Origin of the sequence: Flavobacterium collinsii, assembly GCF_902804485.1 — a bacterium.
Taxonomy (GTDB): domain Bacteria; phylum Bacteroidota; class Bacteroidia; order Flavobacteriales; family Flavobacteriaceae; genus Flavobacterium; species Flavobacterium collinsii.
The window spans coordinates 1-57,671 of sequence record NZ_CADCST010000102.1; the positions used below are offsets into that span (position 1 = coordinate 1).

The following is a 57,671-nucleotide window of genomic DNA, read 5'->3' on the forward strand; positions in this document are numbered from 1 at the left end:
ATTGCGGCGGGGCTCACCTCTTCCCATCCCGAACAGAGTAGTTAAGCCCGCCTGCGCAGATGGTACTGCAGTTATGTGGGAGAGTATGTCGTCGCCTTTCTTTTTAAAACCCTATCCAAATCGGATAGGGTTTTTTGTTTTATAGCGCTTTTTAAATTCTTGCGTGCTTTGCGTAATGCTTTGCAAACTTTGCGGTAAAAAACAGATCGCGGATTGTACTGATTCACTTCGTGAAAACGTGGATTAGAACGGATTTTTTTTGTTTATTTTTTATGTATTAGTTGCTAAGGGCTAGGTTGTTTCTTTGAGATTAGGTATTTGCTCTTTCAGAGCAATATTTACGCATAATACTCTTTAATATTAATAAGGGCTGAAAGCTCGAAAAGCAGAAAGCATAGTGCGAAGCGCTATGAAATAAATAGAAATAATATCATTTTTCGCCCTGAAAGGGCAGAAGCCTCAACATAAAGAGAAGGATTTATATTATTTTGAATAGTATTTCCTGGAAGAGATTGATTTTTGGTTATCGAAAACTAGTAAGAATTAGTTTTTTTGCCCTTTCAGGGCTTTTTCTTTCAGGTACTCTTTCTATCGTTGACTGCGTTAGGGATGGCAGCGGTATCCTTTTGTGATAGCTGACATTTTCTTAAATCAGTTAAAACTTCTATCACAAAAGATTTAGCGTACAGCCCGACCCGAAGGGAAACGCCATACTTATTTTTATGAACTTCGTTTTTGTTAAAATATGGGCAATTTTGGTTTTTTAAGTTGTTATAATGGAGTTGTTGTTTTTGATTGATTTATTGCTCAGATTTTAGTTTTGTGTGCAATAATGATCTTTGGTATTGTGTGGAGTAAAAAAGTGCCTGAAATCTTCTATTTTGCATGATTGTGTTTTTTGTAAAACTATATCGGTTTAAATAGTCACGTTGTAGCCTACTTTTACTTTGTCCATTATTACATGAGTGTAGAAATGCTTAACATTTGGGTTGTCCATAAGCCATTTTTTAGCAAACGATTCATAATGCTGCATGTTTTCTGCATTTACAATAATGACAAAATCATAAGTGCCGGTTACAAAATAACATTGCATCACTTCGTTGCATTTTCGCATTGAAGCCTTGAATTTTTCTAAAGCTTTTGAATTTCCGTCCTCTAGAATAATATCTACGACACAGGTAATTGTTAAGCCTATAACACTTGGTGATATAATGGAGATATCTGCTTCTATTATTTTGTTTTCTCTCAATCTGGTTAGTCTTCTTTGTACCGCCGAACCACTTAGATTTACTAAGTCTCCAAGTTCTTGCGTGGTCATTTTATTATTTTCTTGTACCAGTTGTAGCAGTTTTTTATCGTATTCGTCTAGTGGTTGCATTTTTTACCCGATTTTCTTGTAAAATTAACTTAAATCAATCATTTATCGTGTTGATTTGCAGAAATAAAGCAGCTCTATCTAAGTAGTTTTGTCTTGTGATCTTCTAGTTAAAGTAGGATGTGTCACAGAGTTTAAAAATGAATTTGAATGCTAATAAATGATACAAATGAAAAAAATACAAAGTGTTTTTTCAATCGATGAGATTGAAAAGTTTAGAAGTGAAACTGTGGGATGTCGTACTGTGAGCCATCTTAATAATGCAGGAGCGAGTCTTATGCCGGATGTGGTGACTATGACTATTTTGGAGCATATAAAATTGGAATCGGAAATTGGGGGTTATGAGGCAGCCGCATTAAAAGCAGATGAAATATTGCAATTTTACGTGCAGGCTGGAAAATTGATTAATTGTAATCCGTCGAATATTGCTTTTACTGCAAGTGCTACAGATTCCTATACGCGAGCGTTGTCTTCTATTCCGTTTTGTTCTGGTGATATTATATTGACGGATAATGATGATTTTATTTCGAATCAAATTCAGTTTATTTCATGTCAAAAACGATTTGGAATAAAAATAGTACGGATAAAAAATGCTGAAATCGGAGGAGTAGATTTGAATGATTTAGAAGAAAAGTTATTTACTCTTAAACCAAAATTACTGGCTATAACGCATATTCCTACGAATTCGGGATTGGTTCAGTCTGTTAAAAGCATAGGTGAGATATACAGTCGTTATATAAAAGAATATAGTGATAGAACCTGGTATATTCTCGATGCTTGCCAGTCTGCAGGTCAGATGAAGCTGGATGTTGAAGAATTAGAATGTGATTTTTTGAGTATAACCATCAGGAAATTTTTGAGGGGTCCTCGTGGCAGTGGCTTTCTTTATATTTCGGACAGGGCTTTAAAATTTGGACTTGAGCCATTGTTTATTGATATGAGAGGTGCTGATTGGGTTGAAAAGGATGAATATAAGCAGCAGCCCGATGCGAGACGTTTTGAAGATTGGGAGTTTGCCTATGCACTTGTTCTTGGAAGTAAAGTGGCTATTGAATATTGTTTGAATATAGGTGAGGATAGAATTTGGCAGCAGATACAAGTGTTGTCGAAATATATGAGAAATGAATTGTCAAAAAATCCTAAGGTTAGGGTTTTGGATAAAGGACCTGAGTTGGGCGCATTGGTCACTTTTACGGTTGAAGATTCACAGCCAGGATTTATCCTTGATGAACTGCTGAGAAGAAAAATTAATGTTGTTCCGAGTTTTCGAAATTTTGCAGTTATCGATTTTGATGAAAAAGGAGTGGAGTGGGCTATTAGGGTATCTCCGCATTATTACAATACTTTTGAAGAAGTTGATTTGCTTATCAAGGCTGTAGAGGAAATTGTGTAAATGCGATTTTTGAAGAAAAATTGGCGCAAAAAAAAACTCCTTAAGAAATTAAGGAGTTTCTTGGTGGGCTGTCAGGGACTGCAATCGAACACTTAATTCCAATTTTGACATTTTTTGAAAAACTAAAATAAAGCATTTTGTAAACGTCTTTGCGGTTGTGGCTGTTGTGGAGTTGTGAAACGAATATTTTGGGCTTAATGTGAATCTGTAAAAACGATAGTAATTCCGCTAAATCCCAAAATAGAAAATAACGACTGTTAGGTGCGGTACTTTTTACACCTTATCGATTGTGTCAATTAACAAAGTGATATATCGTTTTAATTCTTCAATGTCAATTGCTAAATCTCTTGTATTTCCAGTCGAATGATGATAACTTTTAGTATAATCATTAAGTTCAATAATATCATCAACAATTGTGTGTAATCGATATAGTCTCATTCCTAATGTTGATTTTCTAATAAGTTCAATTATATCTCCTAGCCAAATATTGTTTGGAATTAAATCAAAATATTTAGATTTAAAAACGCCTTCTAAAACAGGTCTTATGCATCGAATAACTTCTCTTTTATCACTTTCAGAATTCCCCCCTGATTTTAAATACTCTTTAATTATTTCAATATCCTTTTGAGTACTAGTTAAAAACTCCGAATTGATGTCGTATTTATTTAAGGAACTAGTTATTCCATCGTTTTCTATTTTGAGAGTAATTTGGTCAATAAAAGAACATTTGTCGCTAAAATCTGCAGTAAATGCTAAATCGTGTGATAGTAAAATAAACTGTACAGAAGAATTAGCAATTTTTGCTAGCTGATAAATTGTAGCATTTCTTCTCGAATAATCAAAACTAGATAATGGGTCGTCAAAAACAATTATTTTATCAGATACACCTAAAATTTCCAAACGGGCAAGAAAAAAACATAAAGCAACTGTACTTTTATCTCCTTCACTCATTGAGTATCTTGCATTCCCTATTTTTGAGTTTGGATTTGGGTTGGCAAAAACTACTTGTTCGTTGTATACTTCAAAAACTGGAAATATTCGAAATTTTTCAAAATCACTAGTGTTTTTAAGATATGAAAAATTTTTTAAACTTATGTAAGAAGTGAATTTTGATAGATATTTATTAACAAGTTCAACGTGTTCATTATAAATAGGTTCTGTGTAATTATTGAACTCATTCATTATTTCATCAAGTGCAGTTTGAACAAGCTTGATTTTTTCTTTTAATTCAGAATTTGATTTGTCTTTTGAAAGTCTTTTTAAATGTAGGTCTTTTTTACTAATTAGTGGTTTCATTTTATTCCTGAACTCTCCTCCTTTGTTTTCAAATAGTAACTTATACAAATTGGTTTTATTCTGTTTTGTTCCATAAGAACCTGCAAAAAGATAATCTTCTATATAATTAATATCAAATACTTCAATTTTTAGATTATGATTACTCCATTTTTCCTCTTCCAAAGTAACAAGATTAGCACCATTGGAAACTTTGATTTTAACTTTTGGTGGGTTATTTGTTCCAAACGTCTTCTTATAATTAATTAAATCAAGATTGTTTTTGGAAAGGGATTTTAATATTGTTGCTAGAGTAGTTTTTCCAGAACCATTTGGTGCATAGATAATATTTAACTTCTTTAACAAACCATTCCAATCTTGCGTTCCTTGAAATCTAAAATTAACAAAGTGCCCAATATTGGAAATTTCAATTATTTTTTCAATCATCTTTTTTTTGTGTATTGCACCTAACGTTCTGGTGCTACAGCAGATTTAGGATTAAATTAAGCCATTCTTAGTATTTGCCAAATTATTCAAATACAAAACCATTTTTCCATTTAGCCAATTGCCCTAATCCGTTGTAGTAGCTGTTATGCGAGGTTTTGTTTCGATTTAATATATCCTTTTTCAACAAGTTCTTTAACAGTAATCATTTTGTTTTTTTCTTTAACTTCCAAATTTAATATAAAATCAATTGGAGTTATAAATGATATTGGTTCTTCATCTTCAGCAAGTGAGTATCCACTAGAATTCACTCCAACTATGAAGCTGTTTTTAAAAACCGGACCTCCACTTGCTCCACTATCAACTTTCATATTTGTTTGATAGCAACGGTTTCTTACAACTGGTGAGCCATCTTCATGAAAATCGATTATTTTGCCTTCAGAGAATCTTCTAGTAAAAGTAAATTCTACCTCTGATTCGTTTAAATCTTCTCTTTCAGTGTTAGGAAAAGCTAAAGTGTATATTTCATCATCATTTTTTAAAGATTCAAAATCAATATTACAATATTTTGAGATATCAGCTTTAAAATTTTTATCTTCTATCCGTTTATCACCTAAAAGACCAATCATAATGTCTGCATTTGGATGTACAACTATTTGTTTTATAGGTCTGATATATGCTTGTCCACTTTCTGATTCATGAGCACTATACAATGTTTTCTCAGTTTTTTTGTCACTGTCCATAAAAACATGTTTTGCAGAAATAAAAGCTCCAACTGGATTTATAAAAAAACCAGTACCTAAGCATTTCCAAATCTTTTTTTCTGGATCAAATGTTATTAAAGGAAAAATTTCTTCTTTCATAATTTAGGTTCTAAAAATCTCGCATAAGTTATATATTCACGCTACTTTATGTCGGATATCTAACTCATTTGGGATGTATATAGGAGACAAAAGCAAGCAAAAAATTTTACAGTAGTACATAAAAACAAAATACTACGATTGCTATTTTTTAATAAACGGGAATTTATTTTTAGACGAGAAAATTAAACGGGGTAATTTGTGAAATATGACAACAAAAAAACAACGCCATTGGAATTCAATGGCGTTGTTTGTCTTTGTGTGGGCGATGAGGGGTTCGAACCCCCGACCCCCTCGGTGTAAACGAGGTGCTCTGAACCAGCTGAGCTAATCGCCCTATTTTACTAGGTCGCTATCGTTTGTGATTGCGAGTGCAAATATACGCTAGTTTTTGAGTTCTGCAAAGAAAATGGAATAAAAAATAGAACTTTTTTTTTAATAAATTATATCTGGCTGTTTATGAATTTGTTATTAAATTTATTTTTTTAAAGTTTTTTTATTCCATGAAGCTTTGTTTATCCTAAAGGCAATTCAGCAACAACAAAAGTACTTCCGCCAACATAGATAAAGTCATTTTTTGAGGCATTTTTCTTCGCTGCGGTAAAAGCATGTGCTACGGACTCATAATTTTCTCCGGATAAATCGTGTTTTTTAGCCGCGTCATTTAAAATTTCAGTGCTCAAACCTCTGGAGGAATTTGGGCTGCAGAAATAATAGCGTGCATTTTTAGGAAAAAGCGGAAGAATTGAATCGAGGTCTTTGTCGTTTACAACTCCCAAAACGATATGTAAATTTTCAAAAATTTCTTTCTGAATCTGTTTCATTACAACGGCTAACCCATGTTTGTTGTGCGCTGTATCGCAGATGATTTTTGGGTTTTCTCCCAGTTGCTGCCATCTTCCCTGTAAACCGGTATTTTTTACAACTTGTAATAAACCATTTTTTAGGTTTTCATCCGAGATCTTAAATTTGTTTTGAGTATTTAAAATGGCAATGGTTTGCTGCACTGTTTTTTTATTGTGAAACTGATAATCGCCAATTAAATCAGAGGGGAAAACTTCTGTCACTAAATCGGAAGCAAAATAAATTGGAGCTTCATTTTCTTTAGCTTTACTCATAAATACAGGCTGAGTTTCGGAGGTATATTCTCCAATGATAACAGGAACATGTGGTTTTATGATACCTGCTTTTTCGCCGGCAATTGCAGCGGGTGTATTTCCTAAAAACTGAGTATGGTCTAAATCGATGTTGGTAATAACGGATATTAAGGGGGTGATAATGTTGGTAGCATCGAGCCTTCCGCCAAGGCCGACTTCGATAATAGCAATATCTGTTTTTTCTGAGGTAAAATAATCGAAGGCCAATCCAACAGACATTTCAAAGAAGCTCATATCATTGGCTTCAAAAAAACTTTTGTGTTTGGCTACAAATTGGCAGACAAAATCTTCGGAAATTTCCTGACCGTTAATCTTTATTCGTTCTCTAAAATCTTTGAGATGTGGAGAAGTGTATAGCCCTACTTTATATCCCGCCTCCTGCAAAACCGAAGCCAACATGTGCGAGGTTGATCCTTTACCATTGGTTCCGGCAACGTGAATGCATTTTAACTGGTCTTGAGGATTGTCAAGATGTGCCGCCAGTAACTTAATATTGGTCAGATCTTCTTTGTATGCCGAAGCGCCCTGAAGTTGATACATTGGGAGTTGATTAAACATCCAGTTTGTGGTTTCCTGATAGTTCATTTAATTGAGATAAAATAGTTGTGTATTGAAATAATTTTCGTTTTTTTTAGTTTTATAAGAGAGCGAAAATTATCTTTATTGCAAATTTCAAATATTTTTTAGAATTAATTATTAAAAACAAGAATTAATATATGTTTAGTTTCATTCAATTACAAACAGATACCATTGCAAACGCATCTAACGTAGTTATCGAAAAAATCGCACCCAATACCGAAATCTCTGTTTTAGGATTTATCTTAAAAGGAGGTTTTTTTCTGATTCCAATTGCCATTTTATTGTTTTATACTTTTTATGTAATTATAGAACGCTACTTATACATTAGCAAAGCTTCTAAAATTGATAGTCGATTGATGCAAGATGTTGGTGATAAACTAAACGCCGGTAATATAGAATTGGCCAGAACTATTGTTGAGAGAAGTAATACTGCGGCCGGAAATATTTTGAAAGAAGGTGTTTTGGTTATTGGAAGACCAATTGCTGAAATTGAATCCAATATGGACCGTGCTGCCGATATTGAAATTGGTGAAATGGAAAGACGTTTGGGACATCTGGGGCTTATTGCCGGGATCGCTCCAACACTTGGTTTTATTGGAACTATTTCAGGAGTAATTAAAATTTTCTATAGTATTTCTGTTACTGAAAATATTAGTATCGGAAATATTTCGGGAGGTTTATATGAGAAAATGATTAGTTCGGGTTCGGGATTAATTGTGGGAATTATTGCGTATAGTGCCTACCATTTACTGAACGGAAAAATTGATGATTTCGCTTTAAAAATTCAAAAACAAATATTAGAATTTGTCAATATAATTCAAAGAGCATAAGATATGTCAATTAAGAGAAAAAGAAGATTTCATGCCGAGGTGGCAACTTCATCATTAAGTGATATTATGTTTTTCCTGCTGTTGTTTTTTCTTATTATTTCAACGCTTGCAAATCCTAATGTTATTAAAATGACATTGCCGAAAGCGAAAGCAAATGAAAAAACAAATAAACAGTTGATTAGTTTGTCTGTTACCGAAGATAAAAAATTCTACATAGACAAAGTTCCGGTTGAATTTGATGCTTTGGAAACAACTTTAATGTCAAAAATAGGAGCAGACAAACAGCAAACCGTTGTAGTTCGAATTCCATTTAATCTTCAGGTTCAAGATTTAGTTGATGTATTGCAGATCGGAGTGAAGAACAATTTGAAGTTTGTAATTGCTACGAGTCCAAAGTAAGATTATCCTTTAGGGCGTGACCACAATAAAAAAATGGGCTATTCGACATGACGTTGATTTGCCCATTTTTTTATTGAGGTCGGGCTATCCGCGCTACTTCGGTAGCTTGCTTCTATCCCTCACGCGGAAAAAAGAGAATAAAGAATAAAGAATAAAGAATAAAGAATAAAGAGTAAAGAATAAAGAGTAAAGAATAAAGAGTAAAGAATAAAGAGTAAAGAATAAAGAGTAAAGAATAAAGAGTAAAGTAGAAAAGGATAGGTTAAAGAAAAAGTAGTCATTGATTATGTCCTTTCGAGAAACAAAGTAATCTCGCTAATATAGGGAGAATAACATAATCTTGTCATTTCCATCGAAGAGAGAAATTACAATCAGTCATCAACAAAGATTGACTTTTGCTTGTGGAATTTCTAGTGCGATTTCTGTCGTCGCTCGAAATTGACAAACCAGATAAAACATATAAAAGGCTTTCTGAATAATCAGAAAGCCTTTTATAATTCGTGTAAATCTGTGTAATTCGTGTTCTAATTCAAACTAAAATTGTAAATAATTTTTCCGGTTTGTTTTGCGGGTGCGTCGCTGTCAGCATCCCATTTTGTATTCATTGCTGCAATCTTGGCTTGATCTAATAAGCATCTTGCTGTATTGGTTGTTCCTTTAATTCCCGGAGTCGCACTGATTGTTTTTCCGTTTTGATCCACTGTGATTTCAACAACAACTTTTCCTTCTTCATTACAAGTATATTTTGGTGCAGGTTTAGACAATGCTTTTCGGGTTCCTAAAGAATATCCTGATCCGCCGCCAGAGCCTCCGCCGCTTCCGGGGCCATAACCGCTTCCTGTACCAATTCCATTTCCGGTTCCGTTACCACCGCCGGTTCCTCCTCCGGAGCCACCTGTACCATAGTATCCGTTAGAACTTAGGCTTCCGTTTGCTTTTCCTTTGTTTCCTGCTGCTTTATCATCACCATCACCACCTTTGTTTGATCCTTTTAAAATACTGGACAAAGCATCGTTGGTAGAATTAGAAACTTTTGGTTTTTCAGGAATCGGTTTTGTTTCAGGTTTTACAACGGGTGTTGGTTTTTTAGACTTTTCTTTGGTTGGAATTACGACACTTTCGTCAGTTGTTGTATTTTCCTGAGTTAGAATTGCTTCGTCAGGTGTTGCTTTTGCCGGAGTTTGTTTTGCTTCGTTTTTTACATTTAAAACTTCACTTTTATAATTTGCTCCCGAACCTAAATCGCTGTCTCCAAAGTTTACAGTAACACCACCACCGCCTCCGCCACTAGCAAGTGCGACATTGTTTTCGGGATTGTAAGGAGGCCAAAAACGTATAAAAAATAAAAGCAAGAGTAAAAAGGCATAAATGGCCGTTGATATTAGTAAAGATTTCTTTTTATCTGAAGAATCCGTAAAAGTCATTTTGATTCCGGGTTTTGTAATTGTATTAAATAAAAACGTTTAAAAGTACTAAAAATTGTTTACAATGAAAGTGTGGTATAGAATTTAACCGCAAGGTTTGCCAAGGTTTACGCAAAGTTTGCAAAGCTGTTTTTTAATCTCGCAATGTCGCAAAGCTGCAGAGTTTAAAAGAAAAATTTAAAAAAGTAGAACTTTGCGACTTCGTGAGGAATAAATTAGTGTACTTTGTGTAAAGCCGTAGTGGTTGAACAAAAAAAAACGAGCCAAATTATTTGGCTCGTTTAGAATAAAAGTATAGAGAAATTATACTAATTGTTTCAATGCAATTTCAAAAGCAGTTGCACTGATATTTGTTTTTGCTGAATTTAAAGTGTGGGCTTTAACAATTGCATTTTTTATGATTTCTGAAGTATCATTAAAAATATCCTCATCTGTCATTTGAACTTTTTTCTCCATGAAATAAGCAAAAACTCTTGCCATTCCACAGTTTGAAATGAAATCAGGAATCAAACTTACTTTACGATCAACTTCTTCCATAATAGAACCGAAGAAAATTTCTTTGTCGGCAAAAGGAACGTTGGCTCCACATGAGATAACTTCTAATCCATTAGCGATTAAGCTGTCGATTTGGGCTTGTGTTACCAATCTTGAAGCTGCGCAAGGGGTGAAAATTTCGGCACCGATCGTCCAGATTTTGGTGTTGATTTCTTCAAATGGAATCATATTGTCGGCAACCAATTTGTTTCCGTCTTTATTTAAAAATAAAGTTCTAATTTCTTCAAATGAAAACCCTTCTTCTTTTATTAGCCCTCCGTCACGGTCAATAATTCCGATTACTTTTGCGCCCATTTCAGCCAGATAGAAAGCGGCAGCCGAACCTACATTTCCAAATCCCTGTACAATTGCCTTTTTACCTTTGATGTCTCCACCGTAAGTGGCATAGAAATGACGAGCTGCTTCGGCAACACCATAACCGGTAATCATGTCGGCAACCGTATATTTTCGGGTTACATCAGGAGAGAACTTTGGGTTTTCGATTACTTTGATAACACCCTGACGCAATTGTCCGATTCTATTAATTTTATCCGCTTCGGTTGGTTTGAAATGTCCGTTGAAAACACCTTCTTGCGGGTGCCATACACCACATTCTTCGGTCATTGGAATTACTTCGTGAATTTCGTCTACATTTAAATCTCCACCAGTTCCGTAGTAACTTTTTAATAAAGGAGAAACTGCTTTGTACCAACGTTGTAAAACGCCTTTTTTACGTGGATCATTCGGGTCAAAGTTTATTCCGGATTTAGCACCTCCAATTGCAGGTCCGGAAACTGAAAATTTAACCTCCATGGTTTTGGCCAATGATAAAACTTCATTCATATCTAAGCCTTTTCTCATTCTTGTTCCTCCACCAGCAGCTCCACCGCGTAGTGAATTGATAACAGTCCATCCTTCGGCTTCTGTTTCGGAATCTTTCCAGTTAAAAACAATTTCAGGTGCTTTATTTTCAAATTGCTGTAATAAATCTTTCATTTTGTTGAGATATGTTTAGTTTGCGTAAAAGTATAAAATAGAATAATGCGAATAATGTATCTCCTATCAAATTTTATCAAACAAAAAAAAGAAGGCCGAAAACAATGCGTTTCCGGCCTTAGAATTTTACAAATTTCACAAATTATATTCCTAACAAGTGTTTTTTAAGTGTTTCGTCAACTGGTTTATCTGAAAGCCAGATTCCGAATAATGCTTTTTTGAAATCAAATCCAGGGATTTTTCCTTTCAAAACTTCATTTTTGTACACATTGACTGTTTGGTCAAGTGGGTTGTAAGCGAGAACAAATACATCCTTTTCTGTAATCATATCACTTAGGAAAGTTTTAAATTCCTCTATTCGAGGTCGCAATTCAGCAAGATTGCTTCCTGTAGATTTTTCGAAACCTGCATTCATAGCTTTAGTCAATTTGCTTGAAGAAACCATTGAAGAAGTAATTTCAATCCGGATTGCCATTTCGGTATCACTGTCAATAATAAATTGTGGATCCTGGCTTAGCTGCGATAAATATAAGGCTTGAACATAAACTTCCAACCACATTTTTGATCTGCCTCCAGCACCGTTAAGTTGTAAACTTTTGCCTTGAAATTCAATTTTTCTGGGAACAGTAACGCCATTCACATCAAGCTGAGTCTGGGCTGAAACGGTTGAGAATTGTATACTAAAAAGGAATGTAAGTAGAAGTAAACTTTTTTTCATGTTTTATGGAAATTATAATTATTGAGCAAAAATAATGTTAATTTATCAATTTTATAGCGTTCTTAAATATGTTTTTTTTGACTCAATTTTGCTTTTTTTGTTTGTATAGGATTAGTAATCAAATTAGTAAGAGTTGTTTTACGGGAAGCCGTATATTTTAAGAGTTGTTTAATCTTTTGAACAACTAAACTTTACTAAAATTTTAGCAATCGTACTTTTTTGATCCTGTATTTTATTCTTGTTTTTTAGAGTAATGATTGCAAATTTGATGCATGTTACGCTAAATTTTTAAGATTATAACGAAAACGTTATCGTAATTATTGCCGATCTAGTAAATTTATATGCGCGCATTGTTAAACTCACTTTTAAAATTTATCTTTGGGAGCCTTTTTACAAAAAAGGCAATTCAAAAAAACAAAACAAAAATAACCGTCATCTTAATTTCGATATTTTAAATCGGGTTAAGCTGAGAAAAATAAAACAGGATAATTATGGATTTTAATCTTACCGAAGAACATTTAATGATTCAACAAGCTGCAAGAGATTTTGCTCAAAACGAATTGCTGCCAGGTGTTATTGAACGTGACGAAAAACAAATTTTTCCAACAGAACAAATTAAAAAAATGGGGCAACTAGGATTCATGGGAATGATGGTTGATCCTAAATATGGCGGAAGTGGATTGGATGCAATTTCTTATGTACTTGCTATGGAAGAAATCTCGAAAGTAGACGCATCAGCTTCTGTAGTTATGTCTGTAAATAACTCGCTAGTTTGTTGGGGACTGCAAGAATTTGGGACCGAAGAACAAAAACAAAAATATTTACCAGGTTTAGCATCAGGAGAAATTCACGGAGCATTTTGCTTAAGTGAGCCTGAAGCTGGTAGTGATGCTACTTCGCAAAAAACTACTGCGATTGATATGGGAGATCATTATTTGGTAAACGGAACAAAAAACTGGATTACAAACGGAAACACAGCATCAGTTTATTTGGTGATTGCGCAAACAGATTCGGAGAAAAGGCATAAAGGAATTAATGCTTTGATTATGACTAAAGATATGCCGGGCTTCTCTATTGGACCAAAAGAACAAAAAATGGGAATCCGTGGTTCTGATACACACTCTTTGATGTTTAGTGATGTAAAAGTTCCTAAAGAAAATAGAATTGGTGAAGACGGTTTCGGATTTAAATTTGCAATGAAAACACTTGCAGGTGGTCGTATCGGAATTGCTTCTCAGGCTTTAGGAATTGCGTCAGGAGCTTATGAACTGGCTTTGAAATATTCTAAAGAACGTAAGGCTTTTGGTACTGAAATTTGCAACCACCAGGCTATTGCTTTTAAACTAGCAGATATGGCAGTTAATATTGAAGCAGCGCGTCATTTGTGTATGAAGGCAGCTTGGGATAAAGACCAACATAAAAATTACGATGTAAGTGGTGCAATGGCAAAATTATTTGCTTCACAAGTGGCGATGGATACAGCTGTTGAGGCGGTTCAGATTCATGGAGGTAATGGTTATGTAAAAGAGTACCATGTAGAGCGTTTCATGCGTGATGCAAAAATAACCCAAATTTACGAAGGAACTTCAGAGATTCAGAAAATTGTAATTTCGAGAGCTGTTATTGCAGGATAAATTTCTTAGAAGAATAGATAATTAAAACCCTTTCAGACTACTCAATGTCTGAAGGGGTTTTTGTTTGGATTTTAATTTCGTTATATTTACAGAAATAAACTTTTTATGTACGAAGATTTAAAATACTGGTATTTACGAGACCATAAATTGTTTAGAACTTTGAGTTACTCACAGATTAAACAATTGTGCATTATCACAGGTTTTAAAAAAGCGTCAAAAGGAGAAATCATTTACTTCTCTACTTCAGATTTGCCGCGTATCTTTTTGCTTAAAAAAGGAAATATTAAAATTGTATCTATCGATGAAGAAGGTAACGAAACCATAAAAGATATCATTCAGAAGGGAGATTTGTTTGGAGAACTGACTTTGGAAACAGATGCTAAGAATGAAGAATATGCAAAAGTGCTTTCAGACGATGTTGCTATTTGTAGTTTTCTAATGTCGGATTTTGAAGATTTATTGTTAAGAAATCCAACTCTGGCACTTTCATATACCAAATTTGTTGGTTTGAAAATGAAACGTATCAAAAACAGCTACGCTAATTTAATTTCTAAAGATGCAAAAACCAGATTGTATCAGTTTCTTAAAGACTGGGCAGAAAAGGAAGGAACTGCAGATGGAAATTCTGTAACGATTGAAAATTACTTAACACAAAATGATATTGCCCAAATCATTTGTACTTCCAGACAAACCGCGACCCAGTTGTTAAACGAAATGGAAACGAATGAACTGATACATTACAATAGAAAAGAAATTATTATTGTGGATATTACCAAAATTTAGTTATTTTTGGCTAAGTGTAAATTAGCCGACATTTACCTTTTTCATACTACCGTAATTTTACATTATCAAATTAAGATGTAAAGTTAAAAATTATGAAAAAATTATTTTTTATTGCTTTAGTAGCCTTAAGCACTGTGGCTGCTGCACAAAATTCGCTTCCCCAAATAGCGACCGATATTACTCCTTTATTAATAGGAGAGAAAATTCCAAATACCACATTAAAATCAGCTGAAAATGCAACGGTAAAAATCTCTGATTTGCTTGAAAAGAAAAAAGCGGTTTTAGTTTTCTATCGCGGCGGCTGGTGTCCTTATTGCAATATGCATCTTCAGGCGTTAGCTGAAGCAGAGAAACAAATTCTGGATCTTGGATACCAGATTATTGCAATAAGTCCTGATGCCCCGGAGAATTTAAAAATCACGGAAGAAAAAGATAAAGTAAAATATACTTTGCTTTCTGACTCAGAAGGTGAATTTGCGAAAGCAGTTGGAATTACTTATGCGGCTCCTGAAAACTATAAATCAGTAATTAACGTACATTCTAAAGGAGTCAATACAAGTTTTTTACCGGTTCCTTCTGTCTTTGTTATAAACCAAAATAGTGAGATTGCATTCGAATATATTGCTCCTGACTTTAAGCATCGTATTTCGACCGAATTGCTAGTTTCAGTATTAAAAAATTTAAAATAAAAACAAGATGAAAAAGCTGTTGTTTTTTGTATTGATTTTGGTTTCGGGTATTTCATTTGCTCAGAATGATGCGAAAAGAATAAGTCAGTACAATTTGGAAAATAAAGTAGCCATTCAGAGCTACGATCCTGTCGCCTATTTTAGTCCAGGGAAAGCGATTAAAGGGAAGAATGAATTATCAGCTTCTTATCAGGGGGTGATTTATAAATTTTCTTCCAACGAAAATAAACAGGAATTTTTAAAAAATCCATCAAAGTATGAACCGCAGTATGGAGGCTGGTGTGCTTATGCTCTGGGAAGTTCAGGAGAAAAAGTCGAAATAAATCCTGAAACGTTTAAAATTATTGACGGTAAACTCTATTTGTTTTACAATGCCTTCTTTAATAATACCTTGAAAAGCTGGAATAAAAATCAGACCAATTTGAAGGCACAAGCGGATAATAACTGGAAAAAAATAAACAAGTAATAATAATGATGATAAAATCAGAAAGAATAGTCTGGATTTTAAGGATTGTCGCAGCTGGAATTTTGTTGCAGACCTTGTTTTTTAAATTCAGCGGAGCAAAAGAAAGTATTTATATTTTCTCAACTTTAGGAATCGAGCCTTATGGAAGAATTGGCTCGGGAATAGTCGAATTGATTGTTGCCATTTTAATTTTAATTCCAAAAACAACATGGGTTGGTGCTTTGGGCGGATGTGGAGTGATGACCGGAGCTATTTTCTCTCACTTATTTGTTTTGGGAATTGTCGTTCAGAATGATGGTGGTTTTCTCTTCTTTTTGGCCACTATTACTTTACTATGTTGTCTAGGGTTACTTTATTTCAATAAAAATAAATTGTTTAATCTTCTAAATTTAAAATAGCCATGTTACTAAAATCAATACGTCACAATTTAGATGAACTCAATAATTTGTTGGGTCAATTATCTGATACGGATTATACAAAATCTTGTCCAGCTTTAAACAATTCAACAATTGGTGAGCATATGCGACACATACTTGAGATGTTTAAATGTATGGAAAATGGTTACGATTCAGGGATTATCAATTATGATAACCGGGAACGAAATATGCGAATTCAAACCGAAACCGAGTATGCGAAAGAACTTATAGCGGAAATAAAAGCAGAACTGAAAAGCGAGAACAAAATTATGTATTTAGAACAGGTGATTGATGGGCTTTCACTTAGAATTCAGAGTAATTATTACAGAGAACTGTTATATAATTTGGAGCATTGCATTCATCATCAGGCTTTGATAAAAGTTGCAGTTTTGCCGTTTAAGAATATTTTGGTCGATGAGAATTTTGGTGTAGCTCGTTCCACTATAGAATATCGTAAACAATGTGTACAGTAAGTTTTGTCAATAATAACGGAGTTGTAATTATTACTTCAAATCGGGATGAAAAAGTAATTCGTCCCGAAGCCATCGCGCCAAAAAATTATTGTCAGAATGGGAAAACCATTATGTATCCAAAAGATCCAAAAGCAGGAGGGACTTGGTTTGCAGTGGATAAAAACGGAAGTATAATGGTACTTTTGAATGGGGGAATAGAGAAACACCGCTCTCTGTTTCCGTATCGAAAAAGCAGGGGACTGGTTGCTTTGGATATTATTTCCAGTACATCGCCTAAGGACTTTTGGAATGAAATTAATCTGGAAGATATCGAGCCCTTTACGTTGGTTTTGTATCAGGGTGGGGCATTGTATGAATTGATTTGGGATGGCCTTGTCAAAATAAAGACAGCGTTAGAATCTTCTAAAAACCACATCTGGTCATCAGTTACTCTGTATCCTGAAGAAATTAGAAAGAGACGCTCCAACTGGTTTTTTGATTTTTTGAAAGACAAAGAGGAAATCTCTGCAGCGGATATGTTAGATTTTCATCGAAACACCCAAAATGATGATTCTGAAAACGGTTTGATCATTAACCGAGAAAATGTTCTGAAAACGCTGAGCGTAACTCAGGTTGTAATTAAGCAGAACAAAGGAGCTATGAGATATTATGATTTAATTAGAGCAGAAGACTTTTCGACTTCTTTTATAAGTATTTAAACCAGTAAAGATGAAATTACTTTTTCATAGAATAAGCAATTGGGAGTATTGGCCTTTTAAGGTGCTTTACGTTCCTATCTATTTTCTTTGGGCCTACTATGCTGTCAAAGCGAGATCGGTATTTTTCTTTAATGCGTCCAATCCGAAGATAAAAAACGGCGGATTTATAATGGAGAGCAAAAAACAAATATATGATTTGCTTCCTAAAGAATGTTATCCAAATACTATTTTGATTCGGGAGTGTACAGGTTTAGAAAAGATTGTCGAAAAGATAATAGAAAGCAGCATGTATTTTCCTTTAATAGCTAAACCTGATATTGGTTTACGTGGTTCCGGTGTGAAAAAAATCAGAAATGTATTGGAGTTGAGTGAATATGCCAGAAAAGCAAATTTTGATTTTTTATTGCAGGATCTCATTCCATTTAAAAATGAAGTCGGGATTTTTTATGTACGTCATCCGCATCAAAAAGAGGGGATAATTACTGGAATCGTTTCGAAAGAATTTTTAATTGTTACCGGTGACGGTGTTTCGACTATCGAAGATTTGATTTGTAAAACACCAAGATTTCAATTGCAGCTCGAAGTTTTAAAGGAGGAATATGGTAATCAATTGCAGAAGATTTTACCACAGGGTGAAAGTATAAATTTAGTGCCTTTTGGGAATCACGCGCGAGGAGCAAAATTCCTGGACGGAAGCGATTGGATTACACCACAACTGACAGCGACGATTGATGAAATTGCTAAGAAGGTTCCCGAGTTTTACTTCGGACGCTTTGATATCATGTACAATACTTTTGAAGAACTAGAGCGCGGAGAGCAATTTCAGGTCGTAGAACTAAATGGAGCGGCAAGTGAACCCACACACATTTACGATCCCAAACACTCGGTATGGTTTGCCTGGAAAGAACTGGCGAGACACATTACGTATATGTACGAAATCAGTGCTGAAAATCATAAAAAAGGAGTTCCGTATCTCGATTATAAAGTGGGCATTCGGGAATATAAATTGCATTTGGCGCAAAACAGTAAGATTGTAAATTTTTAGAAATGAAAAGAATAAAAAATATCTCAGTAGGATTTTTGGTGAGTTTCATCGGATCGATTCCATTGGGGTATTTGAATTTAGTAGGTTTGGAGATTTACTCAAAATCGGGGCTCATTAACCTGGTCCTTTTTTTGTTCGGGGTCATTTTTGTTGAAACTTTTGTGATTTATTTCACTCTAATTTTTGCCAGACAACTGATTCGCAATAAAAAATTGATGAAGATGATTGATTTTTTTGCGGTTGGATTTATGTTTGTTCTCGCTTTTCTTTTCTATTGCGGTTTTAATAATCAGACAGCAAAATCTAATGATGCTTTACAGGAGTATTTAATGTACTCGCCATTTGTGATTGGAGTTGTTTTAAATTGCTTTAATTTTTTACAGCTGCCTTTCTGGACCAGTTGGAACCTATATTTGCTTAACGGAGAGTATATTACAATAGAAAGAAAGTTAAAATATTATTATATTGCAGGAACTTTGATTGGTATTTTTTTTGGGATGTTGAGCCTGATTATAATTTTACAGGCTTTTTTTGCAAAAAACAATCCATTGTCAAAGTATGTAATGCCTGTATTTATTCCGGTTTTTTTCATTGTGTTGGGAAGTGTTCAGGTGTTTAAAGTGTATAAAAAATATTTTAAATCAACTGTTTTAGAAGTTTAATTGCTAAAGCACATTTAAATCCTCATTTATGAAAAAACGTTACTTTCTGCTGCTTCCGTTTGTTTTTTTAGCCTGTAAATCGAATCCTTCCGTAGCTACAGTTTCTCCGGCAACTGATTCAAAACCTATTGAAGTTACTTATAAAGTCAAGGAATCTGAGGTGTCTGATTTCCTGAAAAAGCTGTCTTCAGATGAGATGGAAGGCCGTGAAACCGGAACAAAAGGAATCGAGAAAGCGGCCGTTTTTTTAGAAGACTTCTTCAAACAAAACAAAGTGAAACCTTATTTTGTTTCCTACAGAGATACCCTCACCAATTTTAAAACACCGGCCTATAATATTGTTGGAGTTATAGAAGGAACAGATCCGGTGCTGAAAAAAGAATTCGTGGTATTAAGTGCACATTACGATCATATCGGACTGGAGAAAAAACAACAGCCGGATGTCGTTTTTAATGGTGCTAATGATGATGCGTCGGGAGTAACGGCAGTTTCGGAGCTGGCAAAGTATTTTAGCGAAACAAAATCGAACAAACGCAGTATTCTTTTTGTGTTTTTTGCAGGAGAAGAAAAAGGATTATTAGGGTCTAAAAGTTTGGTGCAAAAACTTAAAAAGCAAAATTTTAACTTGTACATACAATTGAATATCGAAATGATTGGTGTGCCAATGAAACGTGATTATCTGGCTTATATTACCGGTTTTGATAAAAGTAATATGGCCCAAAAAATAAACGAGTATACCGGTAAAAAAACAATCGGGTTCTTGCCTAAAGAAGCCGAATATAAATTGTTTTATAGATCGGATAACTTTTCTTTTTATGAGGCATTTAAAAAACCATGTCAGTCCATAAGTACTTTTGATTTTGAAAATTTCGACTTTTATCACCATGTTTCAGATGAATTTAAGGTAATGGATATTCCGCATATGACCTCTTTTATTCAGGAATTTTTGCCGGCCGTAACTAAAATTACGATTACACCAACGGAAGAAATTACAATGAATAATTAATCTGTCATTTTATTCGATTTGCTTATTTTTGCTTTATGAAAAATATTATTGTTACCGGAACCAGTCGTGGAATTGGTTACGAATTAGCATTGCAGTTTGCCAATGCAGGTCATCAGGTTCTGGCAATTTCCAGAAAAGTACCGACTACACTTTTAGAACATCAAAATATTAGCTGTTTGTCTGTTGATCTGGCAGATGAAGCGGCTTTGGCGGAAGTAGATCAGTTTCTTTCTTCCTCCTGGAAAAGGGTGGATGCAGTGGTACATAATGCCGGTGCGTTGTTGTTAAAACCTTTTGCCGAAACCACTCAGGCTGATTTTGAAAGTATTTATAAAGTGAATGTTTTTGCTGTTGCTAACTTAACGCGTATTTGTCTTCCTTATCTTCAAAATGGTAGCCATGTGGTAACCATTAGTTCTATTGGAGGGGTAAGAGGAAGTCTGAAATTCGCAGGTCTGGCAGCTTATAGTTCCAGTAAAGGAGCTGTAATTACTTTGACTGAATTATTGGCGGAAGAATACAAAGAAAGAGGGATTTCATTTAATGTGCTGGCTCTGGGTTCTGTTCAGACAGAAATGTTAAACGAAGCTTTCCCGGGTTATCAGGCGCCAATTTCTGCCGAAGGAATGGCAACCTACATCAATGATTTTACACTCAACGGAAATAAATATTTCAACGGAAAGGTGCTGGAAGTTTCATCTACTAATCCGTAGTTAATTATGAATTATGAATTTTGAGTTATGAGTGAAAGTATTATTAAAATTAAAAGTTTTGAATTAGCTGTTAAAGGAGTTAATTTTTATAAATATTTAATTTCTGAAAAGAAAGAATTTATAATGAGTAAACAATTTTTACGTTCTGTTACTTCAGTAGGAGCAAATGTTCGTGAAGCTATTAATGCACAAAGTAAAGCTGACTTCATACATAAATTATCAATTTCTCAAAAAGAGTGCGACGAGTCCCTGTATTGGTTAGAGCTTTTACGGGCAACTGATTATGTTTCTATTACAGAGTTTGAATCCATGCATAATCCATGTACAGAAGTGCTGAAAATTATCAAAAGCATCCTAATTACATCAAAAAAGAACTTGAATGGGAATTAATAACTCATACTTTATAATTCATAATTATTTTGAGCGAAACTTTAGCTAAATACATACCGGAGCATGCCGTAAAGCCTGTTTTTGATTTGATTGTTGCCAATCAGGTTCATCTGAAAATTGTCAATGAGCGTCAGACGCGTCATGGTGATTACAGAAGAGGGCCAAGCGGTAAGCATGAAATTACGGTAAATGCGAGTTTGAATAAATATCGCTTTTTGATTACGCTCATTCATGAGATTTCGCATTTGGTTGCCTTTGAGAAGTTTGGAAGAAATATAAAACCGCATGGGAATGAATGGAAGTTTACTTTTCAAAGGATGATGGTTCCTTTTATTCGTCCCGAAATTTTCCCGGGTTCATTATTGCCTTTGTTGGCAAGGCATTTTAAGAATCCTTCGGCTAGCAGTGATACCGATACCACTTTATCTTTGGCCTTAAAACAATACGATGCCGCCAACGATAAGAGCTATATTTTTGAAATTCCCTACGGAAGTGTATTCAGGATTAAAAACGGTAAAGTATTCAAGAAATTGGCCGTCAGAACCAAGCGTTTTGAATGTATTGAAATTAGCTCGGGAAAAACATATTTATTTAATCCAAATGCTGAAGTGGAGCTAATGCATTAAGAAGGAAATTCCAAATTTCAAATTCCAAACTCCAATTTCTCTGGAAAACTCAATAAAAAAATTCCAAATTCCAACTGCATCAGTATTGGAATTTGGAATTTCTTTTTTTTGGAATTTTTAAGCCTTATTCTTTCAAATAAGCCTCTCTTACTTTTTTAAACAGATTTGAAGAGTAAACGAATTTTACAATCGCTTCGTTATCGGTTCTAAAAATTTCTTCTTTAGTTCCTTGCCAGGCCTTAATACCTTTTTTCAGGAATACGATATTCTCACCAATTTCCATTACTGAGTTCATATCGTGGGTGTTGATCACCGTTGTAATATTATATTCTTCTGTGATTTCTTTGATTAGATTGTCGATCAAAGTAGAAGTATTTGGATCTAAACCTGAGTTTGGTTCATCACAAAATAAGTACTTTGGATTGTTCACAATCGCGCGTGCAATTGCAACACGTTTTTGCATTCCTCCCGAAATTTCAGAAGGTAATTTTTTATGTGCATCAACTAAGTTTACTCTTTCCAGAACAAAATCAACACGTTCTTTGATTTTTGCCTTATTGTCGTTGGTAAACATTTTTAAGGGGAATGCCACATTTTCTTCAACGGTCATTGAATCAAACAAAGCACTTCCTTGAAAAACCATGCCTATTTCAGTTCTTAACTCTCTTTTTTCATCGGGATCCAGTTCTGAATAAACGCGGCCATCAAATTCAATAGTTCCATTATCGGGAGTATGAATTCCTAACAGACTTTTTAATAAAACTGTTTTTCCGGATCCACTCTGTCCAATAATCAGGTTAGTTTTTCCAGTTTCAAAAACTGTCGAAACACCTTTCAGAACTTTGCTGTCGCCAAATGATTTTTCTAAATTTTTTACTTCTATCATGATCCTAGTAACAATTGTGTTAGTATATAATTAAAAAGAATGATTGAAACCGAAGTCCAAACAAACGATACTGTACTGGCTTTACCTACCTCAAGGGCACCACCTTTCATATAATAACCGTGAAAAGAAGGTATGGTAGCCAACAGCATGGCAAATATTAAAGTTTTAATAAAAGCATAAGTGATGTGAAAAGGAATGAATTCCATTTGAGCACCAATAATGAAGTCATTACTTGTGGTAAAGCCTCCGTAAACACCAGCAAGCCATCCTCCAAAAATTCCTAAAAACATACTGATTCCGATTACAAAAGGATACAATAGTAAAGCAATAATTTTAGGAAAAACCAGGTAGTTAAGAGAGTTTACACCCATAACTTCCAACGCATCGATTTGTTCTGTAACACGCATAGTACCGATACTTGAGGTGATAAAGGAACCCATTTTTCCGGCCATAATTACCGAAATAAAAGTAGGAGCGAACTCTAAAATCACGGACTGACGTGTAGCAAAACCAATTAAATATTTTGGGATTAACGGATTAGTTAAGTTTAAAGCGGTTTGAATCGCAACAACACCTCCAACAAAGAAAGAGATAAAACAAACAATACCTAAAGAGTCTATAATTAAATCATCAATTTCTTTGAAAATTAATTGTCGCATAACAGGCCATTTGGTCTGTTTATTGAAAATCTCTTTCAGCATTAAAAAATATCTCCCGATTTGGGATAAGTAACGAATTAGCATCATAGTTTTACAAATATTGGCTAAGGTAAAAAGAAGTTATGAGTTTTGGGGTATGAGTTAAGTCTTTTCGGTTGTTTTCCGGATCAAATTAACTTTTCTTTCATTTTTTGAAAGCGATAATTCCTAATAAATTTAGCTTGTTCAGGGGTAACCAGTAGTGGCGTTTTGGCTCTTTTTGCTTTCCAGAATCCTTGGATATAATCAAAAAAAAGGAGCGGTTTTTTCTTCATCATGGCCAATTTGGCCGATGCGATTGCCGTAATCCAGAAGCCGTATCCTAAAGTAAAAAAAGCTTCACCTTGCTTGTATCGGGCTGTTTTGTTATAATTTGCACCTGTTGGTTTAAGATGTTTTACGTGCAAAGAAGAGTCAGTAACAATCTTCCATCCGTAATATTTACAAAGTAATTCGTCTACAGTATCCCAGCCCATAGCAGGTTTTAAACCTCCAATTTGCTCGAAAGCAGCTTTGCGATACGCTTTTAATGCTCCGCGAATATGATCTTTGTCGGTAAGATTTTCGAGAATCCAGTCGCCATTTTTTTCAATGTAACAGAAACCACCCGCCATTCCAATTTTTGAATCAGATTGAAAATGGGTAATAATCGTTTCGAAGTAATTGGTAGGAAAAATGAGATCACCATCTATTTTTACAATAATATCATATTCTGAATCCAAAGTTTCAAAACCTTTTTGAAAAGCCTGAATAACTTTGCTTCCGGGCATATGAATCGCATCTGACGTTTTATTTACAATAGAAATAAAAGGATGGTCTTTTGCAAAACCCAATACAATTTCTTCTGTCCTATCCGTTGAGTTGTCATTTACCACTACAATTTTTGAAGGTAAAACAGTTTGTGAAATCAAAGACTGTAATGTCAAGCCAATTAAATCTTGTTCGTTGTGAGCCGGAATGACGATGTAATACTTCATAATTTTTAATTTAAATTCCAATTCTTTAAATTCCAAATTCCAATCAAAACGTGCTTAATTGGAATTTGGATTTTTTTTATTGGAATTTGACTTTAGGCTTTTATTTTTTCCGCGACAACAATATAATATCTTGGCGTGAAATATCTTAGTAAAGGTCTGAATCCAAACTTTTTTACGGGATGTGTAAATTTTTGGCGGTCGGTTATTTTCCAGCCTGTTTTTTCTAAAAGCCAGTCCAGTTGCCAGTCTTCAAATTCATGATAATGTCTGTCCCACATATCGGTCTTAGAACGATACGCCGATGAAAACCATAAACGCAACGGAATTGATATTAACAACTTGTCACATTTTACGTTTTGTAAAATTGTGTAAGGATTTAGTAAGTGCTCGAAGATTTCAAATGCGGTAAAAACAGTATATTCTTCCGTTTGCAAAGCCGTTTGATCGTTGTCTAAATCTTCGCCTTTTGTATTTTTTACAGTGTAGCCATTTTCTTCCATTATTTTAGAGAATGGATTTGATACGCCAAAATCAAAAATGGTTTCTGATGTTTTAACGTGTTTTTGTAAAAACTCTAAAGTAAGTTTGAATCTTTTATTCGGAAACGTTTTTTCGTACATAGTCGCTGCGAGGAACGAAACAATCTCTCGTTCTTGATTTATAATTAGGGCACAAATATACTAAAAAAGTCCGCATCTTATAATGCGGACTTTTTTAGTGTTCAGTCTCAGTCTTAGTCTCAGTCTCAGTCTCAGTCTCAGTCTCAGTCTCAGTCTCAGTATTCAGTCTCAGTATTCAGTTGACTGTGAACTGCGACTGTGAACTGCGACTAATACCTGTAAACAAATGCATTGATATTCATTCCTGCTCCGACAGAGGCAAAAATGACAACATCTCCTTTGTTTATTTCATGATTTTCCAGTTTACCCTGAATCAATAAGTCGTATAGGGTAGGCACTGTAGCAACGCTGGAGTTTCCTAAGTCATGAATGCACATTGGCATAACATTTTCAGGAGGTGTTTTGTCGTATAGTTTATAGAATCGGGCAATAATTGCCTCGTCCATTTTTTCGTTGGCCTGATGAATCAGAATTTTTTTGACTTCATCGATAGCGATTCCACTTTTATCTAAGCAGCTTTTCATAGCACATGGAACTTGACTTAAGGCGAATTCGTATATCTTACGTCCGTACATTTTGATGTATTTAATGTCCGGATCTAAATCAGGGTTGTATGATTTTCCAAAGTATAGGTAGTTAGCTTCCTCATTGGCAAAAGTAGCACTCTCGTAAGATAACAACCCGGCTTCATCATCAGAAGCTTCTAAAATTGAAGCACCTGCTCCATCAGAGTAAATCATCGAATCGCGATCGTGATCGTCAACCACTCTTGAAAGGGTTTCGGCACCAATTACTAAAACTCTTTTTGCCATACCAGATTTTATAAAAGCATTCGCTTGCAGAACACCTTCAATCCACCCTGGGCACCCAAAAAGAATATCGTAAGCGACACATTTCGGGTTTTTAATATTTAATTTGTTTTTTACACGTGTTGCTAAACTCGGTAAAATATCAGTTTGATGTGTTCCTGATTTTACATCGCCAAAGTTATGCGCAAAAATAATGTAATCTAAAGTTTCGCGATCGATCTTCGCATTTTCAAGCGCTCTTTCGGCAGCAAAAAAAGCAAGATCAGATGAGGTATGATGGTCTTCGGCGTAGCGGCGATTTTCGATTCCGGTAATGCCTTTAAATTTTTTTATTACAACTTCGTTAGGGTAACCAAAAGGAGTTCCGTCTTCATTTAAAAAAACATGATCGCCAAAGTCAGTATTGCTTACTTCTTTATTAGGAATGTAACTTCCTATACCTATTATTTTTATTTTCATTATTCCTTTATTGTCCGGTAAATTTATTGCTAAAGTATAAATAAAATCATGATAACTATCATAAAAAATACTATGCACGCATATAATTGTGGAATAGTAATTTTTTGCGACATATATTGTTTATTTTCTAATGAATTTTAGATTTTATCGAGATTTCAAACGTTTGCGATTGAGGGTATATTGGCTTGCTTTTGTTAATTAAAACAGAAATTTTTTTGATTTGTTACAAATGAAACATAAGTACGAAAAAGTGTTTGAAATAGAAAACCCGACGGTTTTGAAACCTGTCGGGTTTGAGTATGTATGTAAAGAAAAATTTATTTCTTAGTTTTCCATGTAAGCTTCAATAGGAGCACAGCTACATACTAAGTTTCGGTCACCGTATGCATCGTCTACACGACGAACTGATGGCCAGAATTTATTGTCAGCAATATACTCTAATGGGTAAGCTGCTTTTTCTCTCGAATAAGGGAAATCCCAAGTATCATTAGTTAACATTGCTAATGTATGAGGTGCATTTTTTAATACATTATTTTTATCATCTGCTGTTGCAGCTTCGATTTCTTTTCTAATTGAAATTAGAGCGTCACAGAAACGATCTAACTCTGCTAAATCTTCAGATTCTGTAGGTTCAATCATTAGAGTTCCGGCAACCGGGAAAGAAACTGTAGGAGCGTGGAAACCATAATCCATTAAACGCTTTGCGATGTCACCAACTTCAATTCCGTTTTCTTTAAACGAACGGCAATCTAAGATCATTTCGTGAGCAGCTCTTCCGCATTCTCCTGTATAAAGAATTGGGTAGTGTCCTTCGAAACGAGTTTTCATGTAGTTCGCGTTTAGGATAGCGTGCTCTGTAGCACTTTTTAATCCTTCAGCTCCCATCATTGTGATGTAACCGTAAGAGATTAAGCATACTAAAGCTGATCCGTAAGGTGCAGATGAAATAGCTGTAATAGCTTGTTCACCGCCTACTTTTAAGATTGGGTTTGTTGGTAAAAATGGAACTAGTTTTTCGTTCACACAAATTGGTCCAACTCCAGGTCCACCACCACCGTGAGGAATAGCGAATGTTTTGTGTAAGTTTAAGTGACAAACGTCAGCACCAATTGTAGCAGGGTTAGTTAATCCAACCTGAGCATTCATATTAGCACCATCCATATATACTAATCCGCCATTATCGTGGATTAATTTCGTGATTTCAATGATTGAAGATTCGAAAACTCCGTGAGTAGAAGGATAGGTTACCATTAAACAAGATAAATCATCTTTGTGTTCAATCGCTTTTTCTCTTAAATCTTCTACATCAATATTTCCTTCCGGAGTCGTTTTAGTAACGATGATTTTCATTCCGGCCATAGCTGCAGAAGCAGGATTGGTTCCGTGAGCTGATGAAGGAATTAAACATACATTACGGTGACTATCGCCTCTTGATAAATGGTAAGCACGGATAGCCATTAAACCTGCATACTCTCCCTGAGCTCCTGAATTAGGCTGCAATGTTGTTCCGGCAAATCCGGTAATTACATTTAATTGCTGCTCTAATTTTTTAAGCATTGTGATATAACCTTCAGCTTGTTCTACTGGTGCAAAAGGGTGAATGCTGTTCCAGTTTGGCATTGACAACGGTAACATTTCTGAAGCTGCGTTTAATTTCATTGTACAAGAACCTAATGAAATCATAGAGTGATTTAAGGATAAATCTTTACGCTCTAACTTTTTGATGTAACGCATCAACTGACTTTCTGAATGATGATTGTTGAATACATCATGTGTTAAGAAAGGAGACGTTCTTTCTAATGAAGCCGGTAACTGACTTGCCGCAGATAATTCAGAAACGGTAAAAGTTTCTTTTCCTAAAGCTTCAGCAAAAATGGAAATAATTTGGTTGATGTCCGCAATTGAAGTCGTTTCGTTAAATGAAATCGAAATGGATTCGGCATCAGGATAGAAGAAGTTTACTTCGTTTTTCTCCGCAACAGCTTTTACTTTTTGAGCGTCAGCTTTTACTAAAATAGTATCAAAGTAAGCAGTGTTGGTTTGGTAAACGCCTAACTTATTTAAAGCTTCAGCAGCAGTAACTGCAGATGAGTGAACTTTGTTTGCAATGTATTGTAATCCTTTTGGACCGTGATAAACCGCGTACATTCCAGCCATAACAGCCAATAAAACCTGAGCGGTACAAATATTTGAAGTTGCTTTTTCACGTTTAATGTGCTGCTCACGAGTTCCTAATGCCATACGTAAAGCACGGTTTCCGTTTACATCGATAGATACTCCGATGATACGACCCGGCATAGATCGTTTGTATTCTTCTTTAGTTGCGAAGAAAGCGGCGTGAGGACCACCATAGCCCATTGGTACACCAAAACGTTGTGAAGTTCCAACTACTACAGCTGCGCCCATTTCTCCAGGAGAAGTTAAAGCGGCTAACGATAAAATATCGGCAGCAAAGGCAACTTTGATTTCATTTTCTTTTGCTTTCGCAACAAAAGCACTATAATCGTTTACCTGACCATATTTTCCTGGGTATTGTAAAATAGCTCCGAAAAATTCATTTGAGAAATCAAATGTTTCGTGGTTTCCAACTACTAATTCAATTCCGATAGGAGTCGAACGCGTTTGTAGTATGGATAAAGTCTGTGGTAAAATTTCTTCAGAAACGAAGAATTTGTTTGTATTGTTTTTCTTTTGGTCACGTGTACGAACGTCAAATAGTAACGCCATTGCTTCTGCAGCAGCAGTTCCTTCATCTAATAAAGAAGCATTTGCGATTTCCATCCCTGTTAATTCAATAACTGTAGTCTGGAAATTTAAAATAGCTTCAAGACGACCTTGAGCAATTTCAGCCTGATAAGGAGTATAAGCAGTGTACCATCCTGGATTCTCAAAAATATTTCTTTGAATTGGAGCCGGAACGATAGTTGGATGATAACCCAAACCAATATATGATTTGAATACTTTATTTTTCTTTCCTAATTGCTGAATATGGTTTGCGAATTCGTACTCCGTCATCGCAGGGTCTAAGTTTAAGGGTGCTTTTAGACGAATGTCATCCGGAAGGGTTTCATAAACAAGTTGTTCGATCGATTCAACTCCAATAGTCTGTAACATGTGTTGAAGATCTGTTTCTCTTGGACCAATGTGTCTTAAAGCAAAAGCATCTGTTTTCATATAGTAGTAAAAGTGTTGTTTTTTAGTCGCGCAAAATTAAGTATTAATAATAATTTATTGCACATTTTTAACTTCATTTTTTATGAAATTTTCAATTAAAGATATGGTTTGTTAATAATTGATTAGATTTGAATAATGAAAGTGTTAAAGTACATATTAGATTTTTACCTGAATGGCAGTATTCATGTGGCTTTATCATGTTACGCACTCATTCGTATTACTTTTCATGTGTTTCATATTCAGTACGATGAGTCAATGGCTTTGTTTGGTTTTTTTGGAACAATTGTGGGGTATAATTTTGTTAAATACGATGTTTTGGTTCGTGTTCAGAAGAAAACAATTGGTAACCAATTGAAAATTATTGCAGTTTTGAGTTTTATTTCACTGATATTAGTGGGGTATTATTTTTTTCAGTTGAAACGAATTACTCAAATTATTTCGATTGTAATTTTTCTGATAACGGCACTTTATACCCTTCCGTTTTTCCCGAATAGAAGGAATGCACGAAATTGGGCAGGCGTAAAAATTTATATTGTCGCAGTTTGCTGGGTGGGAGCGACGCTGGTTTTACCGTTAATAAATGCAGGAATTCCGTTTACCAGTGACTTTTTTATAAAATGCATTCAGCGTTTCATTTTGGTTTTTGTTCTGGTTTTGGTTTTTGAAATTATTGATCTGGCCAATGACGATCCACATTTGCAAACGGTTCCGCAAACAATAGGAGTAAAGCGAACCAAAATTTTGGGACTCTTGTTGCTAATTCCTTTTTGGAGCTTAGAAGTTTTTGTTTCTACTTTTAATTATCATGATGCTTTTATCAATTTGATCATGGTTCTCATACTCATGTTGTTTATTGTGTTTGCAAATCCAAATCGGTCCAAATATTATACTTCATTTTGGGTGGAAAGCGTACCGATATTTTGGTGGCTGATGACTGTATTTTTATAAATTATATAATTAAAATATTTATGAAAGAAGGAGAACAAGAAATAATATACTTCTTAAGATTTCGATTTACGTTTCTACAGTTTTTAGCATTGTTTTTTGGGTGGAATTTCTTTATCTGTTTTATTTGGCCGGTTATGATTGACTCCTATTTTGGAGTTACAATTTTTGTCTGCGCTTTTTCTTTGGTATTTGCAATTGCAGTAAATAATTCGCTGGCTTTACTTTTATTAATATTATTTCATATCAATAAGAGTATTGTAATTTTTTATCAGCGGGTAATGCTTTTTATTAGTGCTTATTTAGGCACTTGTGTTTTTAGTTGGTTTATGCCGCCTATGAGTATTTATGTTTTTCTTGAACATTTATTTATTAATACACTTACTATTTTTTTGTATTATACAATGGCAATGAAAGGAACTAATAATGATTAATAATTTCAGAATTTTGCTTTAGAATTTTATTTCTTTCTAAAAGGAAATTAGTAAGGTGTTTTTTCAAAAAGAAGTAGTCAAATAGTTTTCCGAACAGTCCAAAAGGAGTTTCGTAATGCAGTTTGTCTTTCATGATAGTAAATCCTTCTTTTTCTTCAAAAAAATGTTCATGCTTAAATGATTTGAATTTTCCTTCCTCCATTTCATCTGTAAAGTAATCGTAAAAATGCATTGTCGTTATTCTGCTTTTATGGGTAAGGTAAAAGCCGAAGTGTTTTCCTCGCCAGGTTACGGTTTCACCAAGATTTATTAAACCGGAAGTTATCCCTGCAATTGCGACCTCACTTGTTTTGCTGGCAGACTGTTGATGAACGTCAATGTTTCGGGCAGCATCGAAAACTATTTTTTGTGGTGCTTTTATTCGGGTTGTAAGGTTTAGGGCTGTCATTTGCGGTGTTAATTGTTTAGTCCCTACGGGACATTTTTTAGGTTAGAGATATGAGCGTTACCGATATGTAATCTCTCCGAGATTAATTGACTTGGTAAAGTCCCTACGGGACATTTTTTTAGGTTTGGGATATGAGGGTTACTGATATGTAATCTCTCCGAGATTAATTGACTTAGTAAAGTCCCTACGGGACATTTTGTCTAGAAAGGATACATTATCATTATATTACTCCTAAGGAAGCAGTTTCACGGATTGAAGCGTAACGATTAATTAAAATTAAATAGATGGGCGAATTAATCTCGGAGAGATTACAGATTGGTAAAAAAGTTACTCCGCTCCGAAAAACTGTCCCGTAGGGACTATACCTAACTTAGCGCATAAGTTGGCTCCGTTAGGAGTAATATCTTGGTAAAAAAGTTATTCCACCCCTGAGAATGTCCCGTAGGGACTATACCAGATTTAGCACAGAGTGATTTTCGTAGCTTTTTTGGTTTCAGTACGCCACTTTGGTTCTTTTAGGATAAGAGATTTTGGAAAGCCGAATCAATATTTTCAAACTTAAACTTAAAATCTTTTTCTAAAAGTCGTTTCGGAATTACATTTCTGCTCTTTAAAACCAATTCAGTTTCAGTTCGAATGAAAAAAGATCCGATTTCCAGAAAGAAGGTATTGAGTGGAATTCCAAAAGGAAAACCAACTGCTTTTTGTAGCTTCTTCATAAAATCAATATTGGGTATGGGACTTGGCGATACAATATTTATAACACCGGTTATTTCTTTTTCAAGGATAAATTCGATTGCATTTGCAAAATCATCTTCGTGAATCCAACTTATAAATTGATTTCCTTTTCCTTGTTTTCCTCCAAAGCCAATTTTAGCCAAAGTTTTTAACGGAATAAAAGCACCGCCTTTTTTGCCCAGAACGATTGAAGTCCTCAAGGAGGTTTTTAATGTCTTGGGAGTTTTGGTTTTAAAAAAGGCTTTCTCCCAGGAAAGAGCAACATTTATAGAAAAATCATTTCCTATTTCTCCTTCTGTTTCATCCATTTGTTTATCGCGAGAAAATCGGTAAATGGTAGCAGTAGAGGAGTTCAACCAGTGTTTTGGAGGGTTTTTGCATTTTAAAACAGCTTCGTTTAAAATTTTGGTACTTTCGATTCTGGACAGTAAAATTTCTTTTTTATTCTTTTGGGTGTAACGACAATCAACAGATTTTCCTGCAAGGTTAATTAATGCCGTTGCATGTTCCAGTTCATTTTCCCAACCCGAAAAAGTTTTGGCATTCCAGTTTACATATTTGATACCATCAATGATTTGAGATTTTCCACGGGTCAGAATTACGATTTCTTCAAATTTGTTTTTGAAATGATTGACCAAAACCTGACCTAGAAATCCTGTCCCGGCTGCGATTATAAGTTTATTCATGTTTGAGTGTTTTTAACCAAGAATTACACGAATTATTTTTTGCGAAAGTAATCAGGTAAAAAAGCATTTCGCAAAAATTCATGAAATTTGTGGGACTAACATAATTAGTTCAAAATTAATAATAAAGCAATTATTCGATACAATATCCAGGTAAGGCAAAGATATTTTGGAAGTTTTAAAATTTTGATTCTTCTAAAATGTTCTTTAAACATAATAAAAACTGTTATCCCAAACCAAGCCAGAACTAAAAGATCAGGAATATTTGCAAATTGATTTGCGATCAAAATGGGTAATAGGATGAGTGAGCCCATTAAAGAAACGGTCATTAAATTTCCAATATAATTGAGAAAAGTCTTTTGATCTGTTTTTAGCATAAACATACTTTGAAATACAATTTGACCTAAGGTTAAAACAGCCTCCCTCAAAATAGTGGTTTGGGGCAGAATTGAAATCAAATTGGAATATTGGAACAATACGAATGTCGTTATTGTTGAGGCAAATGCTATAAAGAGAAAACGATAGCTGTAATTATAATCGGGGGTGCATTGTAATTTGTTTTCTTCCTTTATTTCTCCGGGAATTATCACTTTTCTGTTGTAAGAAACAAAAGAATATAGTTTTCTCAGTATGAAATGAACAGGTTTTATCTTTCCCATTTTTTCAATCCACGGAAATGAATATCCTATAACTTTCAGTAAACTGTCGACACCATAAAGTACTGTTTTGGTTGTATTATCGATTAACGCAATTTCATTTGGTGCACGTTTGAGATCCACAAAATTTTGTTCCTCTTCCGATAACTGACAATATGATTTTCTTCCGTTTTGATCTAACATACCGCTTTTTACAAAGCCGGTAGTGTACAAGTTGCAAAGCGGACAATCTTCATCGTAAAGTAAGGTTTGGTTTTCTAGCGTTTTCATGTTTTCTGGTTTTAAAGGTTTGGAATTGATTAGTACATTTCTTCTAAAATGGGAATGATTTGCAGTTTTCTTTTATTTTGAACAGTAATTTCTGAACCTTTAGCTAAGAAAACTGAAGCAGGTTTTGCATTTTGAAGAAACTGAAAATCCTTTCCGTATGTTTTTTGAAAATCGATATCAATATTGTGATTTAAAACTTCGAATTGTTCCCATCTCGGATGTTGCACTTCATACTCAAAAGTCGTTTCTTCATCAATTTTGGTATATCCGAAATAATGCTCTGTAATGAATTCTGCTTCAGAATCAACATCAATCTCGGTTAAATTTCTTTTAGTCTCCAGCTGAATTGTATTCCATTTTTCTTCCTTTTTCCATTGATAGATGAAAATAGTACTGTTCTCGTTATCAATAATGCTGTGATTCATTTTTTGAGTTTCATAATGTTCCTGATACAAAGTATTGGCCATATAAGTGATAACTTTTTTAGGAACAATTTCTTTTATGAAAACAACGCCGCGTTTCCATTCTCCATTTTCAAAACGTTTTACATAGAACCTTAAATTAACTTCTTCAAAATTGATATGAAACGGAACTTTTAATCCTAAAACTTTTGTGTTTTTAAACATGAAACCAACTAAACTCACATAACATTTGTTGTTCCAGATATCTATTTCAGTTCCGCCGGGAATATATTTTTCTAAAATTTCAGCATCAATTTCGTAATTAAAAAGGGCTAAGTTTTTCCATTCTGCTTTTAAGAAATTCATAGGTTTTCTTTTTTATAGATTAGTACTGAAAGATAGATAGCCAGTAAGGGAGGAACAGCCAGTAAAAAATTATTCAATATTTGATAGATGCGGAAATACGAAGAGATAAAGTATACGGCAAAATATAAAAGAACTCCAATTATATAGATTTGAAGATATCGGTTGTGAGGTTCTTTAAGGATCATTTTTATTCCAATTAAAACCTGAATAATACCAGTAAGAATAGTGGAAAGCAAAGAAAAAAAGAAAGCGCCTTCTTTAGCAATAGGATAAGTGATTAAAATTAAAAACGGAAGTCCTACGGCAAAAGTGTTGAGTTGTTTTATAGTTTTCATAATTATTGTTTGTTTTAAACTTTCAGAAAAAAATGAAAGTTTTGATTAAATTTTTTTAGTTTGAAGGTTACTTCATAATTTTCAGGACTAGTCGCCCTAACCAGTTTTCATTGAATTCCGTCATTTTGTCTAACATATTATCTGCTTTTAAAACAAAATCATACAATTTAGTAGTTTGATCTACAAAGTGTTTTTCTTCTGCGGAATCTTTTGCATCGATTGTCGAAACTTCTTTTAAAATTTTAAGAGCGGGTTTGATTTCCCTTTTGCTTCTTTCTCTTGAAATTTTAACGGCTAATTCGTCCAGATCTTTTTCAGCAGTAAAAAATTCTCTTCTTTCTCCGGCTTTGTATTCTTTATAAACAATTCCCCAATCCATTAAAGCTCTAAGGTTCATGCTCGCGTTTCCTCTCGAAATTTGCAATTCGTCCATTATATCTTCCATAGAAACAGGCTCATTCGAAACCATTAATAAAGCATGGATTTGTGCCATGGTTTTATTAATCCCCCATTGAGAACCTAATGCTCCCCAGGTTTGTACGAACTTATTTTTTGCTTCTTTGAATTCCATGAAACAAATGTAAGTAAAAGTTTTTAAACTTTCAAAAATAAATGAAAGTTTGTTTGATGAAGTTTTTTAAGAATTATCTTATGTCTTATTTTTAGGTGTTTTATGACAGATAATTCTCATTTTATAACATTTTTTCTCCCACATCTTCATATCTAAAATAGATTTGATATAGAAAATTAATGAAAAATTATTTTCTAAGTTGTTCATTATCAGATGATGAATTGAGTTTATTACTGTGGAGCAGAACCCACTAAAAAAAACGAGCTGTTTCGCACAGTAAAACGCGAAGGCGGATCTGAAAAGCCTTATGAGTAGGACAAAAACTATTATTATGCAAGCAATACCTGTAAAAGTTAAAAATGTGAAAGTCTACCCTTACATTGATTGGAATGGTGGAGGGATTGGACCTGTTATTCTTCCTGTTATCGAAGGAGCCAGCGGAACTTACGCGGTTGGAACACTTGGAAGATCTGTATTCTACAATCTTGATTTAGCCCCTGAAAAATCTAGTATTGGTATACATCAGAGATATTTAGCAACTGGAGAGACTGAAGATGGTACTCCATTTACAACTCCATGGATGTATAGCACAAGCACAACTGGTGACATAGAGTTCGGAAGAACCATAACAATAGGGGTAAGAGAATCTGAAGCTATTAATGTTGGAAGCATACCTCCTTATATTGTATTAGGGCCACTTACAAATATTACAGTAACTCAGATACTTCCGGCGCCAGCAATTGGAGAGAGAATAATAATTGAAAATGGTTCGGGTAATATTATTGCTACCAGAACTGGTACTCCTCATGAAATGGGAGTTGATGTAATTGAAGGTAACCGTTTAGGAAGATTAAGAGCAGGATTGAAAAACATCATGATTACTGGGAAAAACAAAGATGGCCAAACAGTGACTATCGGGCATCTGACTTGTTTGGATCCAAATGAACCAGCTCTTTTTTTACAGCAATTTGGACCTAGTGAACATTAAAAAAGATTAATCCTCAAACGAAACAAATAATAACTAAAAAATAATAGCTATGGGAGTAATCATGCCTTATGGTGTTGCTATCAGAGAAGCTCTGGTTTCTAATGATCTGGCCAAGATGGAAGCTATTGCCAAACAAGCGAAGCAAACCATAAAAGATCAGGGAGATCTGACAGTTGCTTTACTGGACTTGTTAGACGCGATAGATTCTTTAAAGAAGAAAAAATAATCTGACTTGTACAGAAAAACAAGGGGGTATCTGAAAAACCTAAAGAGTAGGAACAACTAAAAAACAAAATATTATGGCAACAGTACTTTACGGAGTGGGAATCAGAGAAGCGATTGCTTCAAATGATTTAGAAAAAATGGTTGCAGTGGCTGAACAAGCTAAGAAAACCATAAGAGAACAAAAAGATTTGCATGTAGCATTGGTAGAATTGCTTGATGCAATTGATGCCTTGAAAAAGAAAAGGTAATCTAAAAAAGACGGTTTATCAAGTTTTACTTCTTAAACCGTCTTTTAATTAATTGTCAAACCGTAAATAAAACTAAGATGGATACTATTAAGACTTCGACACGATACAGAGTAAGAGATGATTATGAAACAGCTACTCCGGTTCATGTAGTATGGGAAATTACTTTAGCATGTAATTTGAAATGCTCGCATTGCGGATCAAGAGCTGGAAAAGTAAGACCGGGAGAACTAACTACAGAACAATGTTTTGATGTTATTGATAGTCTTAAACGTCTTGGTACAAGAGAAATTTCCATTATAGGCGGGGAAGCTTTTTTAAGAAAAGACTGGATTGAGATTATCGAAAGAATACATCAAAGCGGAATCGAATGTTCGATGCAGTCCGGTGCTTATAATTTAAACGAGGAACGAATCATTAGTGCAAAAAAAGCAGGAATAAATAATATAGGTGTTTCCATTGATGGAATGCCGGATACTCACAATAAAATAAGAGGAAGAAGAGATTCTTTTGAACATGCCGTTAATTGCTTGGCACTCCTAAAAAAACACAACATAACTTCTAGTGTAAATACAGTAATTACAAAAAGAAGCAAAAATGAGATGAATGAGCTTTTGGATGTTTTGATTGAAAATAATGTAAAAAACTGGCAGATTCAACTTGCTGTTGCTATGGGGAATGCCGTTGATCACTCAGACGAATTGATCGTTCAGCCTTATGAATTAATTGATTTTTACGATGACCTCATCGTGATCTACAGAAAAGCCTTAGCGCATAATATTTTAATACAGGCCGGAAATAACATTGGTTATTTTGGACCGTATGAACACATTTGGAGACAAGGCAATGAAAAATATTATACAGGATGTTCGGCTGGACATACAGGAATAGGGATTGAGGCAGATGGAAAAATAAAAGGCTGCCCATCATTACCAACAAGTGCCTATACGGGAGGAAATGTAAAAGATATGGCTCTGGAAGATATCTGGAAATATAGCGAAGAAATGGTTTTCTCCAGATATAGAAATAAAGAAGAATTATGGGGTGGCTGTAAAGGCTGCTATTATGAATCTTCTTGTCTGGCAGGCTGTACCTGGACAAGCCATGTGCTGTTTGGCAAGAGAGGAAACAATCCTTTTTGCCATCATCGTGCTCTGGAATTAAAGAAGAAAGGCCTTAAGGAACGAATAAGAAAAATACAGGAAGCACCAGGCGAATCTTTCGATATGGGACTTTTTGAAATTATAGTGGAAGACGAAAACGGAGTAATCGTAGAAATACAATCCCCAACTAGTGAAGCTCCAATTCAGGTTACTGGCCCTATTGCCAGAGTACCAAGAATTCCTAAAGCACTGAAGTTATGCAATGGATGTGATAATTATGTTTATGAAGAAGAAGAGGTTTGCAGTTTTTGCAATAGCGAGGTGAAAAAAGTAAACGAGGAATATGCCGCTAAAATGGAAGCCGCAAAACGCTCGCTGGAAAAACTGGAATTCCTAATGATGAAATAAAATGGAGCAGTTAAAAAATATTCAATCCGAAATTGAGCAGTTCTCGCATCATATTGAAGAAGGTTTAAGTCTGTCGGAAATTACCATTAAGTACGGTTTAAATTCTTACCGGTATGGATCTTCCAGTTTTTTAGATGACCTTTTCGATCCGATTTCCATCACAGACAAAACCGTATTTTATGATTTAGGTTCTGGTTACGGAAATATTATTTTATACGGTGCGATACAATATCCAAATGTTCAGTTTAAAGGAATAGAAATTCTTGAAGAGCGAAATAAAGTTTGTGTTGATTTAATCGAAAAAGAAGGAATCACTAATGTTACGGCCATTTGTGGCGATCTCTTAAAGGCTGATATTTCTGATGGCAATGTTTTTTATCTCTACAATCCTCTTCATGATTTCCAATACGCTGAATTATTAGACAAACTCTATCAGGTTTCTTTGAAGAAAGACATTATAGTAATTGCAGAATCCCATTGCAGTTCTTTTGACGAAGCCGATTGGCTGGAACAATATTATCTTAAAGATATTGATGTCATCAGAAAAATTAAATATTACTGCTCTAAACCGGCTCATTAAAACCCACCAAACTAATAATAGAAATCAAATCAATTAATAATTTAAATCAAAAGAGTTATGGCTAGTTTAAGTTCAATTATTCTTCCGGTTCTTGAAGGGATGGAGGAATCACATTTAAAAGATCAATTATTAAAATTTCTGCCAAATCAGGAGGAATCATTTTCAAAAATTGAAAAAAGTTTTAATCAGTTGACTTCTAAAGTTCAGGATAAAGATCGTTTACAGCGTTTTTTTCATAGTTGGAGCCAAACCAATAACAGTGCAATGACAGTTGCCGGAATCAGCAACCGTATGACAATGCTGGTCCATAAAAATCAACCTATTGGAGATGAAAAAGCATTATTACAGTCTATCACCAGTTTAAATAGAATTGTTGATGAAGATCTGGCAGTTGTGGGCAGAATTTTACATTCACAAATGTTTTACACCATGGCAACTACAATTTGTACTGATGATGATTGGCTTTCACGCCGCTATTTAAATCAAAGTGCCAGTGATTTTAAAAAATGGAAAGATCAAAATTCATTGCGAAATAAAGACATCATGATCGCTTTGCTGACCACTTTGATACATGAAATTTATACGCATGGAGAAGTAGAATTGATATTACCAAAATTCCAATCCTGGCTCATTAATGCTTATGGTTACACCGAAGAAGAATGCGATAAAACACTGGCCTGGATAAGCGTTCATTGTGGACCAACGGAGAAAAATCATTTCTTTTTTGCGGTTAGTTCCATTTTTCACTATGCTAAGGCAATGAATATCAATCTTGAATCGTATGATCTTGAAGTAATTGTTAACGACTATTTAGCTAAAAAATCAGCTGTTATGGTAGATCTTTTGGAGGTTGAAGAATTGAGTTTTTAAATCCACATACCAAAACTACTTATTACAAAAAAATAAACTTCAACGCCGTATGTCAAAAATTAAGCTGCAACGAAATCAAGCTGATAAACAGGAAAAATGGAATCAGTTGTTTTTTGAATATTTTCAAAAGGGTAACATTTTACACAGAGATTCTTTTGCCAATTCCTCGGTAGTCCTTCATCCGGAGTACAATGGAGAAATGGATCGCTTGTGCGCTGTTTTAAGCAAAGCCTCTAAAGCAATTGTTTTAAATTATTTTGAAGACAGTCGAATTCGGAACTATTATCAACTGGATAATGACCTTGAAGGTATATTGAAAAAAAGTAATAGCCAGACCTATAATCAGGGCTTTTATCGCCCTGATTTTTTATATGATACAAACGATCAGCCTAAGATTTGTGAAATAGGGGCACGATATCCGCTAAACGGCTGGATGATTAGTTATTATTCACAATTGATACACAATCGCACCAATTCGCATAATGAAAAAGTGCATATCAGCGGTACCGATTTAGAAAATCTTATCGACGATCTTTCCCATCGGTTTGCTCCCCATCGAAAAGTAGCGCTCATTCACGATGATGAAAAAGGCAGCGATATTTTTAATGCTCAAAGAGAATTAGCAAAATTAGATATTGAGCTAATTTCTGCAAAACCTCAGGACCTCATCATTTCAAATAATTTAATATCGGTAAACGGAGTAGCGGTTTCGCAATTTATACTGGAAATGGATCGGGAAGAACTAAAAAAAATCAGTCCCGACGTACTGGATAAATTAATCGAAGAAAATAGTTACTTCAATGATATTCGGACCTTAATCTTAATTCATGACAAAAGAGTTCTGGCCGTAATGTATGATGCTCAGATCATGCAGGATTATTTGAGTGAGGAAGACTATAGCTTTTTGAGAAATTATCTCATCCCGAGTTTTGTTATTACGGATCCTGCGGACTGTGATGCTTTTACAGATACAGAGCAAAACCTGATTTTAAAACTAAATAGCGGCGGAAGAGGAATTGGGGCTTACGTAAAAAGTGATTGTACCAACGAAAACTGGAATAGGATTGTCCGAGAAAATTGGGACAAATACCTGATTCAGCATTTTGTGGATCAGAAAGAGTTTAACGATACCGAAAACAATCGCCAGATCTATTTAGTTGGGATGTTGCTGTGTAAAGACGACAAAACTTACGGGTCCGGCATATTTAGGGGATCTGACGAATCGGTTGTGAATGTACATCAGGGGAGAGCCTTAATTTATCCAATAGCTCAGTAGTAAAAGTATGAAACATACAGTTGTTATACCGCTTTACAATAAAGAGGCGTATGTCTATGATACGATTCGTTCTCTGGCTTTTCAGGATAAAAAAGCAGCACAAGTCGTCATAATCGATGATTTTAGTACGGACCAGAGTCTTGCCAATCTCAAAGAGGCACTCTCCTTTTTTGCGCCACAATTTCTACAAACAAAGGTTCAAATTATTGAATTAAAAGAGAACAAAGGTCCCGGAAACGCAAGAAATATGGGAATCGAATTGGCAACAGGAGACCTGATTAGTTTTTTGGATGCCGATGATTGTTATGTGTCTTCCTGTTTACGCGATGTCAGTACGATTATGGAGAAGGAGAATATAGATGTTTTGGTTCTTGGAATTTTACTTGTTCCGTCTAATTATTATATGCCAAACATTAAATCCTTTGAAAAAGAATTGATTTCCCTTTCGAATGATTTGTTTATAATGCCTTATCCCTTGCACACCGTTAGTTCTCCCGATTTTATTATGGGTGTTGGGAGCAATGTGGTGGTTCGGAAAAACCGGTTGACGAACATCCGTTACGAGGTTGATGTTTCTTTAAATGAAGGAATCGATTTTTGGTATCGCGTTTTAAAAAATACGCCTGCATCGTCACGGGTCGGTTTATTGAATAAAACTTGTATCGAAGTACGGGAGGTTGACGGCAGTTTGTCCCGGATTCGTTATTTGACCTGGAAAGAATTAGAGATTCCCGTTTCAATACTACGATATCGGGAAAGTACCAATCGATACGATCAGCAATTAATGGGAATGTTGTCCCAAAGATGGTTGTCCCACGCTATGAAACGATTACCCTCCTTGAAGGAAAAAGGCTTGTTTCTCTTTCATCATTGCAGACTCTTGATTAAGAACAGCTACTATTTAAAAACACGAAGTAAATAAAAACACCTCATGATGTCCCCAGTTTGTATTCCTGCCAAAATTGATCACGCTGTATTTCAAAATTATTTTGAATTGGTGAAACAGAATCCTTTATACATCGAATTCTACAAAGGAAATGACTTTGCAGCAGGAGCCCCTATGTTAAGTAAAAAAGAGTTAACGCCAATTTTAAATACAAATTTTAAACTTCAGAATGAAAAAACGGGGGTATATCTGGTACGCTCAGGCGGAAGCACTCAAAAGCCTTTGGTATTTCCGGTCGATATACAGGAAAATCACAATCAGCGTCTTGCACTGGCATCTGAACTTACTAAGAACAACTTTTTTACGCCTGAAACAATTGCCCTGAACATTTTTGGTTATTCTGATATGTACCGTACAGCGGCCATTATGGATGACATTTTAGAAAAATGCCAGGCAACTACTTTAGCCTTAAGTGCACATGCCAGTTATGAAGATATGGAGCAGGCGGTCCATCATTTTAAACCAAATTTTATATTTGGAACTCCTTCAAAACTATTATGTTTTGCTCAGTATTTAAAAGAGAACAACAGAAAAACAGAGATCGAAAATTTATTTTATGCAGGTGAGTTTTTAAGACCTAACACACAAAAGTTTTTACAAAAAATGCTCGGTTTTCAACAAGTTTATTCCATGTATGGCTCTGCCGAAACCGGAATTTGGGCCTGGTCGCATTGTACTAAAACCCCCTCTTTATTTTCGGTTATTAATGGTGTTATTGTTGAAATTATAAATCCAGATGAAAACGGATACGGCACACTTGCGATTACCAATACCTTCCGCAAAAGATTTCCGGTTTTCAGATATGCAATTGGCGACTTAGGCCGATGGGTGGAGCTGGAGGGGAAGTCTTTTCTCGAACTGAAATCCAGAGAAACCAAATCATTTATAGTTTGTGAGCAGCATTACGATTTAGACGAATTTCTTTTGTTGACAAGTGAGACCGATGCTTTTCAGATTCAACTGTCGACGAATGCCTCTTTTAAGGAAGTAGTTAGAATGTTAATGGTGCAAAATGTTTCGGAAGATAAAAGACAGGATTTTATCAGTGAAAAATGTGCAGCATTAAAAAAACTACTCAACTACGAGGAATGGTGTATGGAAGTTGAGGTTCTGCTGGTTAACGCAGCAGATCTGTACATCGATCCCAATACAACTAAAACACCTGTACTCTTAGATTTGAGATGATTTTTTAGGAATCACTTTCTTTCATTGGCTTTCAAAAAATAGTTCTATTCCATTGATTACTTGCTTTATGGATAAAAAAACCAGTCTCATGACATTTTTTTATTTAAGACTTGATAAGCATTGTAATTTTATTCGGCAAAATAAAAAATGATGATTTTAAAAGGCTATTTGTAACACAATCAGCAAGATACAATCTCCGATAAAAAAATCTGAATAAAGCAAAGAATAAAAAATAACAACCCCAAAAACTAATTACCATGAAAGATTTATCCTCTTCCACGTCAACCTGCGTGGATCCGATCCCAGATTCGAGATACCCTGTTTTGGAGCCTTTTTCTGGCCAGAAACCCCGACTTCCACAATTTTGGAAATGTACCTGTGTACTTCACCCTTTTAGCCCCCCACAAAGTAACAGCACCCCCGCGGACCTAGCGAGTCCATTTTTTGAAATTTGTACAGCCACTGTTTATTATGCAGAAGGGCTTGGATTAAATGCTCTGCTGGTAGGCAGTTCCGGAAGAAGATGGTGGTACAGAGTTACCCCAACTCAAACGGAAGTATCTACAGATGGAACTCGTTATACTCCTATAAATCTGGGCTGGAGAATTCCAACTACAGATTGGTTTGGAAACGCAACCGATAAAGCTAAATGTTCAGGAACCAGTTACCTAAACTGGATGAAAGCACAGAAAGTAGACTGGTGGAAAATTCCGGTGGGCAATAGCAACCCGTCACCTGCTACCTGGATGTGGTTTGATCATGGTACTAATTTTCCGGTACGTCTTATGTTCGGGCAAGGGCCTGTTGCAAGGCCTGGTCTGGGAGATGTTAATCAGCTGGCACTTTTTCAAATGTTTTCATTCACCTATTTTTCCAATTTTGACCGCTTACCAAGCAATCCGTTAAACAACCCTTTGGTGCCTCCGGTAGTAGAAGGTTTCTCTTTTGGTAACCCGAACCGATACAACCTGTTTACCTGGAATACCAATTTTGGAATGAGCGTTTTTATGACACCGGTCAACTCAGCATTCAATCCGCTGCCTACAAGAGTTTTATACAATTGGAGAGATGCGTCACAATATAAGGTTTCATCAGATAGAAGTCAGAGTACACTGATGAAATATACGTACAATACCACGAACCCCTTTACTGCCCAGCAAGCCCTTCTTACAGGACCTACCCCGGCAGGAATAACACCACCGCCAAACAGTGGTAACGGTTTCTTAATTAATTATGTTGGAGACAAAATAACAGAAGCTATTGGTTTTGCAAGGTTTCCATTTCCGCAGCAGCCGCCAAACTGGGTTCAGATTCCGGCAGTAAAAGGCAGCATTCAGGCAACCATTATCAGTAATCCTGTACTTTGTCCGGGTAACAGAGTGACGGTTGTAGGAGTATTATTTCCGCCTTCAGGGAATAACTACCCAGATTCTACCTATCTGTGGACCTGGTACAGCCCCTTAGATCCAACCGGAAACAGCAGCCGTCCGATAACCTTTATGCAATCACAATCAGGTGTAGGTTTAGGAACCAGTCTTGCTCTGGCAGATTACTTTGATTATGAAGAATTCAGAACGCCAATTCCGCCTTGCAATTTTGCAGTGCCGCCAGTCGATTTTACAGTAAAAGCAAAACCTGTTTCAGGTACAGACTCCTATCCATGGCTTAACACAGGTGTTCGACTGAATGAGAAGAGAGTGGCCACCATCAAGTATGTGGATGGTTTGTGGACGGCAAATCCAAATATCAACAACGGCCAGTTATACAATTCAGCCGGAAACCCAACTTTTATTGAAGCCAAACCCGGATATGCACTTCCAGGTAAAAACGAAGGTGCACTTATAGGTAAAGTAGGAGACACCGTTTTCTTAATCGGACTGGGAGCAAGCACGCCACCGGGTGTTGTTGGAACATTGGAATTATGCATCAACGATGATTTGAAAGGAAAGTATGGCGCCGGTCTGACAGACAATAAAGGAGAGGTAAATGTGAAAATAAGCGTTGAAGCTCCCGGAACAAAAATAAAGTTGAATAAAAGTGGAGCAGAACCCACTAAAAAAAACGAGGCGGTCTCTGAAAAGCCATAAGAGTAAGAAAAATCTAAATCAAAAAGTTATGTCAAATTTATTAGCAGGTGCTTATTTAGCAAAAGGCACAATCGGAAATGTTGGAACACCAGGTGCTCCAGTTGCATCATTTAGTTTAGTTGTTGTACCGTCACAACATTCAGTTACAGGTACAGTAGTAATTACTCAGGCGGTAGCTGGTCCTGACAGCCATATCGTGGTTCAGGTAAGAGGTAAAATTTATCCAACAGGATTTGGTGAAGTGACTCAGGTAGTTAGTTTACAAGGACAATATGTTCAGTCTTTCCCTCCTCCGGCAATTGGAGCTTTTTTAGCAGACTTTGATGCTCATTTAGCTATCGATAATGGATGGAACGGAACAGGTGGGTTCTCTTACTACGAGCACACTGTTACAAAAGCACCGGTAAAGGCAGCAAAGAATCTGAAAGAGGAATTGGCTTAGGAATAAAATTCTCTCCAAACAATTCTATACAGGAATTTTGAAAATCTGCAAAAAAAATTTCTGGACCAATTAGATATAAGAGATCGCCTGCTTTAGGCGATCTTTTTTATTCCTTCAAAAAAGCTGCTTTTTTGAATAACCCTACAAATCAAAAACAAAACAAAACAATGAAAAAAAAACAGATTATTATTGCCCTGCTGCTTGTTGCGATCGCAGCCAGTCTTGGGGTGTTTTTCTACTACAAGAACAACGAAAAAGGAGTGGATGGAGTTTATGCTACCAGTGCGGCGCCTGATTCTTGTGAATGCGAGACCAGTTGGTTTCCTCACGAGCAAACACCTGCACCAAAAGAAGGTGACGGCAGTCCATTTGACTCAGACAATACTACCAATTGTGATTTTCACCAATGGTCCTGGCAGAAATTTTTGTGGGTAACCAAGCCGTTGCCAAGCGGGAATCCTTTTTTCATAGATTCGCTGGATATTGTAAGTCCGGAAATGGAGGATGTTGCACCACAGCTGGGAATAAAACTAACCTTGAGTTCCATTAATCAGGCAGGTTTCAAAGGGGTACTGCTTTCTAATCCTAAATTTAATAAGGTTGCGGACACAGTGTATTATTCGATTCACGTGAATAAACTGCTCAAAGACAAAGCCATTTCGGCTGCCTCTTTAATCAACAATGGAAAATTGCCCGTTTCAAATTCAGAGACCTTTCCGGTTGGGGCTTTAGAACTAAAAGTCTCCTGGATCAGTATCGATGCTATTGTTAAAGAACAGCAAAAAGATTATTTTACAACTACTGCAGCCGTTAAAAACAGCAAAGGACAATACGTTAAAAAAACGATGGCACTGTTAGGAATGCATGTGGTTGGAATTGTAAAAAATCATCCTGAGTTTATTTGGGCCACTTTTGAACATAAGGATATGGCACCTGTTTACGATAAGAAAAACAATTTGGTAACCTCAGCAACTGAAAAGTTGTTTTATGAAAAAGGTACCGAAAAAGATATCAACGGCATCCGATGGTTACGAGGGGCCACTTCGCCGGTTCTTCCTAACAAAGCATTTATTCTTTATGAATATGGAGTGCCTAAGGATTTAAACACAGGCGACTTTATGGCAACAAGTCAAAAAGAGCCTGCTAATTTTAATAATATTGAGAATATCAATAAATGTGTGGACTCTAAATTGAAAGATGTTTTTAGAAATTATTTTTACAATGGCTCTGTATGGCTGGATTTTGACGGAGTTTCTCCTGAAGATCAGGTGAAAACACTTGTAACAAAAAACATTTCAAGCGCAATTCCGGGTGCATTAGCCAGAGGTTCTGTAAATCTGGCGAACATTACGATGGAAACTTATACGCAGACTTTTCAGGATGACATACATAAGATTAATAGTGGCACTTTGGTAAGTTGTTTTTATTGTCATCAGGCTTCCAACAGTGACAAAACACGACCTGGCAAATCACCTTTGTTTTTAAGTCATTTGTTTGCCGATTATTTACAATTTACAAAACCGGCAGGCACTGCTAAGAATGCGAATGTTCTGGGTATCTCACGCGAGAGACGTATTCAGGAGATCGATGCAGCGAAAATGGATCAGCTTGAAGAATTTATTAAAGCTACGAAGTAATAGCTGATTTTATAGTAAAAAAAGAGGAGGTTTCACCATTGTGAAATTTCTTCTTTTTGCTTTTAAGGGATTAAAAATCAGTAGTACTGAAAAAGGAAACGTTGGTCTCCCTATCTTTTATCTTCTTTAGAATAATTGGAAACCCTGTTTATGTCAATTGGATTTCCTAAAAAGCGAGGCTCACGATTTCTCATTAGATCAAAAAAAGATTTGAAAATAGAACCGTATTCCCGAAAAGTCACGTATTTATAACCCAGATACTCTCCTTTATTCGCAGAAAAACCAACCGATTTTATGCCAAGTTTTACGCCGATATAAATAGCCCGGTTCAAATGATATTTCTGCGAAACGAGAGTAGCACTTTTCACCTTGAAAATATGTTTAGCACGATACATGGTCGAGTACGTATCGAAACCCGCATAATCGACGTAGATTTTAGTTGTATCAACTCCGTGTTTGTAACAGTAATTTTTCATGACTGTTAGCTCATCATATTCATCACGGCCATTATCACCGGAAAGTAGAATCTTCTCTATTTTGTGTGTTTGGTACAATAGAATCCCGGCGTCCAGACGGTCTTTTAGATATTTGCTGGGCTGATTTCCATTGATTCCGGCCCCGAAAATAATTCCCACCTCATTTTTTGGAAGAGGAGTTGTAGTAGAATAAATCAAATCATCAGTGGATGATTTTACATATAGATTCACAGAAACGATTACAATAACCCCAAGGATAGAAAGGTAAATTAGGTTTTTGAGAAGTTTTTTCACTTTGAATTTCTAAGATTAAGGTTAAAAGAATTGTGAAGATAAGTAAATTTATCTTTGGTGTTTGTGTTCGGATCGAATCAAAAAAACCGAAGTATTCCTACCTCGGTTTTAAGTATATCGTATACTCTAATAAGTCTAATACTCTTAAAGTAATCCTGCTCTTTTCAATAAAGCTTCGGGTTTTGGTTCCTGACCTCTAAAACGTTTGTATAAAATCATAGGATGTTCTGTTCCTCCTTTTGAAAGTACATTGTCTTTGAATTTTGTTGCGACTTCATGATTGAAGATACCGTTTTCCTGAAAATATTCAAAAGCATCAGCGTCCAGGACTTCAGCCCACTTGTAACTGTAGTATCCAGAAGAATATCCACCCTGAAAAATATGTGAAAAAGCAGTACTCATTGCATTTTCTTTTACATCAGGGTACAATTGTGTGTTGGCAAATTGTTCTGTTTCGAAAGTTTTTAAATCGGTGATGTTTGTTGGGTCTTGTCCGTGCCATGCCATATCCAGTAATCCAAAACTTAGTTGACGTAAAGTAGCGAGACCTTCCTGAAAACTAGCACTTTCTTTTATTTTCTGAACATATTCAATTGGGATAATTTCCCCTGTTTCGTAATGATTCGCAAACAAAGCCAAAGCTTCCGGCTCGTAACACCAGTTTTCCATTATCTGACTTGGTAATTCTACAAAATCCCAAAACACCGAAGTACCGGATAAACTTGGATAAGTTGTGTTGGCTAACATTCCGTGTAAACCATGACCAAATTCATGGAATAAAGTAGTAACTTCATTAAAAGTCAATAACGAAGGTTTTGTTTCTGTAGGTTTTGTAAAGTTACAAACGTTTGAAATATGGGGTCTTTCGTTTACACCTTCTTTTATAGATTGTGATTTGAAAGAGGTCATCCACGCACCATTTCTTTTTCCTTTTCTTGGGAAAAAATCCGCATAGAAAATCGAAACTAAATTGTTATCTGCATCGGTTACTTCGTATGTTGTAACTTCTTCATGATACTTGTCGATATCAAAAACTTCGGTAAACGTTAATCCGTATAATTTTTTGGCAACAGTAAAAGCTCCGTTTAAAACTTTTTCTAATTGGAAGTAAGGTTTCAGTTTTTCATCATCTAAATTAAAAAGCTGCTGTTTTAATTTTTCAGAATAGTAAGCACCATCCCATTTTTCTAACTGCTCGATTCCATCCAGCTCTTTAGCGAAAGTCGTTAATTCAGCAAATTCTTTTTGAGCTGCCGGTTTGGCTTTTGCTAGTAAATCGTTGAGAAAAGAGAAAACTCTTTCCGGACTCTCGGCCATTCTTTCCTCGAGAACAAAATGTGCATGGGTTTTATAACCCAACAAATTGGCTCTTTCATAACGAAGTTTGGCGATTTTCAGGACATTTTCCTGATTGTCAAATTCGTTATTTTGGAAAGCTTTTGCTCCAAAGGCAATCGCCATTTTTTTACGTAACTCGCGATTGTCGGCATAAGTCAAAAACGGAATATAACTAGGATGATCTAAGGTGAAGATCCAGCCTTCCTTTTCCTGGCTTTTCGCTAACAATCTTGCGGCTTCGATAGTTCCTTCCGGTAAACCTGCCAGATCTTTTTCATTTGTTAAATGCAATTCGAAAGCATTGGTCTCGGCCAAAACATTTTCGCCAAATTGCAGACTTAGTCTTGACAATTCTTTATCGATTTCGCGTAAGCTTTCTTTTTTGTCCTCAGGTAAGTTGGCTCCGTTTCTTGAAAAACTTTTATATTTTTTATCTAAAAGCGTAGTTTGCTCCGGATTTAAATTCAGCTTTTCTTTTTGATCATAAACAGTTTTAATTTTAGCAAATAATGCCGCATTTAAGGTAATGTCGTTTCCGAATTCTGAAAGCAAAGGAGAAACTTCCTGCGCAATTTTTTGCATCTCATCACTTGTTTCTGCCGAATTCAAATTGAAGAAAATACTGGAAAGACGATCCAGGACATCACCTGTAAAATCCATCGCTACCACTGTGTTCTCAAAAGTGGGCGCCTCCGGATTGTTTACGATCGCATCAATTTCAGCTTTAGCCAAAGCAATTCCTTCGTTAAAAGCAGGAACATAATCTTCGATTTTAATTTGCGAAAAGGGTGCTGTATTGTGTTTGGTGTCGAAATGTTGTGTTAAGATGCTCATTTTTTTAGTTTTCAGTCTCAGTCTCAGTAAGCAGTGCGAACTAAGACTAAAGAGTTTATTTTTTTTGAGTATTCAGTTTCAGTTCTCAGTTTCAGTTCTCAGTGCTTACTGTGACTGAGAACTGAGACTAAGAACTATTTAAGACTTTCAGCTGCTTTATTAACTGCAGCTTTTAATTCTTCTTTATAGGAAATAATAGTATCAAGCACTTTTTTATCATGGCTTCCAATGATTTGTGCCGCTAAAATTCCGGCATTCTTGGCTCCGTTTAAAGCTACTGTCGCGACAGGAACTCCGCCAGGCATTTGAAGAATCGATAAAACCGAATCCCAACCGTCAATAGAGTTACTTGACTTCACTGGAACTCCAATTACGGGAAGTGGCGACATTGAAGCAACCATTCCAGGTAAGTGTGCAGCTCCTCCAGCCCCGGCAATAATTACCGAAATACCGCGAGTGTGTGCATTTTTACTGAAATCGAACAACTTTTCAGGCGTTCTGTGTGCCGAAACGATATCTACTTCAACTTCAATATTAAATTGTTTTAAGATGTCGATCGCATCCTGCATGACTGGCATGTCGGAGATACTTCCCATTATGATGGCTACTTTGCTCATTTTATTTTTTGTTTCAGGTTTTTTTGTTTCAGGTTTCAGACTGTTGACTGCGACTGAAAACTGCTTATTCTACTTCAGGTTTTTATGGTGACTGTAAACTGCGACTACTCACTAATGACTCTAATCGTATTTTTAACGTCCTCAGCAATTCTTCTGGCTTCAGACATGTCTTCATTTACAATTGTTACGTGGCCCATTTTTCGGAAAGGACGTGTTTCTTTTTTACCGTAAATATGTGGGGTAACGCCGTTCCATCCCAGGATAGTTTCGATGTTTTCATAAACAACATCTCCCGAATAACCTTCTGCCCCCACTAAATTAACCATAATTCCGGCAACTTTACTATCGGTATTTCCTAACGGAAGATCCAGAATAGCACGCAAGTGATTTTCGAATTGTGAGGTGTAGCTGGCTTCAATGGAGTAATGCCCTGAATTGTGCGGACGTGGAGCAACTTCATTTACTAAAACTTCATCGTCGTTAGTTTGAAACATTTCGACTGCCAAGAGGCCAACATGATTGAACTTTTCCGAAACATTTAAAGCGATAGCTCTGGCTTTTTCGGCTACTTTCTCATCAATTCTGGCTGGACAGATTACATATTCAACCTGATTGGCTTCCGGGTGAAACTCCATTTCAACAACCGGATATGTTTTAATTTCTCCTGATGGATTTCGGCATACGATAACCGCTAATTCGTTTTTAAACGGAATCATCGTTTCAGCAATACATTCTACATTTGGAAGATGGTCTAAGTCAGAAGTCTGACGAATTATTTTTACACCATTTCCGTCGTAACCAAATTCAGTGCATTTCCACACGAATGGTAATTTCAGTTCCTGGATTTTAGCTTTTAGACTTTCTAAATTTTCAAATCGCTCAAAGGGTGCTGTTGGGATATTGTGATCTGCGTAGAATTGTTTCTGAATCCCTTTGTTTTGAATTCCTTTTAAGGTTTTTGGAGAAGGATAGATTTTTAAACCTTCATTCTCTAACTGTGTCAGGGCTTCAAGATTGACCAATTCGATTTCAAAAGTCAGAACATCAACTTGCTTTCCAAAATTATAAACTGTTTCATAATCCATTAAATCACCTTGAAAGAATTTATTGCAGGCAATTTTACTGGGAGCCTCATCACTTGGATCGAGGACATAAGTTTGGATGTCAAATTTTCGGGTGTCGAACAAAAGCATTTTGCCTAATTGTCCGCCGCCTAATATTCCTAATTTAAAATCAGAAGAAAAATAATTCATTGTAGTTGTGTTTTTGCAAAGATACTTTTTAATCTTTTTTTTGCCATGAATTTCACGAATTTCATGAGATATAGAATGAGAATATTTTTTTGCCACGAATTCCCCGAATTTCCCCGAATCAAAAGTTTTCAGAAGGAGTGCGAAAAAATCGGGGAAATTCGGGGAATTCGTGGCATATAAAAAACTTTTAATCTGTGGCGAAAAAAATAAACGAAAAGCATGCAATCCCAATGATTTTAAGGATTCTCAAAGTTGCAATTGAAATTCTATGACAAGATTATTTTTCTATTTTCTTCAAAACCTCTTTGGCAACGGCTTTGTAGGCTGCCGAATGATCACCATAATCTTTATTCAGAATAATTTGCAGCTCAGGATGTATCCAGTCGTAATGATTGCCTAGAACATACAAAGTTCTGATCGAATAGGCTTTTGTAGCCACTTTTATATCATTGATGAGCCAGTCAAATGAAGCTTCTATACAATCTTGCAGATTCGTTTCAGAAAGTGAAATGCCGTTTTCTGTTTTTTTATAATGCTCTTTTACAAGTAACTGAATCACCTTTGCAATAGGACGAATAGCACTTTCGTCTTTTAAAATCTTAAGATTGGAACAGAAAAAATCAAGATGAGGCTGCAGCCAGATCAATTCTTCGTAAGAAACAAATTCCAGAATCCAACAGGCTTTGTGATTGTTTTTGTCTGACGGAGAAAAACAAATCGTAACAAGTTCTTTAAATAACGAGTGGTTTTCTAAAACCTCTTTAGCAACATTAAGACGATTTTCTCTATAAGCTTTTACGTAATCTAATTTTGTTTGTAATTCAGAAGACATTTTGATGGGTTTAATACAGGTCTAAAATAAGTAATTTAATGTAATAGTTTTGTAATAATTTATAGGAAGCCCTAAAGAGAATAGCGAGACAAAGAGAATTTCCAGACCATAACCAGTCTGGAAATAGAGTTGCATTATTTAGGGAAACCTTAAATTTTGAATTTATTTTTTATAGCTAACTTTCCAAATCGTATTCCCACTGTCATCATTGACTAAAAGAGATCCGTCTTGCATTACTGTTACAGCAACCGGGCGGCCATAAACTTCTGCTTTGTCAGCATTCGCGATAAAACCGGTTAAAAAATCTTCGGGTTTTCCTGAAGGCTTTCCATTGGAAAAAGGAATAAATGCAACTTTATATCCGGAAATTTTGGCACGATTCCATGACCCGTGCTGTCCCACAAAAGCTCCGTTTTTGTATTTTTCAGGAAAAGTACTTTTAGTATAAAAAGCCAATCCTAAAGAAGCAGTATGAGCACCAACAGGAACATCGGGTACAATAGCTTTAGCGACCAAATCTTTGCGTTCTCCTTTCATTCGAGGGTCAGGAATGTTTCCATAGTAGGAGTAAGGCCAGCCATAAAAACCACCTCTTTTTACAGAGGTGATGTAATCAGGAACTAAGTCGTCGCCCAATTCATCACGTTCATTAACTGCTGTCCAAAGTTCTTTGTTTACAGGATTCCAATCCATTCCAACAGGGTTTCTGATTCCCGATGCGTAAATCTTCTCACCAGTTCCGTCAGGATTAATTTCTAAAATGGCGGCACGACGCACTTCTTTATCCATTCCGTTTTCACCTACGTTACTTCCGGAACCAACCGATACATAGATTTTTGTTTCTTCAGGATTTGAAATAATATTTCGGGTCCAGTGATTGTTATAACCTCCAGCCGGAAGTTCAAGGATTTTTGTCCCTGGGGTTTCTAATTTTAAAGGATTGTTTTTATAAGGATAACGGTATAGGCCATCTGTGTTGGCAACATAAAAAAAGTCTTTGAGAATTAACATTCCAAAGGGTCTGTTGAGGTCTTTTAGAAAAACTTCCCGAGTCTCGAATTTTCCGTCTTTATCTTTATCCCGAAGAATTATAATTTGATTTTTGCTCGTTCTGGTTCCGCTCTCGACTACAAAAATATCATTGTTTGGAGCGATATAAGTCCAGCGAGGATTTTCAAAACCGTCGGCAAACTTTGTAACGGTAAAGCCTTCAGGTGCTTTTGGTGTTTGTCCTTCCGGCCATTTAAGTACCTTACTGCTGTTTGTTTTCGATTCGGTTGCATAGGGCGGTGGTAAAACGAGATCCCCAATAGCGGTTTTTACAATAGTTGGAGGCTGTGAGGATAAAGCATCTTTCTTTTCTTTTTTTACCTGCCCGTTGCAGGCTGTTAAGGAGGTTAACAGTAAAAGCGAAAGGAATTGCGTGGTAATTTTCATGGTGGTTTGGGGTTAAGGTTTTAAAATCCAGTAATTTAATAAAATAAGGTCTTTTTTAAAGAAAAGATTTCTAAATATTAAGTGATATTTAACATTCTTAAAAAAATATGTGTGCAGTATATTTTGATACTTACAGTTTGGTTGTAATTCTGTATCTTTGCGCATTATTTTAAATGTAAAAAATAATGATACAACTTCACGATAAACAATTTGTTCCGTTTATTTCGGCCAAAGAAATTGATTTTGCTTTAACTAAAATAGTGGCACAGGTAGAAGATGATTTTGGAGACGATACCCCAATTTTTATTGGTGTTTTAAATGGAGCATTTATGGTCGTTGCCGATTTTCTAAAAAAATATAAAAGTCTTTGCGAGGTTTCATTTATCAAAATGGCATCTTACGAAGGAATTGAAAGTACCAATACGGTAAAAGAATTAATTGGTATCAATCAGGATTTGTCGGGTAGAACCGTTATTCTTATTGAAGATATTATTGATACTGGAAATACAATCGAAGAATTAAAACAATTGTTTAAACAGCAAAATGTAAAGCATTTTAAAATTGCGACTTTGTTTTTCAAACCGGAAGCTTATAAAAAAGACATCAAAATAGATTATATCGGAATCAGAATTCCAAATAAATTCATTGTAGGTTACGGATTGGACTACGATGGTTTAGGAAGAAATTTGCCTGAGGTTTATAAATTGGCAGAATAAATTTAAACACACACAACTATATATTCATTTAAAACTTCTTATTAAAAATAGAAGTCACAACACTCACTCATATTATGATTAACATTGTTTTATTTGGAAAGCCGGGAGCAGGAAAAGGAACTCAGGCAGAATTTTTAAAAGAAAAGTACAAATTAACGCACCTTTCAACAGGAGATATTTTTCGTTTTAATTTAAAAAATGATACAGATTTAGGTAAAAAAGCGAGGGTTTTTATGGATAATGGAGAATTAGTTCCTTGCGAAGTTACTACTGCAATGTTAATTGATGAGGTAAAAAAACATCCTGATACAGCGGGATTTTTGTTCGATGGTTATCCTAGAACTTTAGAACAGGCAGAAGCTTTGGATAAATTTTTACCAACAATTGGATCAAGTGTTACAGCAACTATTGCATTAGAAGCAGATGATGAAATTCTGGTAGCCCGTTTATTAGAAAGAGGAAAAACAAGTGGAAGAGTTGATGATCAGGACGAAGAGAAAATTCGTGTAAGATACCAGGAGTATAATGAAAAAACAGCTCCACTAATTGGATATTATAAAGAACAAAATAAGTTTCATGCCGTAAATGGTATTGGAACTATCGAGGAAATTACAGAGCGATTAACGTCAGTTATAGATAATTTGTAGAAGCTTTTTCCAGCTGCCGTTTCATCCCGATTGCTATCGGGATTTCAAAAGAACTATTTTTCTTATCATAGAACAAGCTTCCAAGGGTTGCTGTTTTCTGGCAAGAAAAATTAGTTTTTTTTAAGACAAGGCTCTTTTGAGAGGTCTGAGACGCAATATTTAAGATTACAGATTATGTTGATGAGGACGATTATATAACGAATAAACCAAAAATTGGAAATACTAATAATATTTTTTCTAATACTATTGAATGGTGTTTTCTCCATGTCAGAAATTGCATTGATTTCGGCCCGGAAAAACAGACTTGAAACTGCCGCAAAAAAAGGAAATAATAGTGCTAAGATAGCACTCGATTTGGCCAATTCTCCGAATAAGTTTTTATCAACCGTGCAAATCGGAATCACTTTAATCGGTATTTTGACCGGTATTTATAGTGGCGATAAAATAACAATGGATGTTGAGGTTTTTGTTAGCGGATTTGAGTTTTTAAAACCCTATGCGCATTCAGTTGCAGTGGGAATTGTTGTCGTAGTTTTGACATTTTTCTCTTTGGTTTTAGGAGAATTATTGCCAAAGCGAATTGGTTTAAATTATCCGGAGGCGATTGCAAAAATGGTAGCGCTGCCAATGAAGACCATTTCGATAATTACGGCACCATTTATTTGGCTGCTTACTTCTTCGACTGATTTTTTATTGAATGTTTTTCAAATTAAGCCAACCGCTGACGGTAAGGTAACGGAAGAAGAGATTAAAGCCATTATCAAAGAAGGAACTGAGGGTGGAGAAGTGCAGGAAATTGAACAGGACATTGTAGAACGTGTTTTTCATATTGGGGATCGAAAAGTAAACTCACTGATGACACACCGTAAATCGGTAGATATGCTGCCTTTCAATGCAGATAAAACAAAGATCAAGGAATTGGTTTTGCAGGATTTGCATACCGTTTATCCGGTCTATAGAGACAACTACGATGATATCGTGGGGGTTGTAAGTTTAAAGAATATATTTGCAAATATCGAAAGCGAACATTTTGAGTTGGCAGGAATTATGATAGATGCACCTTATTTAATGGAACAGACAACAGCATACAAAGCATTGGAGAATTTCAAAAAAACGGGAATTCATTATGCTTTAGTTTCTGATGAATATGGTGTTTTTCAAGGGATTATTACTTTGAATGACATTTTGGAAGCTTTAGTAGGAGATGCATCTGATTTTTATAAAGACGAATTTCAATTAATTGAAAGAGAAGACGGTTCATGGTTGGTTGACGGACATTATTCGTTACATGACTTCTTAACCTATTTTGAGTTAGACGAATTAACAAACGATTACGAAGTAAATACCGTAAGCGGAATGATTATGACAGAGCTTTCGCATATTCCAAAAGAAGGAGAAAAATTAATCTGGCAAAAATTTGTGCTGGAAGTAATTGATATGGATGGCGTAAAGATTGATAAAGTGCTGGTAAAAGCGCTTAAAGAATAAAAAAAATAGTTTTCAGTCTCAGTTTTCAGTCTCAGTTTGGTACTGGAAAATGCGACTGCAACGGAAAGATAAATAAAATAGAATTTAGAAATAGAAGCTAGAGAAATCTAAAATCTAAAATCTAAAATCTGAAATTCAGAAAAATGACAGAAGGAAATTTTGTAGATTATGTTAAGATTTATGTTTCGTCCGGTAAGGGAGGAAAAGGATCTACGCATTTACATAGAGAGAAATTTATTGAAAAAGGAGGCCCGGACGGAGGAGATGGTGGTCGCGGAGGGCATGTGTATTTAGTGGGAAATAAAGGACTTTGGACGTTATTTCATCTAAAGTTTGCACGACATATTAAAGCAGGTCACGGTGGAGACGGTGGAGGAGATCGCAGTACTGGTGCTGATGGAGATGATAAATTTATTGAAGTGCCTTTAGGAACCGTTGTAAAAGACAAAGAAACCGGAGAAACTTTATTCGAAATTACCGAAGACGGTGAAAAGAGAATTCTATCAAAAGGAGGAAAAGGAGGTTTAGGAAACTGGCACTTTAGAAGTTCAACCAATCAGACACCGCGTTATGCTCAGCCAGGTTTGCCGGGTGTAGAGATGGATGTAATTTTGGAGCTTAAAGTATTGGCAGATGTTGGTTTAGTAGGTTTTCCAAATGCCGGAAAATCGACTTTACTGTCTGTTTTGACTTCA

General features: G+C 35.5%; 59 protein-coding genes, 1 tRNA gene and 1 rRNA gene (1 of these 61 running past the window's edge). 35 read left to right on the forward strand and 26 right to left on the reverse strand.

The features are described from left to right. Positions 1 to 100, forward strand: a 5S ribosomal RNA gene (rrf, locus tag FLA105534_RS16195); the annotation flags it as partial. Positions 101 to 916: 816 nt separating this feature from the next. Here the strand turns inward: rrf and FLA105534_RS16200 are convergent. Then, entirely contained in the window at positions 917 to 1,378 is a 462-nt protein-coding gene (locus FLA105534_RS16200; RefSeq protein ID WP_173967163.1) for an Lrp/AsnC family transcriptional regulator, read from the reverse strand. 166 nt (positions 1,379 to 1,544) lie between these two features. Here FLA105534_RS16200 and FLA105534_RS16205 point away from each other — a divergent pair, with 166 nt between their 5' ends. Continuing rightward, positions 1,545 to 2,768, forward strand: coding sequence for an aminotransferase class V-fold PLP-dependent enzyme (locus FLA105534_RS16205; protein WP_173967164.1), 1,224 nt, complete (start codon positions 1,545 to 1,547; stop codon positions 2,766 to 2,768). A 273-nt stretch (positions 2,769 to 3,041) separates the two neighbouring features. Here FLA105534_RS16205 and FLA105534_RS16210 read toward each other — a convergent pair whose 3' ends face one another. From FLA105534_RS16210 to FLA105534_RS16225, 4 genes are all read right to left on the reverse strand, one after another. Beyond that, on the reverse strand, positions 3,042 to 4,487 hold the full coding sequence (locus tag FLA105534_RS16210; RefSeq protein ID WP_173967165.1) for an AAA family ATPase: 1,446 nt from the start codon (positions 4,485 to 4,487) through the stop codon (positions 3,042 to 3,044). A gap of 143 nt (positions 4,488 to 4,630) precedes the next feature. Beyond that, a complete protein-coding gene (locus tag FLA105534_RS16215) occupies positions 4,631 to 5,347 on the reverse strand; it encodes a trypsin-like serine protease (protein WP_173967166.1) in 717 nt (238 codons plus the stop codon). Positions 5,348 to 5,606: 259 nt separating this feature from the next. Further along, positions 5,607 to 5,681 (reverse strand) — tRNA-Val (locus FLA105534_RS16220). Between the two features lie 178 nt (positions 5,682 to 5,859). After that, positions 5,860 to 7,086, reverse strand: a complete 1,227-nt coding sequence (locus tag FLA105534_RS16225) for a bifunctional folylpolyglutamate synthase/dihydrofolate synthase (RefSeq protein WP_173967167.1) — start codon at positions 7,084 to 7,086, stop codon at positions 5,860 to 5,862. A gap of 131 nt (positions 7,087 to 7,217) precedes the next feature. On the opposite strand from FLA105534_RS16225, the gene FLA105534_RS16230 reads away from it, so the two are divergent. Then, positions 7,218 to 7,910, forward strand: coding sequence for a MotA/TolQ/ExbB proton channel family protein (locus FLA105534_RS16230; RefSeq protein ID WP_173967168.1), 693 nt, complete (start codon positions 7,218 to 7,220; stop codon positions 7,908 to 7,910). A gap of 3 nt (positions 7,911 to 7,913) precedes the next feature. Next, a complete protein-coding gene (locus tag FLA105534_RS16235) occupies positions 7,914 to 8,309 on the forward strand; it encodes an ExbD/TolR family protein (RefSeq protein WP_026110223.1) in 396 nt (131 codons plus the stop codon). Positions 8,310 to 8,833: 524 nt separating this feature from the next. Here the strand turns inward: FLA105534_RS16235 and FLA105534_RS16240 are convergent. The 3 genes from FLA105534_RS16240 to FLA105534_RS16250 form a co-directional block, all read right to left on the reverse strand. After that, positions 8,834 to 9,733: an energy transducer TonB gene (locus tag FLA105534_RS16240; RefSeq protein WP_173967169.1), complete on the reverse strand. Its 900-nt coding sequence runs from the start codon at positions 9,731 to 9,733 to the stop codon at positions 8,834 to 8,836. A gap of 303 nt (positions 9,734 to 10,036) precedes the next feature. Continuing rightward, entirely contained in the window at positions 10,037 to 11,263 is a 1,227-nt protein-coding gene (locus tag FLA105534_RS16245) for a Glu/Leu/Phe/Val dehydrogenase (RefSeq protein WP_173967170.1), read from the reverse strand. A gap of 142 nt (positions 11,264 to 11,405) precedes the next feature. Beyond that, on the reverse strand, positions 11,406 to 11,981 hold the full coding sequence (locus FLA105534_RS16250; protein WP_173967171.1) for a chalcone isomerase family protein: 576 nt from the start codon (positions 11,979 to 11,981) through the stop codon (positions 11,406 to 11,408). 491 nt (positions 11,982 to 12,472) lie between these two features. On the opposite strand from FLA105534_RS16250, the gene FLA105534_RS16255 reads away from it, so the two are divergent. The 13 genes from FLA105534_RS16255 to FLA105534_RS16315 all read left to right on the forward strand — a co-directional run bounded on the left by FLA105534_RS16255 (position 12,473) and on the right by FLA105534_RS16315 (position 21,582). After that, a complete protein-coding gene (locus FLA105534_RS16255; RefSeq protein WP_173967172.1) occupies positions 12,473 to 13,615 on the forward strand; it encodes an acyl-CoA dehydrogenase in 1,143 nt (380 codons plus the stop codon). Between the two features lie 105 nt (positions 13,616 to 13,720). Continuing rightward, positions 13,721 to 14,398 (forward strand): Crp/Fnr family transcriptional regulator, encoded by a 678-nt coding sequence (locus FLA105534_RS16260; protein WP_173967173.1) that lies wholly within the window; start codon positions 13,721 to 13,723, stop codon positions 14,396 to 14,398. A 92-nt stretch (positions 14,399 to 14,490) separates the two neighbouring features. Next, positions 14,491 to 15,087: a peroxiredoxin-like family protein gene (locus FLA105534_RS16265; RefSeq protein WP_173967174.1), complete on the forward strand. Its 597-nt coding sequence runs from the start codon at positions 14,491 to 14,493 to the stop codon at positions 15,085 to 15,087. Between the two features lie 7 nt (positions 15,088 to 15,094). Then, positions 15,095 to 15,553, forward strand: coding sequence for a YHS domain-containing (seleno)protein (locus FLA105534_RS16270; protein ID WP_173967175.1), 459 nt, complete (start codon positions 15,095 to 15,097; stop codon positions 15,551 to 15,553). A gap of 5 nt (positions 15,554 to 15,558) precedes the next feature. After that, positions 15,559 to 15,951, forward strand: a complete 393-nt coding sequence (locus tag FLA105534_RS16275; RefSeq protein WP_246253257.1) for a DoxX family membrane protein — start codon at positions 15,559 to 15,561, stop codon at positions 15,949 to 15,951. Between the two features lie 2 nt (positions 15,952 to 15,953). Next, the gene (locus tag FLA105534_RS16280) at positions 15,954 to 16,442 is read left to right on the forward strand and encodes a DinB family protein (protein WP_173967176.1); all 489 of its coding nucleotides are present in this window, start codon (positions 15,954 to 15,956) and stop codon (positions 16,440 to 16,442) included. Continuing rightward, a complete protein-coding gene (locus FLA105534_RS16285; RefSeq protein WP_173967177.1) occupies positions 16,430 to 17,140 on the forward strand; it encodes an NRDE family protein in 711 nt (236 codons plus the stop codon). Before FLA105534_RS16280 ends, FLA105534_RS16285 begins: the two co-directional genes overlap by 13 nt. A 10-nt stretch (positions 17,141 to 17,150) precedes the next feature. Continuing rightward, on the forward strand, positions 17,151 to 18,185 hold the full coding sequence (locus FLA105534_RS16290) for a D-alanine--D-alanine ligase (RefSeq protein WP_173967178.1): 1,035 nt from the start codon (positions 17,151 to 17,153) through the stop codon (positions 18,183 to 18,185). 2 nt (positions 18,186 to 18,187) lie between these two features. Then, on the forward strand, positions 18,188 to 18,847 hold the full coding sequence (locus FLA105534_RS16295) for a hypothetical protein (RefSeq protein ID WP_173967179.1): 660 nt from the start codon (positions 18,188 to 18,190) through the stop codon (positions 18,845 to 18,847). Positions 18,848 to 18,875: 28 nt separating this feature from the next. Then, positions 18,876 to 19,853, forward strand: a complete 978-nt coding sequence (locus tag FLA105534_RS16300) for a M20/M25/M40 family metallo-hydrolase (RefSeq protein ID WP_173967180.1) — start codon at positions 18,876 to 18,878, stop codon at positions 19,851 to 19,853. Positions 19,854 to 19,888: 35 nt separating this feature from the next. After that, positions 19,889 to 20,566, forward strand: coding sequence for an SDR family NAD(P)-dependent oxidoreductase (locus tag FLA105534_RS16305; protein ID WP_173967181.1), 678 nt, complete (start codon positions 19,889 to 19,891; stop codon positions 20,564 to 20,566). 27 nt (positions 20,567 to 20,593) lie between these two features. Beyond that, positions 20,594 to 20,956, forward strand: a complete 363-nt coding sequence (locus FLA105534_RS16310) for a four helix bundle protein (protein WP_173967182.1) — start codon at positions 20,594 to 20,596, stop codon at positions 20,954 to 20,956. 29 nt (positions 20,957 to 20,985) lie between these two features. Further along, entirely contained in the window at positions 20,986 to 21,582 is a 597-nt protein-coding gene (locus FLA105534_RS16315; protein ID WP_173967183.1) for a SprT-like domain-containing protein, read from the forward strand. Between the two features lie 124 nt (positions 21,583 to 21,706). Here the strand turns inward: FLA105534_RS16315 and FLA105534_RS16320 are convergent, their stop codons facing one another. The 6 genes from FLA105534_RS16320 to gcvP form a co-directional block, all read right to left on the reverse strand. Further along, entirely contained in the window at positions 21,707 to 22,468 is a 762-nt protein-coding gene (locus tag FLA105534_RS16320) for an ABC transporter ATP-binding protein (RefSeq protein ID WP_173967184.1), read from the reverse strand. After that, entirely contained in the window at positions 22,465 to 23,214 is a 750-nt protein-coding gene (locus FLA105534_RS16325) for an MlaE family ABC transporter permease (protein ID WP_173967185.1), read from the reverse strand. The genes FLA105534_RS16320 and FLA105534_RS16325 overlap by 4 nt, the downstream gene beginning before the upstream one ends. Before the next feature lie 80 nt (positions 23,215 to 23,294). Further along, the gene (locus tag FLA105534_RS16330; RefSeq protein ID WP_173967186.1) at positions 23,295 to 24,143 is read right to left on the reverse strand and encodes a glycosyltransferase; all 849 of its coding nucleotides are present in this window, start codon (positions 24,141 to 24,143) and stop codon (positions 23,295 to 23,297) included. A gap of 92 nt (positions 24,144 to 24,235) precedes the next feature. Continuing rightward, positions 24,236 to 24,763: a methyltransferase gene (locus tag FLA105534_RS16335; RefSeq protein WP_173967187.1), complete on the reverse strand. Its 528-nt coding sequence runs from the start codon at positions 24,761 to 24,763 to the stop codon at positions 24,236 to 24,238. A 209-nt stretch (positions 24,764 to 24,972) separates the two neighbouring features. Next, positions 24,973 to 26,031 carry a 3-oxoacyl-ACP synthase III family protein gene (locus FLA105534_RS16340; protein ID WP_173967188.1) on the reverse strand — a complete coding sequence of 353 codons (1,059 nt, stop codon included), beginning with the start codon at positions 26,029 to 26,031 and terminating at the stop codon, positions 24,973 to 24,975. Between the two features lie 324 nt (positions 26,032 to 26,355). Further along, complete coding sequence (gene gcvP, locus FLA105534_RS16345) at positions 26,356 to 29,205, reverse strand: aminomethyl-transferring glycine dehydrogenase (RefSeq protein ID WP_173967189.1); 2,850 nt, start codon at positions 29,203 to 29,205, stop codon at positions 26,356 to 26,358. Between the two features lie 135 nt (positions 29,206 to 29,340). On the opposite strand from gcvP, the gene FLA105534_RS16350 reads away from it, so the two are divergent. Both FLA105534_RS16350 and FLA105534_RS16355 read left to right on the forward strand, forming a co-directional pair. Beyond that, on the forward strand, positions 29,341 to 30,153 hold the full coding sequence (locus FLA105534_RS16350) for a UbiA prenyltransferase family protein (protein ID WP_173967190.1): 813 nt from the start codon (positions 29,341 to 29,343) through the stop codon (positions 30,151 to 30,153). 20 nt (positions 30,154 to 30,173) lie between these two features. Beyond that, positions 30,174 to 30,584 carry a hypothetical protein gene (locus FLA105534_RS16355; RefSeq protein WP_217427708.1) on the forward strand — a complete coding sequence of 137 codons (411 nt, stop codon included), beginning with the start codon at positions 30,174 to 30,176 and terminating at the stop codon, positions 30,582 to 30,584. Here the strand turns inward: FLA105534_RS16355 and FLA105534_RS16360 are convergent. The 6 genes from FLA105534_RS16360 to FLA105534_RS16385 form a co-directional block, all read right to left on the reverse strand. Next, positions 30,571 to 31,032: an SRPBCC family protein gene (locus FLA105534_RS16360; RefSeq protein ID WP_173967191.1), complete on the reverse strand. Its 462-nt coding sequence runs from the start codon at positions 31,030 to 31,032 to the stop codon at positions 30,571 to 30,573. The genes FLA105534_RS16355 and FLA105534_RS16360 overlap by 14 nt on opposite strands. A 515-nt stretch (positions 31,033 to 31,547) precedes the next feature. Beyond that, positions 31,548 to 32,456, reverse strand: a complete 909-nt coding sequence (locus tag FLA105534_RS16365) for a TIGR01777 family oxidoreductase (RefSeq protein ID WP_173967192.1) — start codon at positions 32,454 to 32,456, stop codon at positions 31,548 to 31,550. A gap of 104 nt (positions 32,457 to 32,560) precedes the next feature. Further along, positions 32,561 to 33,379 carry a thiol-disulfide oxidoreductase DCC family protein gene (locus FLA105534_RS16370; protein ID WP_173967193.1) on the reverse strand — a complete coding sequence of 273 codons (819 nt, stop codon included), beginning with the start codon at positions 33,377 to 33,379 and terminating at the stop codon, positions 32,561 to 32,563. 29 nt (positions 33,380 to 33,408) lie between these two features. Beyond that, positions 33,409 to 34,146 (reverse strand): YqjF family protein, encoded by a 738-nt coding sequence (locus FLA105534_RS16375; protein WP_173967194.1) that lies wholly within the window; start codon positions 34,144 to 34,146, stop codon positions 33,409 to 33,411. Further along, complete coding sequence (locus FLA105534_RS16380) at positions 34,143 to 34,481, reverse strand: hypothetical protein (protein WP_173967195.1); 339 nt, start codon at positions 34,479 to 34,481, stop codon at positions 34,143 to 34,145. Before FLA105534_RS16380 ends, FLA105534_RS16375 begins: the two co-directional genes overlap by 4 nt. A 67-nt stretch (positions 34,482 to 34,548) precedes the next feature. Continuing rightward, entirely contained in the window at positions 34,549 to 35,052 is a 504-nt protein-coding gene (locus tag FLA105534_RS16385) for a GbsR/MarR family transcriptional regulator (protein WP_173967196.1), read from the reverse strand. 331 nt (positions 35,053 to 35,383) lie between these two features. Here FLA105534_RS16385 and FLA105534_RS16390 point away from each other — a divergent pair, with 331 nt between their 5' ends. The 12 genes from FLA105534_RS16390 (at position 35,384) to FLA105534_RS16445 (ending at position 47,044) form a co-directional block, all read left to right on the forward strand. Next, positions 35,384 to 36,040, forward strand: coding sequence for a hypothetical protein (locus FLA105534_RS16390; protein ID WP_173967197.1), 657 nt, complete (start codon positions 35,384 to 35,386; stop codon positions 36,038 to 36,040). A 49-nt stretch (positions 36,041 to 36,089) separates the two neighbouring features. Beyond that, positions 36,090 to 36,266 carry a DUF1843 domain-containing protein gene (locus tag FLA105534_RS16395; protein ID WP_173967198.1) on the forward strand — a complete coding sequence of 59 codons (177 nt, stop codon included), beginning with the start codon at positions 36,090 to 36,092 and terminating at the stop codon, positions 36,264 to 36,266. Positions 36,267 to 36,339: 73 nt separating this feature from the next. After that, positions 36,340 to 36,513, forward strand: coding sequence for a DUF1843 domain-containing protein (locus tag FLA105534_RS16400; protein ID WP_017495080.1), 174 nt, complete (start codon positions 36,340 to 36,342; stop codon positions 36,511 to 36,513). 77 nt (positions 36,514 to 36,590) lie between these two features. Beyond that, positions 36,591 to 38,021 (forward strand): radical SAM/SPASM domain-containing protein, encoded by a 1,431-nt coding sequence (locus tag FLA105534_RS16405; protein WP_173967199.1) that lies wholly within the window; start codon positions 36,591 to 36,593, stop codon positions 38,019 to 38,021. A 1-nt stretch (position 38,022) separates the two neighbouring features. After that, on the forward strand, positions 38,023 to 38,601 hold the full coding sequence (locus tag FLA105534_RS16410; RefSeq protein ID WP_173967200.1) for a class I SAM-dependent methyltransferase: 579 nt from the start codon (positions 38,023 to 38,025) through the stop codon (positions 38,599 to 38,601). Between the two features lie 57 nt (positions 38,602 to 38,658). Next, complete coding sequence (locus FLA105534_RS16415) at positions 38,659 to 39,471, forward strand: hypothetical protein (protein WP_173967201.1); 813 nt, start codon at positions 38,659 to 38,661, stop codon at positions 39,469 to 39,471. Positions 39,472 to 39,520: 49 nt separating this feature from the next. Then, positions 39,521 to 40,747 carry a hypothetical protein gene (locus FLA105534_RS16420; RefSeq protein WP_173967202.1) on the forward strand — a complete coding sequence of 409 codons (1,227 nt, stop codon included), beginning with the start codon at positions 39,521 to 39,523 and terminating at the stop codon, positions 40,745 to 40,747. A gap of 7 nt (positions 40,748 to 40,754) precedes the next feature. After that, on the forward strand, positions 40,755 to 41,669 hold the full coding sequence (locus FLA105534_RS16425; protein ID WP_173967203.1) for a glycosyltransferase family 2 protein: 915 nt from the start codon (positions 40,755 to 40,757) through the stop codon (positions 41,667 to 41,669). A gap of 9 nt (positions 41,670 to 41,678) precedes the next feature. Beyond that, entirely contained in the window at positions 41,679 to 42,878 is a 1,200-nt protein-coding gene (locus tag FLA105534_RS16430; protein ID WP_173967204.1) for an AMP-binding protein, read from the forward strand. 257 nt (positions 42,879 to 43,135) lie between these two features. Beyond that, the gene (locus FLA105534_RS16435) at positions 43,136 to 44,965 is read left to right on the forward strand and encodes a hypothetical protein (RefSeq protein ID WP_173967205.1); all 1,830 of its coding nucleotides are present in this window, start codon (positions 43,136 to 43,138) and stop codon (positions 44,963 to 44,965) included. Positions 44,966 to 44,993: 28 nt separating this feature from the next. Next, the gene (locus tag FLA105534_RS16440) at positions 44,994 to 45,407 is read left to right on the forward strand and encodes a DUF1842 domain-containing protein (protein WP_173967206.1); all 414 of its coding nucleotides are present in this window, start codon (positions 44,994 to 44,996) and stop codon (positions 45,405 to 45,407) included. A gap of 167 nt (positions 45,408 to 45,574) precedes the next feature. Beyond that, a complete protein-coding gene (locus FLA105534_RS16445; protein ID WP_173967207.1) occupies positions 45,575 to 47,044 on the forward strand; it encodes a hypothetical protein in 1,470 nt (489 codons plus the stop codon). A gap of 110 nt (positions 47,045 to 47,154) precedes the next feature. Here FLA105534_RS16445 and FLA105534_RS16450 read toward each other — a convergent pair whose 3' ends face one another. The 6 genes from FLA105534_RS16450 to FLA105534_RS16475 form a co-directional block, all read right to left on the reverse strand. Beyond that, positions 47,155 to 47,814: a SanA/YdcF family protein gene (locus tag FLA105534_RS16450; protein ID WP_173967208.1), complete on the reverse strand. Its 660-nt coding sequence runs from the start codon at positions 47,812 to 47,814 to the stop codon at positions 47,155 to 47,157. A gap of 144 nt (positions 47,815 to 47,958) precedes the next feature. Then, a complete protein-coding gene (locus FLA105534_RS16455) occupies positions 47,959 to 49,986 on the reverse strand; it encodes a M3 family metallopeptidase (protein ID WP_173967209.1) in 2,028 nt (675 codons plus the stop codon). 134 nt (positions 49,987 to 50,120) lie between these two features. Next, the gene (gene purE, locus FLA105534_RS16460; protein WP_173967210.1) at positions 50,121 to 50,603 is read right to left on the reverse strand and encodes a 5-(carboxyamino)imidazole ribonucleotide mutase; all 483 of its coding nucleotides are present in this window, start codon (positions 50,601 to 50,603) and stop codon (positions 50,121 to 50,123) included. 104 nt (positions 50,604 to 50,707) lie between these two features. Continuing rightward, positions 50,708 to 51,856 (reverse strand): 5-(carboxyamino)imidazole ribonucleotide synthase, encoded by a 1,149-nt coding sequence (locus FLA105534_RS16465; RefSeq protein ID WP_173967211.1) that lies wholly within the window; start codon positions 51,854 to 51,856, stop codon positions 50,708 to 50,710. Positions 51,857 to 52,133: 277 nt separating this feature from the next. Next, entirely contained in the window at positions 52,134 to 52,688 is a 555-nt protein-coding gene (locus FLA105534_RS16470; protein WP_173967212.1) for a hypothetical protein, read from the reverse strand. Positions 52,689 to 52,850: 162 nt separating this feature from the next. Continuing rightward, positions 52,851 to 54,125 (reverse strand): PQQ-dependent sugar dehydrogenase, encoded by a 1,275-nt coding sequence (locus FLA105534_RS16475; protein WP_173967213.1) that lies wholly within the window; start codon positions 54,123 to 54,125, stop codon positions 52,851 to 52,853. A 185-nt stretch (positions 54,126 to 54,310) separates the two neighbouring features. Between FLA105534_RS16475 and hpt the strand changes: the two genes are divergently transcribed. The 4 genes from hpt to obgE form a co-directional block, all read left to right on the forward strand. After that, on the forward strand, positions 54,311 to 54,841 hold the full coding sequence (gene hpt / locus FLA105534_RS16480) for a hypoxanthine phosphoribosyltransferase (RefSeq protein ID WP_173967214.1): 531 nt from the start codon (positions 54,311 to 54,313) through the stop codon (positions 54,839 to 54,841). 74 nt (positions 54,842 to 54,915) lie between these two features. Continuing rightward, positions 54,916 to 55,488 (forward strand): adenylate kinase, encoded by a 573-nt coding sequence (locus FLA105534_RS16485; protein WP_173967215.1) that lies wholly within the window; start codon positions 54,916 to 54,918, stop codon positions 55,486 to 55,488. Between the two features lie 213 nt (positions 55,489 to 55,701). Beyond that, entirely contained in the window at positions 55,702 to 56,976 is a 1,275-nt protein-coding gene (locus FLA105534_RS16490; protein WP_173967216.1) for a hemolysin family protein, read from the forward strand. Positions 56,977 to 57,119: 143 nt separating this feature from the next. After that, positions 57,120 to 57,671, forward strand: the 5' portion of a protein-coding gene (gene obgE, locus FLA105534_RS16495; RefSeq protein ID WP_173967217.1) for a GTPase ObgE. Its footprint extends 450 nt past the window's final position; only the first 552 of its 1,002 coding nucleotides appear in the window; it begins with the start codon at positions 57,120 to 57,122; the stop codon falls past the right edge of the window.

Coding starts and splice junctions, on each gene's coding strand:
- FLA105534_RS16200 (WP_173967163.1), bottom strand. CDS start 1,378: ATGCAACCACTAGACGAATACGATAAAAAACTGCTACAACTGGTACAA.
- FLA105534_RS16205 (WP_173967164.1), top strand. CDS start 1,545: ATGAAAAAAATACAAAGTGTTTTTTCAATCGATGAGATTGAAAAGTTT.
- FLA105534_RS16210 (WP_173967165.1), bottom strand. CDS start 4,487: ATGATTGAAAAAATAATTGAAATTTCCAATATTGGGCACTTTGTTAAT.
- FLA105534_RS16215 (WP_173967166.1), bottom strand. CDS start 5,347: ATGAAAGAAGAAATTTTTCCTTTAATAACATTTGATCCAGAAAAAAAG.
- FLA105534_RS16225 (WP_173967167.1), bottom strand. CDS start 7,086: ATGAACTATCAGGAAACCACAAACTGGATGTTTAATCAACTCCCAATG.
- FLA105534_RS16230 (WP_173967168.1), top strand. CDS start 7,218: ATGTTTAGTTTCATTCAATTACAAACAGATACCATTGCAAACGCATCT.
- FLA105534_RS16235 (WP_026110223.1), top strand. CDS start 7,914: ATGTCAATTAAGAGAAAAAGAAGATTTCATGCCGAGGTGGCAACTTCA.
- FLA105534_RS16240 (WP_173967169.1), bottom strand. CDS start 9,733: ATGACTTTTACGGATTCTTCAGATAAAAAGAAATCTTTACTAATATCA.
- FLA105534_RS16245 (WP_173967170.1), bottom strand. CDS start 11,263: ATGAAAGATTTATTACAGCAATTTGAAAATAAAGCACCTGAAATTGTT.
- FLA105534_RS16250 (WP_173967171.1), bottom strand. CDS start 11,981: ATGAAAAAAAGTTTACTTCTACTTACATTCCTTTTTAGTATACAATTC.
- FLA105534_RS16255 (WP_173967172.1), top strand. CDS start 12,473: ATGGATTTTAATCTTACCGAAGAACATTTAATGATTCAACAAGCTGCA.
- FLA105534_RS16260 (WP_173967173.1), top strand. CDS start 13,721: ATGTACGAAGATTTAAAATACTGGTATTTACGAGACCATAAATTGTTT.
- FLA105534_RS16265 (WP_173967174.1), top strand. CDS start 14,491: ATGAAAAAATTATTTTTTATTGCTTTAGTAGCCTTAAGCACTGTGGCT.
- FLA105534_RS16270 (WP_173967175.1), top strand. CDS start 15,095: ATGAAAAAGCTGTTGTTTTTTGTATTGATTTTGGTTTCGGGTATTTCA.
- FLA105534_RS16275 (WP_246253257.1), top strand. CDS start 15,559: ATGATGATAAAATCAGAAAGAATAGTCTGGATTTTAAGGATTGTCGCA.
- FLA105534_RS16280 (WP_173967176.1), top strand. CDS start 15,954: ATGTTACTAAAATCAATACGTCACAATTTAGATGAACTCAATAATTTG.
- FLA105534_RS16285 (WP_173967177.1), top strand. CDS start 16,430: ATGTGTACAGTAAGTTTTGTCAATAATAACGGAGTTGTAATTATTACT.
- FLA105534_RS16290 (WP_173967178.1), top strand. CDS start 17,151: ATGAAATTACTTTTTCATAGAATAAGCAATTGGGAGTATTGGCCTTTT.
- FLA105534_RS16295 (WP_173967179.1), top strand. CDS start 18,188: ATGAAAAGAATAAAAAATATCTCAGTAGGATTTTTGGTGAGTTTCATC.
- FLA105534_RS16300 (WP_173967180.1), top strand. CDS start 18,876: ATGAAAAAACGTTACTTTCTGCTGCTTCCGTTTGTTTTTTTAGCCTGT.
- FLA105534_RS16305 (WP_173967181.1), top strand. CDS start 19,889: ATGAAAAATATTATTGTTACCGGAACCAGTCGTGGAATTGGTTACGAA.
- FLA105534_RS16310 (WP_173967182.1), top strand. CDS start 20,594: ATGAGTGAAAGTATTATTAAAATTAAAAGTTTTGAATTAGCTGTTAAA.
- FLA105534_RS16320 (WP_173967184.1), bottom strand. CDS start 22,468: ATGATAGAAGTAAAAAATTTAGAAAAATCATTTGGCGACAGCAAAGTT.
- FLA105534_RS16325 (WP_173967185.1), bottom strand. CDS start 23,214: ATGATGCTAATTCGTTACTTATCCCAAATCGGGAGATATTTTTTAATG.
- FLA105534_RS16330 (WP_173967186.1), bottom strand. CDS start 24,143: ATGAAGTATTACATCGTCATTCCGGCTCACAACGAACAAGATTTAATT.
- FLA105534_RS16335 (WP_173967187.1), bottom strand. CDS start 24,763: ATGTACGAAAAAACGTTTCCGAATAAAAGATTCAAACTTACTTTAGAG.
- FLA105534_RS16340 (WP_173967188.1), bottom strand. CDS start 26,031: ATGAAAATAAAAATAATAGGTATAGGAAGTTACATTCCTAATAAAGAA.
- gcvP (WP_173967189.1), bottom strand. CDS start 29,205: ATGAAAACAGATGCTTTTGCTTTAAGACACATTGGTCCAAGAGAAACA.
- FLA105534_RS16350 (WP_173967190.1), top strand. CDS start 29,341: ATGAAAGTGTTAAAGTACATATTAGATTTTTACCTGAATGGCAGTATT.
- FLA105534_RS16355 (WP_217427708.1), top strand. CDS start 30,174: ATGAAAGAAGGAGAACAAGAAATAATATACTTCTTAAGATTTCGATTT.
- FLA105534_RS16360 (WP_173967191.1), bottom strand. CDS start 31,032: ATGACAGCCCTAAACCTTACAACCCGAATAAAAGCACCACAAAAAATA.
- FLA105534_RS16365 (WP_173967192.1), bottom strand. CDS start 32,456: ATGAATAAACTTATAATCGCAGCCGGGACAGGATTTCTAGGTCAGGTT.
- FLA105534_RS16370 (WP_173967193.1), bottom strand. CDS start 33,379: ATGAAAACGCTAGAAAACCAAACCTTACTTTACGATGAAGATTGTCCG.
- FLA105534_RS16375 (WP_173967194.1), bottom strand. CDS start 34,146: ATGAATTTCTTAAAAGCAGAATGGAAAAACTTAGCCCTTTTTAATTAC.
- FLA105534_RS16380 (WP_173967195.1), bottom strand. CDS start 34,481: ATGAAAACTATAAAACAACTCAACACTTTTGCCGTAGGACTTCCGTTT.
- FLA105534_RS16385 (WP_173967196.1), bottom strand. CDS start 35,052: ATGGAATTCAAAGAAGCAAAAAATAAGTTCGTACAAACCTGGGGAGCA.
- FLA105534_RS16390 (WP_173967197.1), top strand. CDS start 35,384: ATGCAAGCAATACCTGTAAAAGTTAAAAATGTGAAAGTCTACCCTTAC.
- FLA105534_RS16395 (WP_173967198.1), top strand. CDS start 36,090: ATGGGAGTAATCATGCCTTATGGTGTTGCTATCAGAGAAGCTCTGGTT.
- FLA105534_RS16400 (WP_017495080.1), top strand. CDS start 36,340: ATGGCAACAGTACTTTACGGAGTGGGAATCAGAGAAGCGATTGCTTCA.
- FLA105534_RS16405 (WP_173967199.1), top strand. CDS start 36,591: ATGGATACTATTAAGACTTCGACACGATACAGAGTAAGAGATGATTAT.
- FLA105534_RS16410 (WP_173967200.1), top strand. CDS start 38,023: ATGGAGCAGTTAAAAAATATTCAATCCGAAATTGAGCAGTTCTCGCAT.
- FLA105534_RS16415 (WP_173967201.1), top strand. CDS start 38,659: ATGGCTAGTTTAAGTTCAATTATTCTTCCGGTTCTTGAAGGGATGGAG.
- FLA105534_RS16420 (WP_173967202.1), top strand. CDS start 39,521: ATGTCAAAAATTAAGCTGCAACGAAATCAAGCTGATAAACAGGAAAAA.
- FLA105534_RS16425 (WP_173967203.1), top strand. CDS start 40,755: ATGAAACATACAGTTGTTATACCGCTTTACAATAAAGAGGCGTATGTC.
- FLA105534_RS16430 (WP_173967204.1), top strand. CDS start 41,679: ATGATGTCCCCAGTTTGTATTCCTGCCAAAATTGATCACGCTGTATTT.
- FLA105534_RS16435 (WP_173967205.1), top strand. CDS start 43,136: ATGAAAGATTTATCCTCTTCCACGTCAACCTGCGTGGATCCGATCCCA.
- FLA105534_RS16440 (WP_173967206.1), top strand. CDS start 44,994: ATGTCAAATTTATTAGCAGGTGCTTATTTAGCAAAAGGCACAATCGGA.
- FLA105534_RS16445 (WP_173967207.1), top strand. CDS start 45,575: ATGAAAAAAAAACAGATTATTATTGCCCTGCTGCTTGTTGCGATCGCA.
- FLA105534_RS16455 (WP_173967209.1), bottom strand. CDS start 49,986: ATGAGCATCTTAACACAACATTTCGACACCAAACACAATACAGCACCC.
- purE (WP_173967210.1), bottom strand. CDS start 50,603: ATGAGCAAAGTAGCCATCATAATGGGAAGTATCTCCGACATGCCAGTC.
- FLA105534_RS16465 (WP_173967211.1), bottom strand. CDS start 51,856: ATGAATTATTTTTCTTCTGATTTTAAATTAGGAATATTAGGCGGCGGA.
- FLA105534_RS16470 (WP_173967212.1), bottom strand. CDS start 52,688: ATGTCTTCTGAATTACAAACAAAATTAGATTACGTAAAAGCTTATAGA.
- FLA105534_RS16475 (WP_173967213.1), bottom strand. CDS start 54,125: ATGAAAATTACCACGCAATTCCTTTCGCTTTTACTGTTAACCTCCTTA.
- hpt (WP_173967214.1), top strand. CDS start 54,311: ATGATACAACTTCACGATAAACAATTTGTTCCGTTTATTTCGGCCAAA.
- FLA105534_RS16485 (WP_173967215.1), top strand. CDS start 54,916: ATGATTAACATTGTTTTATTTGGAAAGCCGGGAGCAGGAAAAGGAACT.